The sequence below is a fragment of the Leptolyngbya sp. AN10 genome (genome assembly GCF_050565645.1).
Lineage (GTDB): Bacteria > Cyanobacteriota > Cyanobacteriia > Leptolyngbyales > Leptolyngbyaceae > Leptolyngbya.
The window spans coordinates 169,622-215,794 of sequence record NZ_JBNXVP010000011.1 but is presented as its reverse complement, the minus strand read 5'-3'; the positions used below and the strand labels follow the sequence as shown (position 1 = coordinate 215,794).

The 46,173-nt window shown below is 46.8% G+C and carries 65 protein-coding genes, 1 tRNA gene, 2 pseudogenes and 1 CRISPR repeat array (1 of these 69 running past the window's edge); of the genes and pseudogenes, 23 read left to right on the top strand and 45 right to left on the bottom strand.

Annotated features, from left to right (window positions below; genetic code table 11):
* Nucleotides 1-141: 141 nt before the first annotated feature.
* From ACQ4M5_RS17780 to ACQ4M5_RS17745, 8 genes and pseudogenes are all read left to right on the top strand, one after another.
* Nucleotides 142-477, top strand: a pseudogene (locus tag ACQ4M5_RS17780) (RAMP superfamily CRISPR-associated protein); the annotation flags it as partial.
* The gene (csx10, locus tag ACQ4M5_RS17775) at nucleotides 474-1,760 is read left to right on the top strand and encodes a type III-D CRISPR-associated RAMP protein Csx10 (protein WP_430676993.1); all 1,287 of its coding nucleotides are present in this window, start codon (nucleotides 474-476) and stop codon (nucleotides 1,758-1,760) included. The pseudogene ACQ4M5_RS17780 and the gene csx10, both read left to right, overlap by 4 nt.
* Complete coding sequence (locus tag ACQ4M5_RS17770; RefSeq protein WP_430676991.1) at nucleotides 1,757-2,188, top strand: hypothetical protein; 432 nt, start codon at nucleotides 1,757-1,759, stop codon at nucleotides 2,186-2,188. The genes csx10 and ACQ4M5_RS17770 overlap by 4 nt, the downstream gene beginning before the upstream one ends.
* Before the next feature lie 5 nt (nucleotides 2,189-2,193).
* On the top strand, nucleotides 2,194-3,039 hold the full coding sequence (csx7, locus tag ACQ4M5_RS17765; protein WP_430676990.1) for a type III CRISPR-associated RAMP protein Csx7: 846 nt from the start codon (nucleotides 2,194-2,196) through the stop codon (nucleotides 3,037-3,039).
* An 8-nt stretch (nucleotides 3,040-3,047) separates the two neighbouring features.
* On the top strand, nucleotides 3,048-4,001 hold the full coding sequence (locus ACQ4M5_RS17760; RefSeq protein ID WP_430676988.1) for an RAMP superfamily CRISPR-associated protein: 954 nt from the start codon (nucleotides 3,048-3,050) through the stop codon (nucleotides 3,999-4,001).
* The gene (locus ACQ4M5_RS17755; protein WP_430676987.1) at nucleotides 3,998-4,426 is read left to right on the top strand and encodes a hypothetical protein; all 429 of its coding nucleotides are present in this window, start codon (nucleotides 3,998-4,000) and stop codon (nucleotides 4,424-4,426) included. The genes ACQ4M5_RS17760 and ACQ4M5_RS17755 overlap by 4 nt, the downstream gene beginning before the upstream one ends.
* Nucleotides 4,427-4,429: 3 nt before the next feature.
* A complete protein-coding gene (locus ACQ4M5_RS17750) occupies nucleotides 4,430-5,437 on the top strand; it encodes an RAMP superfamily CRISPR-associated protein (protein ID WP_430676986.1) in 1,008 nt (335 codons plus the stop codon).
* Nucleotides 5,437-6,000, top strand: a complete 564-nt coding sequence (locus ACQ4M5_RS17745; protein ID WP_430676985.1) for a hypothetical protein — start codon at nucleotides 5,437-5,439, stop codon at nucleotides 5,998-6,000. Before ACQ4M5_RS17750 ends, ACQ4M5_RS17745 begins: the two co-directional genes overlap by 1 nt.
* Before the next feature lie 21 nt (nucleotides 6,001-6,021).
* Nucleotides 6,022-6,806: a CRISPR direct-repeat array (repeat unit 36 nt; unit sequence GTTTCCGTCCCCTTGCGGGGAAATTAGAGCGTGAAC).
* Nucleotides 6,807-7,084: 278 nt separating this feature from the next.
* Here the strand turns inward: ACQ4M5_RS17745 and cas6 are convergent.
* The 3 genes from cas6 to ACQ4M5_RS17730 all read right to left on the bottom strand — a co-directional run bounded on the left by cas6 (nucleotide 7,085) and on the right by ACQ4M5_RS17730 (nucleotide 9,454).
* Entirely contained in the window at nucleotides 7,085-8,428 is a 1,344-nt protein-coding gene (gene cas6, locus ACQ4M5_RS17740) for a CRISPR system precrRNA processing endoribonuclease RAMP protein Cas6 (RefSeq protein ID WP_430676984.1), read from the bottom strand.
* Nucleotides 8,429-8,551: 123 nt separating this feature from the next.
* The gene (locus ACQ4M5_RS17735; protein WP_430676983.1) at nucleotides 8,552-8,986 is read right to left on the bottom strand and encodes a hypothetical protein; all 435 of its coding nucleotides are present in this window, start codon (nucleotides 8,984-8,986) and stop codon (nucleotides 8,552-8,554) included.
* Nucleotides 8,987-9,274: 288 nt separating this feature from the next.
* Nucleotides 9,275-9,454: a hypothetical protein gene (locus ACQ4M5_RS17730; RefSeq protein ID WP_430676982.1), complete on the bottom strand. Its 180-nt coding sequence runs from the start codon at nucleotides 9,452-9,454 to the stop codon at nucleotides 9,275-9,277.
* 21 nt (nucleotides 9,455-9,475) lie between these two features.
* Here ACQ4M5_RS17730 and ACQ4M5_RS17725 point away from each other — a divergent pair, with 21 nt between their 5' ends.
* Nucleotides 9,476-9,604, top strand: a complete 129-nt coding sequence (locus ACQ4M5_RS17725; RefSeq protein WP_430676981.1) for a hypothetical protein — start codon at nucleotides 9,476-9,478, stop codon at nucleotides 9,602-9,604.
* 6 nt (nucleotides 9,605-9,610) lie between these two features.
* Here ACQ4M5_RS17725 and ACQ4M5_RS17720 read toward each other — a convergent pair whose 3' ends face one another.
* The 7 genes from ACQ4M5_RS17720 to ACQ4M5_RS17690 form a co-directional block, all read right to left on the bottom strand.
* Nucleotides 9,611-9,886, bottom strand: a complete 276-nt coding sequence (locus ACQ4M5_RS17720) for a hypothetical protein (RefSeq protein WP_430676980.1) — start codon at nucleotides 9,884-9,886, stop codon at nucleotides 9,611-9,613.
* A gap of 278 nt (nucleotides 9,887-10,164) precedes the next feature.
* Nucleotides 10,165-10,428, bottom strand: coding sequence for a hypothetical protein (locus tag ACQ4M5_RS17715; RefSeq protein WP_430676979.1), 264 nt, complete (start codon nucleotides 10,426-10,428; stop codon nucleotides 10,165-10,167).
* Between the two features lie 606 nt (nucleotides 10,429-11,034).
* On the bottom strand, nucleotides 11,035-11,433 hold the full coding sequence (locus ACQ4M5_RS17710) for a hypothetical protein (RefSeq protein WP_430676977.1): 399 nt from the start codon (nucleotides 11,431-11,433) through the stop codon (nucleotides 11,035-11,037).
* Between the two features lie 33 nt (nucleotides 11,434-11,466).
* Nucleotides 11,467-12,162, bottom strand: a complete 696-nt coding sequence (locus tag ACQ4M5_RS17705; RefSeq protein WP_430676976.1) for a hypothetical protein — start codon at nucleotides 12,160-12,162, stop codon at nucleotides 11,467-11,469.
* 162 nt (nucleotides 12,163-12,324) lie between these two features.
* Nucleotides 12,325-13,104 (bottom strand): hypothetical protein, encoded by a 780-nt coding sequence (locus ACQ4M5_RS17700; RefSeq protein WP_430676975.1) that lies wholly within the window; start codon nucleotides 13,102-13,104, stop codon nucleotides 12,325-12,327.
* Between the two features lie 3 nt (nucleotides 13,105-13,107).
* A complete protein-coding gene (locus tag ACQ4M5_RS17695) occupies nucleotides 13,108-13,344 on the bottom strand; it encodes a hypothetical protein (RefSeq protein ID WP_430676974.1) in 237 nt (78 codons plus the stop codon).
* Nucleotides 13,345-13,407: 63 nt separating this feature from the next.
* On the bottom strand, nucleotides 13,408-14,418 hold the full coding sequence (locus ACQ4M5_RS17690; protein ID WP_430676973.1) for a hypothetical protein: 1,011 nt from the start codon (nucleotides 14,416-14,418) through the stop codon (nucleotides 13,408-13,410).
* Nucleotides 14,419-14,611: 193 nt separating this feature from the next.
* Here ACQ4M5_RS17690 and ACQ4M5_RS17685 point away from each other — a divergent pair, with 193 nt between their 5' ends.
* Nucleotides 14,612-15,823, top strand: a complete 1,212-nt coding sequence (locus ACQ4M5_RS17685) for a helix-turn-helix transcriptional regulator (RefSeq protein WP_430676972.1) — start codon at nucleotides 14,612-14,614, stop codon at nucleotides 15,821-15,823.
* 200 nt (nucleotides 15,824-16,023) lie between these two features.
* Here the strand turns inward: ACQ4M5_RS17685 and ACQ4M5_RS17680 are convergent.
* A pseudogene (locus tag ACQ4M5_RS17680) lies at nucleotides 16,024-16,149 on the bottom strand (pentapeptide repeat-containing protein); the annotation flags it as partial.
* Nucleotides 16,150-16,156: 7 nt separating this feature from the next.
* On the opposite strand from ACQ4M5_RS17680, the gene ACQ4M5_RS17675 reads away from it, so the two are divergent.
* The 5 genes from ACQ4M5_RS17675 (at nucleotide 16,157) to ACQ4M5_RS17655 (ending at nucleotide 19,984) form a co-directional block, all read left to right on the top strand.
* Nucleotides 16,157-16,336 carry a hypothetical protein gene (locus ACQ4M5_RS17675; protein WP_430676971.1) on the top strand — a complete coding sequence of 60 codons (180 nt, stop codon included), beginning with the start codon at nucleotides 16,157-16,159 and terminating at the stop codon, nucleotides 16,334-16,336.
* 111 nt (nucleotides 16,337-16,447) lie between these two features.
* On the top strand, nucleotides 16,448-16,696 hold the full coding sequence (locus ACQ4M5_RS17670; protein ID WP_430676970.1) for an AbrB/MazE/SpoVT family DNA-binding domain-containing protein: 249 nt from the start codon (nucleotides 16,448-16,450) through the stop codon (nucleotides 16,694-16,696).
* Nucleotides 16,689-17,030 carry a type II toxin-antitoxin system VapC family toxin gene (locus ACQ4M5_RS17665; RefSeq protein WP_430676969.1) on the top strand — a complete coding sequence of 114 codons (342 nt, stop codon included), beginning with the start codon at nucleotides 16,689-16,691 and terminating at the stop codon, nucleotides 17,028-17,030. Before ACQ4M5_RS17670 ends, ACQ4M5_RS17665 begins: the two co-directional genes overlap by 8 nt.
* A gap of 74 nt (nucleotides 17,031-17,104) precedes the next feature.
* The gene (locus ACQ4M5_RS17660) at nucleotides 17,105-19,531 is read left to right on the top strand and encodes a DUF3656 domain-containing U32 family peptidase (RefSeq protein ID WP_430676968.1); all 2,427 of its coding nucleotides are present in this window, start codon (nucleotides 17,105-17,107) and stop codon (nucleotides 19,529-19,531) included.
* 141 nt (nucleotides 19,532-19,672) lie between these two features.
* Nucleotides 19,673-19,984, top strand: coding sequence for a hypothetical protein (locus ACQ4M5_RS17655; protein ID WP_430676967.1), 312 nt, complete (start codon nucleotides 19,673-19,675; stop codon nucleotides 19,982-19,984).
* 62 nt (nucleotides 19,985-20,046) lie between these two features.
* Here the strand turns inward: ACQ4M5_RS17655 and ACQ4M5_RS17650 are convergent, their stop codons facing one another.
* The 26 genes from ACQ4M5_RS17650 to ACQ4M5_RS17525 form a co-directional block, all read right to left on the bottom strand.
* Nucleotides 20,047-20,535, bottom strand: a complete 489-nt coding sequence (locus ACQ4M5_RS17650; protein ID WP_430676966.1) for a DUF2887 domain-containing protein — start codon at nucleotides 20,533-20,535, stop codon at nucleotides 20,047-20,049.
* Nucleotides 20,536-20,844: 309 nt separating this feature from the next.
* Nucleotides 20,845-22,905 carry an NACHT domain-containing protein gene (locus ACQ4M5_RS17645; RefSeq protein WP_430676965.1) on the bottom strand — a complete coding sequence of 687 codons (2,061 nt, stop codon included), beginning with the start codon at nucleotides 22,903-22,905 and terminating at the stop codon, nucleotides 20,845-20,847.
* Between the two features lie 2 nt (nucleotides 22,906-22,907).
* The gene (locus ACQ4M5_RS17640; RefSeq protein ID WP_430676964.1) at nucleotides 22,908-23,294 is read right to left on the bottom strand and encodes a hypothetical protein; all 387 of its coding nucleotides are present in this window, start codon (nucleotides 23,292-23,294) and stop codon (nucleotides 22,908-22,910) included.
* Between the two features lie 346 nt (nucleotides 23,295-23,640).
* Entirely contained in the window at nucleotides 23,641-23,883 is a 243-nt protein-coding gene (locus ACQ4M5_RS17635) for a hypothetical protein (protein WP_430676963.1), read from the bottom strand.
* A gap of 389 nt (nucleotides 23,884-24,272) precedes the next feature.
* Nucleotides 24,273-25,382, bottom strand: a complete 1,110-nt coding sequence (locus ACQ4M5_RS17630; protein WP_430676962.1) for a hypothetical protein — start codon at nucleotides 25,380-25,382, stop codon at nucleotides 24,273-24,275.
* Nucleotides 25,383-25,389: 7 nt separating this feature from the next.
* On the bottom strand, nucleotides 25,390-25,608 hold the full coding sequence (locus tag ACQ4M5_RS17625) for a hypothetical protein (RefSeq protein WP_430676961.1): 219 nt from the start codon (nucleotides 25,606-25,608) through the stop codon (nucleotides 25,390-25,392).
* Entirely contained in the window at nucleotides 25,598-25,780 is a 183-nt protein-coding gene (locus ACQ4M5_RS17620; RefSeq protein WP_430676960.1) for a hypothetical protein, read from the bottom strand. Before ACQ4M5_RS17620 ends, ACQ4M5_RS17625 begins: the two co-directional genes overlap by 11 nt.
* On the bottom strand, nucleotides 25,777-29,031 hold the full coding sequence (locus ACQ4M5_RS17615) for a DEAD/DEAH box helicase family protein (protein ID WP_430676959.1): 3,255 nt from the start codon (nucleotides 29,029-29,031) through the stop codon (nucleotides 25,777-25,779). The genes ACQ4M5_RS17620 and ACQ4M5_RS17615 overlap by 4 nt, the downstream gene beginning before the upstream one ends.
* Nucleotides 28,959-29,354: a hypothetical protein gene (locus ACQ4M5_RS17610; protein WP_430676958.1), complete on the bottom strand. Its 396-nt coding sequence runs from the start codon at nucleotides 29,352-29,354 to the stop codon at nucleotides 28,959-28,961. The genes ACQ4M5_RS17615 and ACQ4M5_RS17610 overlap by 73 nt, the downstream gene beginning before the upstream one ends.
* A 96-nt stretch (nucleotides 29,355-29,450) precedes the next feature.
* Complete coding sequence (locus tag ACQ4M5_RS17605) at nucleotides 29,451-29,633, bottom strand: hypothetical protein (protein WP_430676957.1); 183 nt, start codon at nucleotides 29,631-29,633, stop codon at nucleotides 29,451-29,453.
* Between the two features lie 417 nt (nucleotides 29,634-30,050).
* Entirely contained in the window at nucleotides 30,051-30,353 is a 303-nt protein-coding gene (locus ACQ4M5_RS17600; protein ID WP_430676956.1) for a hypothetical protein, read from the bottom strand.
* Between the two features lie 3 nt (nucleotides 30,354-30,356).
* Nucleotides 30,357-30,488 carry an IS1/IS1595 family N-terminal zinc-binding domain-containing protein gene (locus ACQ4M5_RS17595; RefSeq protein ID WP_430676955.1) on the bottom strand — a complete coding sequence of 44 codons (132 nt, stop codon included), beginning with the start codon at nucleotides 30,486-30,488 and terminating at the stop codon, nucleotides 30,357-30,359.
* The gene (locus tag ACQ4M5_RS17590; protein WP_430676954.1) at nucleotides 30,485-30,751 is read right to left on the bottom strand and encodes a hypothetical protein; all 267 of its coding nucleotides are present in this window, start codon (nucleotides 30,749-30,751) and stop codon (nucleotides 30,485-30,487) included. Before ACQ4M5_RS17590 ends, ACQ4M5_RS17595 begins: the two co-directional genes overlap by 4 nt.
* A 101-nt stretch (nucleotides 30,752-30,852) precedes the next feature.
* A complete protein-coding gene (locus tag ACQ4M5_RS17585) occupies nucleotides 30,853-31,218 on the bottom strand; it encodes a hypothetical protein (RefSeq protein ID WP_430676953.1) in 366 nt (121 codons plus the stop codon).
* 8 nt (nucleotides 31,219-31,226) lie between these two features.
* Nucleotides 31,227-32,912 carry a hypothetical protein gene (locus tag ACQ4M5_RS17580; RefSeq protein ID WP_430676952.1) on the bottom strand — a complete coding sequence of 562 codons (1,686 nt, stop codon included), beginning with the start codon at nucleotides 32,910-32,912 and terminating at the stop codon, nucleotides 31,227-31,229.
* A gap of 70 nt (nucleotides 32,913-32,982) precedes the next feature.
* Nucleotides 32,983-33,774: a hypothetical protein gene (locus ACQ4M5_RS17575; RefSeq protein ID WP_430676951.1), complete on the bottom strand. Its 792-nt coding sequence runs from the start codon at nucleotides 33,772-33,774 to the stop codon at nucleotides 32,983-32,985.
* Nucleotides 33,774-34,184, bottom strand: a complete 411-nt coding sequence (locus ACQ4M5_RS17570) for a hypothetical protein (protein ID WP_430676950.1) — start codon at nucleotides 34,182-34,184, stop codon at nucleotides 33,774-33,776. The genes ACQ4M5_RS17575 and ACQ4M5_RS17570 overlap by 1 nt, the downstream gene beginning before the upstream one ends.
* Nucleotides 34,181-34,330, bottom strand: coding sequence for a hypothetical protein (locus tag ACQ4M5_RS17565; RefSeq protein WP_430676949.1), 150 nt, complete (start codon nucleotides 34,328-34,330; stop codon nucleotides 34,181-34,183). The genes ACQ4M5_RS17570 and ACQ4M5_RS17565 overlap by 4 nt, the downstream gene beginning before the upstream one ends.
* On the bottom strand, nucleotides 34,327-34,470 hold the full coding sequence (locus ACQ4M5_RS17560; RefSeq protein ID WP_430676948.1) for a hypothetical protein: 144 nt from the start codon (nucleotides 34,468-34,470) through the stop codon (nucleotides 34,327-34,329). The genes ACQ4M5_RS17565 and ACQ4M5_RS17560 overlap by 4 nt, the downstream gene beginning before the upstream one ends.
* On the bottom strand, nucleotides 34,467-34,919 hold the full coding sequence (locus ACQ4M5_RS17555; RefSeq protein ID WP_430676947.1) for a hypothetical protein: 453 nt from the start codon (nucleotides 34,917-34,919) through the stop codon (nucleotides 34,467-34,469). The genes ACQ4M5_RS17560 and ACQ4M5_RS17555 overlap by 4 nt, the downstream gene beginning before the upstream one ends.
* Entirely contained in the window at nucleotides 34,900-35,136 is a 237-nt protein-coding gene (locus ACQ4M5_RS17550; RefSeq protein ID WP_430676946.1) for a hypothetical protein, read from the bottom strand. The genes ACQ4M5_RS17555 and ACQ4M5_RS17550 overlap by 20 nt, the downstream gene beginning before the upstream one ends.
* Nucleotides 35,133-35,471: a hypothetical protein gene (locus ACQ4M5_RS17545; protein WP_430676945.1), complete on the bottom strand. Its 339-nt coding sequence runs from the start codon at nucleotides 35,469-35,471 to the stop codon at nucleotides 35,133-35,135. Before ACQ4M5_RS17545 ends, ACQ4M5_RS17550 begins: the two co-directional genes overlap by 4 nt.
* Nucleotides 35,472-35,483: 12 nt before the next feature.
* Complete coding sequence (locus tag ACQ4M5_RS17540) at nucleotides 35,484-35,741, bottom strand: hypothetical protein (RefSeq protein WP_430676944.1); 258 nt, start codon at nucleotides 35,739-35,741, stop codon at nucleotides 35,484-35,486.
* An 88-nt stretch (nucleotides 35,742-35,829) separates the two neighbouring features.
* Complete coding sequence (locus ACQ4M5_RS17535; protein ID WP_430676943.1) at nucleotides 35,830-36,015, bottom strand: hypothetical protein; 186 nt, start codon at nucleotides 36,013-36,015, stop codon at nucleotides 35,830-35,832.
* The gene (locus ACQ4M5_RS17530; RefSeq protein WP_430676942.1) at nucleotides 36,015-36,269 is read right to left on the bottom strand and encodes a hypothetical protein; all 255 of its coding nucleotides are present in this window, start codon (nucleotides 36,267-36,269) and stop codon (nucleotides 36,015-36,017) included. Before ACQ4M5_RS17530 ends, ACQ4M5_RS17535 begins: the two co-directional genes overlap by 1 nt.
* Nucleotides 36,262-37,332 carry a ParM/StbA family protein gene (locus ACQ4M5_RS17525; RefSeq protein ID WP_430676941.1) on the bottom strand — a complete coding sequence of 357 codons (1,071 nt, stop codon included), beginning with the start codon at nucleotides 37,330-37,332 and terminating at the stop codon, nucleotides 36,262-36,264. Before ACQ4M5_RS17525 ends, ACQ4M5_RS17530 begins: the two co-directional genes overlap by 8 nt.
* Nucleotides 37,333-37,593: 261 nt before the next feature.
* Here ACQ4M5_RS17525 and ACQ4M5_RS17520 point away from each other — a divergent pair, with 261 nt between their 5' ends.
* Complete coding sequence (locus ACQ4M5_RS17520) at nucleotides 37,594-37,806, top strand: hypothetical protein (RefSeq protein WP_430676940.1); 213 nt, start codon at nucleotides 37,594-37,596, stop codon at nucleotides 37,804-37,806.
* A 9-nt stretch (nucleotides 37,807-37,815) separates the two neighbouring features.
* On the opposite strand, the gene ACQ4M5_RS17515 is transcribed toward ACQ4M5_RS17520, so the two are convergent.
* The 3 genes from ACQ4M5_RS17515 to ACQ4M5_RS17505 all read right to left on the bottom strand — a co-directional run bounded on the left by ACQ4M5_RS17515 (nucleotide 37,816) and on the right by ACQ4M5_RS17505 (nucleotide 38,632).
* Nucleotides 37,816-37,995: a hypothetical protein gene (locus ACQ4M5_RS17515; protein ID WP_430676939.1), complete on the bottom strand. Its 180-nt coding sequence runs from the start codon at nucleotides 37,993-37,995 to the stop codon at nucleotides 37,816-37,818.
* Nucleotides 37,996-38,087: 92 nt separating this feature from the next.
* Nucleotides 38,088-38,393, bottom strand: coding sequence for a hypothetical protein (locus ACQ4M5_RS17510; RefSeq protein WP_430676938.1), 306 nt, complete (start codon nucleotides 38,391-38,393; stop codon nucleotides 38,088-38,090).
* Nucleotides 38,394-38,407: 14 nt separating this feature from the next.
* A complete protein-coding gene (locus tag ACQ4M5_RS17505; RefSeq protein WP_430676937.1) occupies nucleotides 38,408-38,632 on the bottom strand; it encodes a hypothetical protein in 225 nt (74 codons plus the stop codon).
* Nucleotides 38,633-39,211: 579 nt separating this feature from the next.
* Between ACQ4M5_RS17505 and ACQ4M5_RS17500 the strand changes: the two genes are divergently transcribed.
* From ACQ4M5_RS17500 to ACQ4M5_RS17490, 3 genes are all read left to right on the top strand, one after another.
* Complete coding sequence (locus tag ACQ4M5_RS17500; protein ID WP_430676936.1) at nucleotides 39,212-39,484, top strand: hypothetical protein; 273 nt, start codon at nucleotides 39,212-39,214, stop codon at nucleotides 39,482-39,484.
* Between the two features lie 48 nt (nucleotides 39,485-39,532).
* Entirely contained in the window at nucleotides 39,533-39,796 is a 264-nt protein-coding gene (locus ACQ4M5_RS17495; RefSeq protein WP_430676935.1) for a hypothetical protein, read from the top strand.
* 63 nt (nucleotides 39,797-39,859) lie between these two features.
* The gene (locus ACQ4M5_RS17490) at nucleotides 39,860-40,363 is read left to right on the top strand and encodes a hypothetical protein (protein ID WP_430676934.1); all 504 of its coding nucleotides are present in this window, start codon (nucleotides 39,860-39,862) and stop codon (nucleotides 40,361-40,363) included.
* 145 nt (nucleotides 40,364-40,508) lie between these two features.
* Here the strand turns inward: ACQ4M5_RS17490 and ACQ4M5_RS17485 are convergent, their stop codons facing one another.
* Nucleotides 40,509-40,778: a hypothetical protein gene (locus ACQ4M5_RS17485; RefSeq protein WP_430676933.1), complete on the bottom strand. Its 270-nt coding sequence runs from the start codon at nucleotides 40,776-40,778 to the stop codon at nucleotides 40,509-40,511.
* 37 nt (nucleotides 40,779-40,815) lie between these two features.
* Entirely contained in the window at nucleotides 40,816-41,496 is a 681-nt protein-coding gene (locus ACQ4M5_RS17480; protein ID WP_430676932.1) for a tyrosine-type recombinase/integrase, read from the bottom strand.
* A gap of 144 nt (nucleotides 41,497-41,640) precedes the next feature.
* Between ACQ4M5_RS17480 and ACQ4M5_RS17475 the strand changes: the two genes are divergently transcribed.
* A complete protein-coding gene (locus ACQ4M5_RS17475; protein WP_430676931.1) occupies nucleotides 41,641-41,964 on the top strand; it encodes a GIY-YIG nuclease family protein in 324 nt (107 codons plus the stop codon).
* A 73-nt stretch (nucleotides 41,965-42,037) separates the two neighbouring features.
* A complete protein-coding gene (locus ACQ4M5_RS17470; RefSeq protein WP_430676929.1) occupies nucleotides 42,038-42,343 on the top strand; it encodes a hypothetical protein in 306 nt (101 codons plus the stop codon).
* Here ACQ4M5_RS17470 and ACQ4M5_RS17465 read toward each other — a convergent pair.
* Nucleotides 42,319-42,849 (bottom strand): hypothetical protein, encoded by a 531-nt coding sequence (locus ACQ4M5_RS17465; protein ID WP_430676928.1) that lies wholly within the window; start codon nucleotides 42,847-42,849, stop codon nucleotides 42,319-42,321. The two genes, ACQ4M5_RS17470 and ACQ4M5_RS17465, sit on opposite strands and share 25 nt — an antisense overlap.
* A 364-nt stretch (nucleotides 42,850-43,213) precedes the next feature.
* A tRNA-Phe gene (locus ACQ4M5_RS17460) sits at nucleotides 43,214-43,286 on the bottom strand.
* A gap of 208 nt (nucleotides 43,287-43,494) precedes the next feature.
* Between ACQ4M5_RS17460 and ACQ4M5_RS17455 the strand changes: the two genes are divergently transcribed.
* Nucleotides 43,495-44,490: a vitamin K epoxide reductase family protein gene (locus ACQ4M5_RS17455; protein ID WP_430676927.1), complete on the top strand. Its 996-nt coding sequence runs from the start codon at nucleotides 43,495-43,497 to the stop codon at nucleotides 44,488-44,490.
* Between the two features lie 44 nt (nucleotides 44,491-44,534).
* Here the strand turns inward: ACQ4M5_RS17455 and ACQ4M5_RS17450 are convergent, their stop codons facing one another.
* Nucleotides 44,535-45,434, bottom strand: coding sequence for a class II fructose-bisphosphate aldolase (locus ACQ4M5_RS17450; protein ID WP_430676926.1), 900 nt, complete (start codon nucleotides 45,432-45,434; stop codon nucleotides 44,535-44,537).
* Between the two features lie 74 nt (nucleotides 45,435-45,508).
* On the opposite strand from ACQ4M5_RS17450, the gene ACQ4M5_RS17445 reads away from it, so the two are divergent.
* A protein-coding gene (locus ACQ4M5_RS17445; RefSeq protein WP_430676925.1) for a DUF1995 family protein crosses the window boundary here: on the top strand, nucleotides 45,509-46,173 show its 5' portion. 58 nt of this gene lie beyond the right edge of the window; the window shows 665 of its 723 coding nt (coding positions 1-665); the start codon lies at nucleotides 45,509-45,511; its stop codon lies off the right edge, out of view.

Genomic DNA, 46,173 nt, shown 5'->3' with positions numbered 1-46,173 from the left:
CACGTCGTAGTCCGCCTGCCGCTTGTGCCTCCGAAAGTAAACGTGTTCGTTTAGAGCGGCGCATTCAGTTCTCTAAAATCACTACATTCTCATCTTGAGACTGCAAAAAGTTTTCTACATCACTAAGCATCGAAGGTTCAATTTGATGATTTAATCTGTAGCAACGACCCGGAGAGTTTGTCTGAAGTCCTTCGTCCTGGTGTAACGATTAGCCGCTCTCGACGAACTGCTGAAGAACAGAAGCTCTACTTTCTTGAAACTTCTCCCGTTAATGCCGAGCTTGCTTTCGTTGGACAGATCCACTTTCAAGCCGACTGTAAGCCTTGGATGAAAGCATTATTGCTCTCAGGACTCCATCACATTCATGCCTTGGGTGGAAGTAAATCTGCGGGATTGGGATGGTTGCAGTGGCAAATTGAATCAGAAACGATCGAGCAATCAGCTTGGGACTTTTTGAAAGAAGGAGAATCGCCATGAATCGAGTTGATTTATTCATTACCGCAGAATCCCCTTTAGCATTAGGACGAAGAAGACCTGGTGGCTCAATTAGTGAAGTTGAAACCTATATTCCAGGCAGTGTTTTACGAGGTGCGATCGCATCTCAAATTCTGCAACAGGCGAATCAATCCAGCGATCAGCCGCAAAGTGGTGATTTTCAGACTTTATTTTTAGGGAATACGGCTGCGATCTTTCAGAATGCTTATCCAGCGATCGCACAAGTTGATGAAGATCAATGGAGCATCGCAAATGATGCAATTCGAGTACTACCCGCCACCGCAGTAAGCTCTAAAACGAACCCTGGATTTCGATCTTCGGGACAGGGTGGAGTATTTGATACTTTAATCGATAGCTTTTGCAGAGATCAAGTTCAGCAACCCTATGAATTTACAGACCCATCTGCAACAGGAGAGGGAGCTAATTCACAAGTTGAGCCTTACAGCGCGTTTTATAGCATTACAAATCAGCAGTACTGTAAACATGAAATTAGCTCTCGATTTTTGACTCGTGTTGGAATTAATCGACGACGAGCAACGGCTGAAGAACAAGTTTTATACAGTGTTGCCGTTTTGAATGAGTCTTTTGCAGAGCGTCCTAAAGCAGCAAGATATGAAGATCAGTGCTGGCGGAATGCTGTTTACCGCAGTACTGTTCTAATCGAAGATACCGATTTAGCGATCGCATTTGTTGATTTTATTAACCGAGAACCGCAATCGTTTCGCATCGGAGGATCAACCTCGCGAGGACTGGGTAAAGTCAAGCTTAAAGCGATCTCTGGAACTGCCCCAGACTCTTTGGAAACAAGAGTTAAACAGTTTAACCAAGCCTTAGAAAAGCGAATGAGTCTCTGGACTATCTTTGGTCAACATGACACAGATTTGAGCCGGATGTATTTCACGATCGATTTGCAGTCTGATGCGATTCTGAATGAGAACTGGCAGCGAACAACAGTGATTTCTGCTGAAATGCTAGAACAGTTTGCAGGCATCGCAAATTCTTCTCTACGTCTACATCGTGCGTATAGTAGCTATGACTATCGCTCAGGTTGGAATGCGGCTTGGGGATTGATGAAAGATGTTGAGCTAGTAACAAATCGGGGAGCAGTGTATTTATTTAGTGTTGATTCTGTTGAACATCAGCGGTGGATAGAAGCATTGAAGAAATTAGAAGAAAAAGGAGTAGGCGATCGAACTGTAGAAGGCTTTGGACAGGTGAGAATTTGTGATGAGTTTCATGAGACATTTCGGGAGAAAGCAGCGTGAGTCAGATTGAGCCAAAAATTGAACTGTTGATGCAGAAAGGTATTCGGCAGGCAGAAGATGAGCTAGTACAGTGGATTGAAGATGCACTGCATCAGACAACTTATGGGAAAAGTGGAAGAGACAAACTAGAAGAAGCACAGTTTCGGAACTTAGTTCGAGTGGCAGATACGACTGAAAGTTCGGAAGTCATTAAGAACTTCTTGCGTTACCAAGTTGGGCGAGATAGTAAATGGGGGCGAGGAGAAAACTCGCTTGCAACTCGAATTGTGACCGACATTGATAGCAAGCTGAAATTGAAAGCAGATGCGATCGCAAAAGAATCGAGCTATCCCAACACTCAGGACATTCATATTGAACTCATTCGACGCTATTTGGGCTATGGCTCTCGTTGTTTGAAGTATCTCAATCTAACTACAAAAGCAGGCTAATCCGAATGTTTCAAGTCTTCAAGAATCGTTTAGAACTTCAAGGAACACTGAAAACAGTGACCGCATTGCGAATCAGCCAGGGTCGATCGACTGAGCCGATTGGATCAGATTTACCTGTGGTGAAAGATGCACTAGGGAAGCCCTTTATTCCGGGTGCAAGTTTCAAAGGAGCTTTGCGATCGCGTTTAGAAAGCTTTCTCAGAGGAATCAATCCTACACTCGCTGAAGATCCGAATCAGCTTGTCAGTTCAGATCGAATGACACTGATTCGCGACCTTAAAGAGCAACATAATGGTAACGATGAAGCTCTAACAGAAGCATTATGGACACAAACTGATCTTGCGGCTCGATTGTTTGGTTCTCCTTGGATTGCAAGTAAGTTTCAAGTGCGAGATTTAACCGTCAACACAGAAACTTGGTTTGGACAGTATCAGGAGCGAGATGGCGTTTCAATCGATCGAGATACTGAAACCGCCGCAGATGGCAGACTCTATGATTTTCAGGTTGTTCCAGCAGGGACAGAGTTTGAGTTTCGGGCTGTGGTCGAGAATGCCGAAGAGAATGAGTTAGGGCTGTTGATGATTGGCTTGCATCAATTTGAGACAGAACAGATCCCGCTTGGAGGTGGACGATCGAGAGGATTAGGAGTCGTGAAACTCTCGATCGATCACGCTTGGTGGATTGATCCTGACGAGCAACCAGAACGATTAATCACCTACCTACAGCGTTTGGTAGATCGCAATTTGGATGAGTACAAGCTTAGTTCAGAAACTCTTGATAGTTATGCTCAGGATTGGACTGAGAAGCTAATTCAGCATTTACAAAAAATTCCTGCTCCCGCCGCACGTTGAGAATTACTATGCACAAGCGTTTTGTTAATCACTGTACGATCGAGCTAATTCTTTCGCCTACTACTCCAATCTTGATTAAATCCGGGAAAGAAGGGGCTGATCCTACAAAGCCTGATATGGAATTCGTCGAAACTTATCATGCAGGTGGGAAATCCATCTATTTGCCTGGAAGCTCTCTAAAAGGTGCAATTCGCGCTCATGCAGAACGGATTGTCCGAACTGTTGGAGGCGATCGTAATCCGAATAATCCGAGTAAGCTTTGGGCGAGTAATCCGCTGAATCGTTCTAGCTACGATTATTTAGAACCCTTTCAAGGTGATGCACCTAAGATTTATCAGCATTCCTCATTCACGGATCAGTTGTTTGGAAGTACTGAGATTGCGAGTCGGCTGCGGATAGAAGATGCTTATCCGATCGATCGAGCCGCACTCAGAATTGAGGAACGAAATGGAGTGGCTATCGATCGAGTTTTTGGATCGGTTGCAGTGGGTCCGTTTAATTTTCAAGTGTGTACGGCTGGAGAGTTTCGGACAAAGATTCATCTCAAAAACTTTTCTCTAGAACAGTTGGGACTAATTGGGTTAGTCTTGCGGGATTTGAATGATGGATGGTTTGGACTAGGATTTGCGAAATCGCGAGGACTGGGGATTGTTGAAGCTCGATTAGAAAAAGCGATCGTGCAATATCCAGGCTGTATTTTGAAGGATGACAACATTGTGCAGGTTGGACGAGAACAAAGCTGGAGTGCAGCGACACTGATCGGAGCAGGTGCATTTCTAGAAGATGAGGAGCGAGAGAAATATGGATTTGCAAGTGAGGACATTCAGCCTGTGACGCTTGGGATAGCTGAGAAAATGGCGTTGGGCTTTGGAGTGCAGTTAACTTGGGAAAATGACGCGATCGAGCAAGTCTTTGAAGCTGCGGTGAAAGCTTGGAGCAAGCGATTGGGAGTAGCAGCATGAGTGCATTTGTAGGTTTTAAGCAGAATGTTTCAGAGTCAGATCTCAAGCAGTTACTCAAACAGTACGATACGGCAAAAAGTTGCTATTTTCTACGCTGGGCACATCGCGTCAGCGGCATCGAACTCGATCTTCCAGAAGAGTTTCCCAGTCCAGAAGGACAAATGTTCGATCGCGATCGAGAACTTCGCTGGAAGCAACAAGGAGAGCGCTTTAATGTCTTGATCTTGAGCATTCACGCTGAAGCAGGATTTACTGCGATCGACAAGGTTTGGACAACTAAATCGTATCAGGCGAAACTTTACCCTCCGACTGAAACTCGCTTTCCAGAAGGAATTCAAGGTCAAGGCGTGAATGTTGCACAACGATGTTTCATTGATGATCAGACTTCGACCGTTCATTTTGTTGCTCTCACTGCGGAGGATTAGGCTATGACGACTTCTAGACCGATTCGCAAATCCGTAGAACCGAAGCCTTATGAACTGATTCCTTTTCCGAAGGAGAAGCCAACGCCCAAGCATCCAGTCGGGCATGACCAATACAAAAAGGATTGCTATCATGGCTCGATCAAGCTAATCCTAAAAGTAAAAACGGCAGTTCACGTTTCGACAGGGATTGTAGCACTGGGAACAGATGTAAAGTCGAAAGTGCCTCTGATTAAGACGATGACTCAGGGAAAGCAGCAAAAATTAGCGATCGCAGGAAGTTCGCTGAAAGGGGCTGTTCGATCAATTTATGAGACGATTACGAATAGTACTTTAGCAGTAGTTGCTAATAGAAAATACATTCCTGACGGTCGATTTCCCTGCCGAAATAAACAGGAACTCTGCCCAGCAAGCTTAGTCTTTGGGGCGCTGGATTGGCAGGGGTTGATTCAATTTAGTGATGCAATTTGTCAGAAGGCTGAATCCGCGACAGGGTTTATGCCGTCGTTGTATCGTCCTCGTCCAGATGAGTATCGCGGCTATCTGCAAAACGGTAAAGCCGTAGGGCGGAAGTTTTACTATCACGCCATTAAAGCCGTCGATGGCGGACAACAAGGTATTCCAGTCCAGCAGGCGGGAGCAGAGTATGTATTTACGACTCAGCTACAGTTCAAGAATCTTGCAGATGCAGAACTGGGTGCGTTATTCATTGCTTTGGGACAAGATCAGCAGCATCCGTTTGCATTAAAAGTCGGTGGTGGAAAGCCGATCGGCATGGGAACGATGACGGTTGAGATTTCTGCGATCGCTGCTTTTCAAAATGTCCGCGATCGCTATCGACACTATACGCTTTCTGATTCGGTTGCTCTAACTGGACAACCGATGCGAGAGTTTATTCAAGCTCGAATGGCTGCCGCACACCGACATAAGCTGATCGAGATGGCGCAGTTACAGCAATTGAGTGAGATTTTGAAGTTTCCAACAGATCGCAAAGCACCGCAAGGAATGTACTAATGGATGAGCTAACCACAGAGCAATGGAATGTTGCTTACAAGATTGCAGAAGCGCTGAATCGAGAAGGGGTGAAGGTCAATGAACTTCAAAAAGCGATCGCGTATTTGCGATCGTTCAACCCGAATGAGGGGGCGAAGTTTTTTACTTATCTTCAGGTGTTGGAGCGCGAAGGCTATCGGGTCGGGCACAGCAAGGAAACGCAACGTTACTATCGAACACTGAATCAGGCTTGTCGGCAGCATTTGTCAGGGGATGTGCCGACGATGTTGCAGGTGTTGGGATGGGCAGCGAGATTGTTGCGCTATTACAGTTCGGGGGGATTGGTGGCAGAGGTGGCGATAAGTGCGATCGCGGCTGAAACGGTTGAGATTGGACAGGTGTTAGATGCCACGATCGAGAAGAAAGAAGGGATGGAAGTTACCTATCGAGTCGCTGGAGTGAAGCGATCGAATACAGAGCGCAAGCGGCATCAAGATTTACAGGTTGGGGCAGCGGTGAAGGTTGAAGTGGTTTCGCTGAAAGAGGATGGAACGATCAAGAAAATTCGGCTTTGGGAAGGGTGAGATAGAGCGCGATCGTTTTTTTGTTTCGTCCCCTTGCGGGGAAATTAGAGCGTGAACACGGTGTCAGGGCTTTACACTTACGTTTCGCCTGAAGGGTTTCCGTCCCCTTGCGGGGAAATTAGAGCGTGAACCCTCGATTCCACAAGAGCGCGAACAAGCTTTTGCAGTTTCCGTCCCCTTGCGGGGAAATTAGAGCGTGAACCAGCCACAGCCGCAAGCTTGATGTTCCTGTTTGGAGTGTTTCCGTCCCCTTGCGGGGAAATTAGAGCGTGAACTCGAAGGCAACTTTAATCTTCCTGCTTTTATGCTTCAACGTTTCCGTCCCTTTGCGGGGAAATTAGAGCGTGAACTTGTTCCTTTACGAGAAGTGTTTGAAGTGTTTGGAAATTGAGCAGTTTCCGTCCCCTTGCGGGGAAATTAGAGCGTGAACAAGTTCTAAGAACTTGGTGGAGCTTGCCCTCAAGATGGGTTTCCGTCCCCTTGCGGGGAAATTAGAGCGTGAACCGCACAAGCTATGAAACTGACTCTCTTCTTCCTCTTTATAAGGTTTCCGTCCCCTTGCGGGGAAATTAGAGCGTGAACCTCAAATGGTGACAGCAGGTGCTCGATTCTTTTCAGTGTTTCCGTCCCCTTGCGGGGAAATTAGAGCGTGAACCTGCTATTACTCAGATGATGACCAAAGCTCAAAAACGCGGGTTTCCGTCCCCTTGCGGGGAAATTAGAGCGTGAACATTCTCTTGCGACTCGCAACGCTGAACAATTAGTGAACGGTTTCCGTCCCCTTGCGGGGAAATTAGAGCGTGAACCCCTGCCTTCTCAAACCCTTACAGAGTCAAAGCTCCAGAGGCGGTTTGCGAGGCTCACCCAAAAACGGTCTCGCTTCCATCCATTCGTCGCAACGAAAATCGCTGAAACGCATACATGGAGCGCTATCGAGGCTCCGAACGAATTTATTGAGTTTTCATGGTTCTGGCGTGACCCTAGCATATCGCCTCTCACTCGATCGCGCAATCTCCTCAAGCGATCGCTAAAATCTGGCGTTAACTTCTCACTAACTGATTGCGCTAATTTGTGAGGCATCATCTCAACTCCGCTCTAATTCCTGATGAGCGCGACCCGCGTAACGTTTCACGGTTTCGTAAGGAAGCTCCAAACTCGCTGCAATCTCTTTCAAAGTTTCGCCAAATTCCTGTCCGACGAGAATCGCTGCCCAAAGTTCTGCCGCTTTCTCAGCACGTTCTCCGCCTTGGCGCTTCTTCCGGCTCAAAAAAAACGTCTTGAGTTCAGATTGGCGTTGATTTCGCACCGCTTCATTTGTAGTTAACTCCGATCGCTCCGCCACACGAGGACTTGATTGACGATCGCGCTTTACTCCGACTTGCTCGGCTTGAGCCGTCTGCTTCGACTTTCTGCGAAGTTCGCCCTGCTGATCTCCACTCTCAGAAATTGGATCAGCTTGTTCGCGGTCTCCCGAATCTCGATCGTCTTTGTTTGATGCTGAAGATTGAAGAAGTGCGATCGCTGTACTACTTGGGGATACGATCGCGCTTGCATCCATCCTCGGCAGCGCTACCTCCGTGAACCAGCCCTGTTGGGTCTGCCCCAAGCCGAACGTCACCTTATGCCCCGTCCCAAAATACGGCGCACAAGCAATCAGCGCATGAAACAGTTGCACATAGTGGGGATTCGACTTGGCTTTCGGTGCGAGTCCAAACTGGACTGAACCAACGAAGCCCGTGACTGATCCTTGCTTGCCTGCTTGCGTTTTTTGCGATCGAATCTCATGCCGCAAAATCACCACGCATTCATTGATCCAATCCAGAAACTCAGCTTGATCCACTGCGATCGACGCGAAATGATTCCAGCGCCGCAGATAGCTATGAAATACATTTTCGGGCATCGGTAACGGTAGATGATTGCTGCGTTTGCGGAAACTGGTAGGAGTGACAAAGGTGAGGCAAGATTCTTCTGATTTAGGTTGAGCGATCGCAGTATTCCACACCGTTTCATAAGTTGTTGCAGGTAAGCCAATGTCCCAGGATTGAATTGTTAAGTCCCCACTACGTAACTGCATGACTCCGGGCGAATGAGTTAACCACTGTTGCAAGCCTTGGCATACAGCGTTTGAGAGAGCAGCGATCGACCATTGATAAGTACGATCGTGCCTAAAGGTCAAGGTTCGATCTTGGCTTGTGGTGTCACCGCTCAAACTGGATAGGCTAAAGGCTTTTTCGGCTTGTCCATCGTGTAGATAGGCGGAGAGGTCAGGATCGATGCGGCGAATTTGGTTGAGAAACCAGGAATGAAGTTCAGTAGCGTAGTGAGTGGGAACTTGAAAATCGGCTTGGGGTTGAAGGGTGAGCGTGATGGCGACGAGTTGGGTATCGGCTGACCAAGTGAGAATAGGAGACTTCGATCGACGTGGCATCGCTTGACCTCGCGCCCGCATGAACTGAGGACAATTTTACCGGATGAAGCGCGATCGTGTTTCTGTCCCCCTACAGGGCAATAAAGATATGAACCGTTCAGGACAAGCAAGGGAGCATACTACCTACTCCCACGATCGCATTAAGGGCTGAGTAGGCAACTCTTCTGAAACTTCGATCACAGTAATTCTGGCATTTTCCACCACTGTATTCCCAATGATAGTATTGTGCATCGCCTCAAACTTTGATTCTGCGGTGATGCGATTTTCATAGTGTAACAAGACGTGATATTGCTTCTGAATTGGTTCACCCGTTTCCGAACGCTCTACTGCATCCCAAGCGATCGTCTGTTGTTCTTCCGCGATCTCGCGATACTGGTCGGCTAACTGTTCTAGAGCAATTGCGATCGCGTGTTCGCGTGACTGACCGTAGCACCGAATCTCATCCTGAATGCGATCGTTTAACGGAGATGACAGTTCACAGAGATGTTGTCCGTTCGTTTCCAGTCGTACAGTTAACGAAATTGTTTCAGACATCGAGTTTGAGTTCATTTCTGTCATTGCAGTTTTAAGGTTGAGAGATTGTCAAAATTCAACGATCGTGGGTGGCACTTGAGTGTTTTTGTTCATGCAGCATTCGGTTAATTCCACCACTATCGCAGTACTGGTTCAGAACCATCGTACTCATTAAAAAGTCGGTCTGTGGTCTCGCCTGTACGGAATTCTGCTATTCAGAGTCAGCATCCGTCCGAAAGTACCAAGAACGTGATGAAACGAATACTGAATTAGATATCCCATCGTTTTCTGTCTGATCGCTGGTGTATTTCACTGTTTCCATGATTGAGCCTGTCACTCGTCATCCTGCATTGACTTTTGGACTCCATACTGTTGCGCCACTTGAGGAAAGCGCTGCACCACTTCTGCGGCTGTCCACGATTTGCCCATCGGTGAGCGAGGATAGCTCAACATCACGTCAGGAATTGTCTCACCCGTGACGATCGCATACGCTTCCACGCCCGCATAAAACAATTCTCAACCGCATGGATTGAAATGAAACAAGTGATCCCGATCGCAGAGATTCCTGACCGACTCGACCAAAACGGTAGGCTGACGAGTTCGCGTTCGAGTGCGAAGCGCATGGGAGCAGGCTTCAGCTCGAATCGGATTGTACTCGTATGACTCGAACTACCAATCTTCATAGTCGGTTAGGTCGAGTTGCACTCTGGTGGTCAAGTTCCTGACTTTGGTGATGCGACCGAGCGTGGTATCGCAGAATTGGTACACCAGTTGCGACTGCAACCAGTCCTCAAAGGCATCACCCGTCGATTGCGTCCACCACTGGTAGAGTCGTTGATAGTCTGGCTCGTGCAGCACGGCAAAGACCACCGCATCGGTCGGAGTTATCAGAAGAATGGGTCTAAAACCCTGTGCTTCTAGCACGGCTTCGTAGTATAGTTGCATCAGTGGAAAGGTAATCAACCACTTAAAAAACCTGGTCGTCGAAAGACACGCTGAACCTTGACAACTGAATCTATGCGGTTCTACTTGTTGTTCCAGATCGCTTGCAAATTGCAAGCTCCCGAAAGTAGGTAAAAGATTCACGGGGACTGGACGAACAGCATTTTGGGGCAGTTGCGCTTCAAATTGAAACAGAACTTGCTGAAAAGCAAATAGGGTAGGGCATACCCGAATTAACGCTTGGGGAGAATCCCACCTCTGGGTTAGACGCTGCAAGGTATCTAATTCAAGTGGTTTCGTTGAGCCAAGAATCCTCGTACCTTTAGGTCGAGGAGTGTCAAAGTCGCAGTCCATTCCCGCTCGGTTGCTGTAATGGCATCATGCAGCGTCAGGTGATAGCCTGAACAAGTCGGGCGAATCGTATAAGTGAGCGCACCACCAATTGCGCCAGTTTGGGGGACAAGCTCCGCAGCACTTGATGCCACGTCAACGGTTTGGTTCGCTTGCCGCTGTGGTTGGCATTGCTGCCACTGTTTCTGGATCATGCGTTTTCAGTCGCGCCCCTCAGTGAGATGAGCCGCACTGAGCTTGAAGATCAGTTGTTGGTTTCTCAGTTCGAGCATGATGACTTCAGGAGTGAGGTGGGCGATCCCAGTTCGATGTTTCCGTGGAAATCCCGGTTATGAACAGACTGAGGCGATGAGTTTAAAGATAGGTTGAAAGGACTGCCTGACCCTGGGAACTACGAGTTTGGCACGGTCTACTCGACTGTTCTAGTTCACAAGGTTTCTAGCAAATAAATGGTTAAAAAGTTGCAAGTCGTTTCTGATGCAGATTGAAAAAATGCCGCAAAGCCTAAGATTCTCTTGGCTCTTCACTTCTAGCAAATAAATGGTTAAAAAGTTGCAAATAAATGGTTAATTGCCATATACTCTGCATCAATAGAATAAGAATTCAGGAAGCGGGCTAAAGAACCATAGCTCAAAAATGATTCTAACTGGATAATAACTTGGCTTCATTCGATGATGCTGGGACAATTTCTGCTTGAGATCAGATGAAGCTGGTTGTGTGCTGGTTTGTTTGAGGGGTTTCAAGTCAGTTAAGCGATTTTGCCGATTTCTTACAAATCTCTCTTTTTGGAAGAGTGAAAATCAATTCAGTTCAGCCCGTTTCGCATTTTTTCTAGATGCTTTTACATCTTGCTTTAGCTGATTAGCTTCGTCTTGACATTCTTCTGCTAACGTTTCGAGACTGGCGGCTGTTGAAAGAACTTCTTGGGTCAACTGCTTGACCTTGGCTGATTTGAGATCATATTCTTGCGCCACTTCTGCAACTTCCGAGAATAAGTCTTTGTACTCTTCGGGCGGGTTCTCCAGCCACGCTTCAAATTCAGGCTGTTGTCCCTGGATAACGGTCAGAGCCTTCTCCCAGGAATCTTTTCGGCGCATATCAAGCGTTTTGATATCCGCATACTTTGCCTTGAGTTGCTGAGTCGCATTGACTTCAGCTAGCTCATAGACTTTCGCTTTTAGCGCTTGAAGTTTCATCATGTCGTCAGATGCCTCGTCAGTAGGATGTTCTACTCACTGATATCGCTTCAAATCTTGACGAAATTGATCATTTTCTGCCCGAAGTTGTTGATTCTCCTGAGTCAGCGTCGCAATTTGAGCCTTCAGCTGCTTCACTAATTCTCTTGCCTCATCTCGCTGCCGAATATATTGTTTCATGTGAGAGACTTGACCGCCTAAACTCTGATTCTTTTTGGCTAGTTCTTTCTTACGTTTCTCAATTGCATCATATTGCTTTTTAAGTTGTGCGAGTTCTGCCCGTAATTCTGCTTCCGCTTTACTGTTTTCTGCATCTGCTCGTACTGCTTCGTTTTCAACTTTAAGCGCTGCAATTTGCGTCGTTAAGCGCTCAATTTCTTTGTCTTTGCCGAATAGTTTCTCCTGAAGTGCTTGAATCAGGCGCAGTAGTCTGGATTTTTGCTGATCTCGTTCTTGGCAAGCTTCTTCGAGTTCATTGGCGCGATCACGGAGCCGACAAGCTCGATGCTGTAAAACTTTAGCCGTACATTCATACTTGATGATTGCAATAATTCGACCTCGCTCTAGCTCATCGAGTCGCTGAACTGCGGGGCTTCGCCAAAGATCGTCGTAGTTTGTACATTCGTGGCGTAATACTTGAGTTTGGACTTGACCTGGAGCCGCAATCAGATCGTGATTTCTGAGTCGGACCTGATCGTGCCAGTAATCGAAGAGGGCTTTGCTGTCGTCCATCGTGAGATCGCTTACGAGGTGATTATTGCTGCTTAAGGATAGAGTACCTGGGATCTGACGAAGCGGATCGTTGGCGCTGAACGGTTTTGCGAAATCTTTACTCTGATGTGTCATCGGCTGCTTTTTACGTGTGTAGATTGTTTGTTGTTACGGAGCCATTTCTTACTTTTGTGGACTAAGTTTCGGCATGATTTGTTCAAGAATTCGTTTCTGACCATTCGGTGTGAGCGCAACTTCATTCTCAGCGACAGCCCGAATTTCTTTGCTCTTGATTAGCCTCGACAGCGCCACATTGACGTTTTGAGGTTTGTGAGCGGCAGCTTGTTCTCGAAGCTCAGCCCGACTCAACCGATTATTTGTGGCGTGGTACAGAAGTAGAAGAATTTCGTCTGTAGCGGAAATGTCTCTTGCTAAAACCAAAGGTTTGCCATCCAACTCATGAATAACGGAGTGTTCTAGTTGAACGATTTGAGCAATCGTTTCTGCCACAATCTTGCGATCTCGATTCCAAGCTAGACGGAGAAATTCCGCAAAGATCCACTTGCTGGCATGAAGCACCAGCATTGAATCCATGTAGTTAGCAGTGTACTCCGTGGAGATGTGAACGGCTCCTCGATCGGAGCGAAATCTGTACACAAGTTCAATGACTTTGGCGATGTGGTAGCGATCCTTGTCTCTGATTTGATGAGCAATACTTTTATTCAGCAAATCATCACGAATTTTTCCTGGCAGTTTGCGGTGATCAATCTGCTCCGTATCTATCTGAAGTAGGCATCGCGAAATTGCTTCACAAAATCGTTCGCCATCTAGCTCAGTGGGTTGCCAGTCGCCTGCGAGAAATCGTTGCTGCATTTCAACATAGGATACAACCGCTGCTTGAGCGAAATGAGGATCGACCGTGTTGGAAAGGTCTTGAATCAGTTGATCAGAGGTTCTTCTCATGATTTATACCTCAGCAGAATTGTCAGAGGACTCATCCGTAACCGCAGTCTTCTGCCCGATGTTTAGTCGTTTTTCAACTTCATCGCAACCCGAAGCCAGCAGTTGAAAGCCGCTTTGCACTTTGATCAATTGCCCTTTTCCTGACATCGCTTGTAAGCTTCGTTCTAAATGGCGCTCATCGACCTTGCTACCAAGCCCCAAATAGAGAAATTGCTTGAGTTTATAACTTGAGACTGCCACATCTGGATCGTTCGTAACTTTGCCGATCGCCCAGAGCGCCAGACACCCTTTTTCGGTGACACTCTACTCTTGAAGGGCAATGTGACCATTCATGTTGGAAGCCATTTGCTTCCAACTTGCGACCCAAGCCTGCACATCTTTGGAGAAGCCACTGGATTTGCGCTTGCTGCTCTTGGCAGAATTTTCCGAATCATCATCGCCTTTGGTAATGGATTTTGAGCTTCGGGTTGTTGCACCTGACGTTAGACTCCACTTGTCTTCCACAGCACGATCGAGAACTTCCGCTAGAACTTTGTGAGCTTGCTCTTGCCCTGATAAACGCAAGCCGACCATTTCCCGCTCACTGATGAGATCTGCACTCTTACCAAGCCAGGTTGCAGTGTTGTTGTCATACAGTCCAACTCGCTTGAGAATGTCATTCAGATCAGTGCGTGGGATTTCTTCTCGTCCTTCAACTTCTCGAAAATACAGAAGCCCTAGAAAAGTTAAGCGGCGTGCAGCATCCAATTTGTTTGCAGCTTTCAGTCGCGTCTCCATCAGTTGTAATTGCTCGCCGTTGTGCCGAAAAATTTGCCTTAATTTGTCAGCATCATCGCTCTGAGCGATAGGAAGTTGAGCAACAGTCTCGATCGAGGGAGCAAGTTCTGCACCATTCAGATTGTCACTGAGTAAGGAAAGCTGTTGATGTCCCAGATCTCGAAAAGCAGAACGGGCAGTCTGAGGTTTTGTAGGAGCAGCATAGCCGCCGACAATTGCAGCGATCGCAGTTCCACCCCAACTAATGCCCACTTCGTTTGTCAGAGCCGCTTCGATTTCGCGTGAGCCGCTCTTACTCGTCTCAATGAATTTCAGAGTATTAATTGCTTCGATCGGATGACTCATACCATTTGTATCTGGATTGTTTCGCTTGATCGTTCCTTCACCGATTGGGGTTCCACACATCACGCAACGTTGGGCATCAGGAAGCAGGGGTTCATGACAGTGTTTGCAATGAATTTGCTGTGGGCAATGTGGGCAATAGAAGAAAACGCTACCGATGGGTAGAGGATTCTCACAAGAGGGACAGGTTTGCATATCGCTTCGTCTCCAAAATCTTTATCTGGAGAGCATCTTATAAAGATGAGCCGATGAAGCGCTAATATTTGGCAGTATTGGAGGCTCAATATTAAAGCTGCCAAAAGCTATGTTTTTCAATCGTTTTTCGTTATCTGGAAATTCCAGGCTAATACTTTATTATTGTTGGTATTTTCCCGGCGAATCGAAACTTATGACGCATCCTTATTCGGCGCTTCCGGCGTTTGAGCGGCTTTTGCTGTTGATCACGACATTCATTCGGTATCCGGGAGTTGGGCGGATTGAGTCGATATATGCTGACGGTGATGAATCTCACGATACTTTGCAGGAGATCCTAAACTGCCTTCAGAAAGTTGCAAAAGAAGTAAATGTAGATTTGCCATCCTATTCACGCCATACGATTCAAAGTGATTTGAAGACGCTTCGGCACTATGGGTTGCTCGATCGACGAACTTATCGATGGGGATATTATCTCGGCACTGGAGCGATGAATCGTGAGGAGTTGCAAGTCGCACTCAACGCTTTGCATTCGCAGGCGAAGTATCAGGAAGATCCGCAAATTAGCCGGGTTTATAACAAGCTGACGCGCCGATTACGGGGGTTAAACCTGAAAGATGAGATGTTTTACCCGATTAGAACCCAGCTTAATCGCGTTATTGTTTGTACTCATCCCGAAGAAATGATGGCGAAGAGCCAATATCGAGGAACGCTGTTTGAGCAATTGGATGGGGTTGAGACGGCGATTATTAAGGGTCAGGCGATCGAGCTTTTTCACTGTCGTAACCCGTATGAACCGGATAAAACCTGGTATCAACAGATCTATCCGTTGCAGTTGATTTATTCTGATATTGCTTGGTATCTATTGCAGGAAGATTGCAAAGATGGGCATCTCGTGGTGTCGCGACTCGATCGCTTTAGTGACCATTTCAAAATCCTGGGCGAAGGACGAGGAACAAATGCTCAGTGGCAAAGTTTACAGACTGCTCATCGCCTTTTGGAAGCAGGATGGGGGCTGAGGTTGGGATCAAGAAACCAGCAGCAGCGAGAGATTCAGGGAGAATTGGAGCTTGTGGAAGTGAAGGTTCGATTTTTCTCTGAAGTTATTGGTTTTATTCAGGAGGGAGAGAAGCGACACCCGAATCAGGAAATCAAGCCAGGACCAAAGGGAAAAAACGGTAGACCTGCTTATGTGGATTACAGCGTGAAATTGCCCGATCGATCCATTGATGAGTTTTCTCGATGGGTGTATCGATTTATGGGGCAAGCTCACATCGCGACAGAGACAGCGCCAGCGACAGCGCCAGAGACAGCGCCAGCGCCAGCGATAGCCACAGCCACAGCCACAGCCACAGCGATTGTCATGAAAGCGCTTGTTGTTAGTCCTTGTTTTGCGATCGCAAGATAAACAGTAGCAACCAACACTATCGAAAGGATGCCTGGAATAGGTGTTGAGGTTTGTATTACGTTTGGAGTAAACAAATAAGTAACAAAGGCTCCATTTAGCATCGCCGCCACAAAGTTAAGTGTTGCTGACAACACGAAGGAAATTACGACTTGAGCCAGCATCCAATGTCTTTGTAGCCCTGCCTTTGCTTCTGTAAAATTCGCCCCGCTCAAATTCGCCCCGCTAAAATTTGCACCTCGAATATCAGCATTCGAGAAATTGGCTCCGCGCAAATCTTGCCCTGTAAAGTTACGACTGCGCAGGTTTTTGCCGGAGAAGCTTTGCATAAACTTAGTGGGGGCTACCGAGGAACTTTGCTACCAGATTTTGGCGGATTCAAAGAAATTTCTCAGCATTCCGGATGAGCGGCAGTTCTCTTGGGCAGTGCAACTCTGGAAGAAATACGATCGATACGCCAATCAAAAATTTTCACGAAATGCGATCGCTCAGCGTTCCTCAGATACGATCTTGTAATGACTAGAATCATTTAGCAATGCAGATTACGGGTTTCAAACTAGCGCGATCGCAGTTCTGCATCGGTCAAAATTATTGCAATAATGAATGTGACCGAGTTAGATCAAGCAGATGAACTATTTGGAAATGGACGTGACTCGCGATGGAAAAATAGAGATTCCATCTGAATTGGCGACTGCGCTAGGTTGGCAAGCAGGCGAAAAACTGACTTTACAAGTACAAGATGGAGAACTCCGAATCTTTTCTCAAGCTCAGGCGGTTCGACGCGCACAGGTTTGGATCGCGAGTTTTGTGACGAAAGAACGATCGCTCTCGGATGAATTAATTGCAGAGCGGCAACGGGAAGGATCGAATGAGTAAATGGGTGCTAGATGCGTCGGCACTCCTCGCATTGCTCAATTGTGAATCTGGAAGTGAAAGAGTAGCAGTTGTCTTACCGGATGCAGTCATCAGCAGCATTAACTTTAGTGAGGTTGTTGCAAAGTTGGCAGATGAGGGACGAAATCAAACAGAAATTCGCTTTTATCTGGATGCGCTGGGATTGACGATCGTAGAATTTGATACAGATCTTGCATATCGAGCAGGTTTTTTACGACCTTTGACTCGATCGATTGGATTATCATTCGGCGATCGTGCTTGTTTGGCACTAGCCGCATCTTTAGGAGTTCCAGCTTTGACTTGCGATCGTGCCTAGACAACATCGAATCTTGGAATTGCGATAGAACTGATTCGCTAGAATGGTAGTCTGTGATCTTTCGGATTCAATCGATGAAAACTCCAGAACTGCTTGCCCCTGCTGGAAATTGGGAATGCGCTAAAGCTGCGATCGAGAACGGCGCAGATGCGATTTATTTTGGGTTAGATCGGTTTAATGCTCGAATGAGAGCAGAGAATTTTACAGAATCAGATCTGCCGGAGTTAATGGAATTTCTACACTGGCGCGGCGTGAAAGGTTACGTCACGGTGAATACATTAATCTTTCAGAATGAATTAGCAGAAGCAGAACAATATTTACGATCGATTATCGCTTCCGGTGTTGATGCAATGATTGTTCAAGATATCGGAATTTGTCGCTTGATCCGGCATTTGTCGCCCGATTTTCCGATTCATGGTTCGACTCAGATGACAGTAACAAGTGCAGCAGGAGTTGAATTTGCGAAATCACTCGGCTGTCAGTTAGTTGTATTAGCGCGTGAATGTTCGATTAAAGAAATTAACAAGATTCAGCAGCAATTAAATGACCGCAATGTGACTTTGCCGCTCGAAGTGTTTGTGCATGGTGCGTTGTGTGTTGCGTATTCCGGGCAGTGTTTGACGAGTGAAGCTTTGGGAGGTCGATCGGCAAATCGTGGAGAATGCGCCCAAGCGTGTCGAATGCCTTACGAATTGATTGCTGATGGAGAGACGGTAAATTTGGGCGATCGACGTTATTTGCTTAGTCCTCAAGATTTGGCAGGCTTAGACGTTTTGCCTGAATTAGTACGATCGGGCGTGACTTGTCTCAAAATTGAAGGACGGTTAAAAGCTCCCGAATACGTCGCGAATGTCACTAGAGTTTACAGAGATGCACTCGATCGAGCGATTACTGATGTGAATGCTGAACGATATAACTTAGAAATGGCATTCTCACGCGGACTACACACCGGATGGTTTGAGGGAATTAACAATCAAGAATTAGTTCATGCTCGATTTGGAAAGAAGCGCGGCGTTTATTTAGGTGAAGTGATCGAGATTCGTCGGGAACAAGTTACGATCGCATCTAAAGCACCTGTAAAACCCGGTGATGGCGTTGTTTTCGATGCGGGACATCCAGAAGCAAGAGAAGAAGGCGGACGGATTTATGCGGTCGATCGGCAAAATGGCAAAACGATTCTGACCTTCGGACGCGATCAATTAAACCTACGGCGAATTAGTATCGGAGATTTGCTTTGGAAAACAAGCGATCCGGATCTCGATCGACAAATTCGCCAAACTTATGCAGGTGATCAACCCAGATTTCAACGCCCAATCGATATCGAAATTCATGGCGAAATTGGAGAGAAATTAATTGCGATCGCCAGAGATACGATCGGACATATTACCCGCGTTGAATCCGAAATGCCGCTCGTTGAAGCTCATTCCAAACCATTAACAACTGAGCGACTACAAGAACAATTTGGAAGATTGGGAAATACACCGTTTAAGCTTGGAAACTTAGAGAATCATCTCAGAGATGCGGCGATGATTCCGATGAGTGAGATGAATCGAATGCGGCGGGAAATTGTCGATCGATTAGAACAATTACGAGTTCAACCAAAACAATGGACGATTAACGAAACAAAAACGTTTACAGATTTATTACCAGAACGAACATCAAGAACCCAATCATCAGAGTTAACGATTCTTGTTCGCAGTCTTCAACAATTAGAAACAGTATTGAAAACTGGAATTCAAACCGTTTATTGTGAATTTGAAGATCCACGTGCTTATCGTCAAGCAGTAGAACTCACACGGCAATCCTCAGATGCAGAAATTTGGGTTGCACCACCGAGAATTACTAAACCAAATGAGCAATGGATTTTAGAACAAGTTCGTCGATCGAATGCCGATGGCTACTTAATCCGCAACTATGATCACCTGAAATTCTTTGAACACGATCGCAAGATCGGAGACTTTTCACTCAATATCGCAAACGCTATTACCGCAGACTATTTCAAACAGCTCGGCTTAGAACGTCTCACCGCTTCGTATGATCTCAACATTGAACAGTTAGTTCAACTCATCAAAAACTGTCCCTCTAATTGGTTTGAAATCACCATTCACCAACATATTCCAATGTTCCACATGGAGCACTGTGTATTCTGCGCGTTTCTCTCAGAAGGAACAGACTTTACCAACTGCGGAAGACCTTGCGAACAACATGAAGTGAAATTGCGCGATCGGACCGGAATCGAGCATATTCTTCACGCTGATGCAGGCTGCCGAAACACTGTATTCAATGGGACTGCACAAACCGGAGCAGAATTCGTCCATCACTTACTACAATGCGGTGTACAACGCTTTCGACTCGAATTTCTGAACGAATCCAGCAATCAGATTGTGCAGACGATCGATCGATATCGTCAACTCTTAAACGGCGAAATTACAGGCGTGCAACTCTGGAGAGATCTGAAACTTCAGAATCAACTCGGAGTTACACGCGGAACAATGAGTTAGCCGATTCCAATTTGTTCGATCGATAAGTTTTTTCTCAGGGGTTACTCCCAGTGCTTCTGTCCTGTGATAGACGGAGATGCGATCGCAAATTTCGTAAGATTGCCACGAACGCAAATTCATTATTATGTCGGAGGACTTTATATGAAACGCCTAGTTGCACTATTGGCAGTGGTATTTGTGAGTTTGACTGCTTGGACAGGCTTCGTTGCACCTGCCTTCGCTGAAGTGTCACTGCAACCGCCCGGAAGTGAAGAAGTAATCAGTCCCGATGGACAGCAATACAGCAGTCGCCAAGAAGCTTACGAAAAAGCAGTACAAGCTGCAAAAGATCCAAATGGGTTGGAAAAAGAATACGAAAAGGATATCAAAATCTTTAAGAAAGAGAATCCGGATCAAGCAAACTTGATCGAAAAAGCAGAAGCAGCAGTCGAAAAGATTGTTGGCGATAAATAGTTCAATATTGCAAGACGGACACAGCAAAGATTCGTCTTGCAATTTCAATTCACAGTATCAATCTAAGAGTCTTGCTCTAACTGGGATTGTAGGGTTTGAAGTTCAGCGATCGAGAGTTCTGTAAACTCAGCAATGGCTTCCAAAGGAACGTTCTTCCGGAGCATTCTGAGGGCGATTTCTTGTGCTTTCTCTTCTTGCGCCTCTCGATAAACTCTTGTGTCTTCCAGTCTGTAGCCCATCATAGAATCAATCTCCTGCCATGAAAGATTAGTGAATTTGTAAACCAGGATGCGACCGATAATATCTATTATGCCTTGTCGAACTCGCGGCGCTGCAATCTCTTGATTTGCTCGCCCAATCAACATTCTCGCTTTTTCTGGTGTTTCAGATTCTGCCGTAATCGTGAGTACCATTGCAGCAATTCCTAACGGCAATTCTTCCATTGCACCGAGTTCATTTAAGAACACTCGATGTACTTGATCACTGTTAAGCAATGCTCGATAGGGATGAAAATTAGTTTGTTCTGTTGAACGAGATGGATAGATAATCACCCACTCTCAGACGATATTCTGGTGTGAAGTTTGTGAGCCGTTTAATATCGCCTTGTAGATCATCCTGCATCAATTCTATTTTCTCAAGAATTCGAGCCTGTATGTCGGGTGACAGTTGCTCTAAATCTTTGAGCACTCTCGGTTTCAGGGTCGCTTCGTATCTCAAAGGAGGGAATCTATTTTTTTAGAAAAGGAATGAGTGTTTTCAGTTTACTTTGTTCTGATTGAACCGCGCTTTGAGGTTCACGATCGCGCTTATTTCCGTAGCCATGCGATGAGGAGAGCGATCGCGTTAGAGTCGATCTCTCCTCACTCTCCCATCTGAGCGAAGTGGTCTTGTAAGAGCTTATGAATGAAGCGGTAGCGACCGCCGATGCGTTGGAGAAACATTCGATCGGTGGCGTAGTTTAGAAAGCGGGCGTAGTTCCAGGGGATAGAACGGTTAAAGAAAAGGACGAGGCAGAGAGAGAAGTGTTTAATACAAGCAGTTCCGCCACTCAACACAAAACTTAAGGAAAACACGAATGGCGATAAAAGCAACGCTTGTGCAATGACCTCAATATATACTTCAGCACTACCAGTAGATGCTTCAATTCCTGCGAAAACAACCGGAGCTATGAAACAAGACAGAAGAGAAAGTGAAGTTGCTATGAATACAGAACTTTTCAACGCTAACCACACGCCTTGATTAGGAGCCGTTAATATCTTGGTATTAGTTGTTAATCCATAAACAACTCCTCCAGTTAAACCCAGTACAGATGATAGAAATACCGCGTTCCGACTACTTGTGAGTATATCTGAAAAACCTATAAATGCTGTCGTTCTAAGAGCAAGACAAACTAACGCGACCAAACCAAGGCATACACCGATTATTGCTCCACAGAGAAGTCCTATGAATACTCCCGTAAATAATCCTGTTATTACAGATCTAGCAAAATGTACCGTCTCTTGCTGTGAGGATGGCAATTTAACGATGTTAGTAGAAGATATTTTAATTAATACCTTGTCTGGCTCTGTAATATTGTAAAACTCTGTATTGAATTGTTGACTGTTATTACCTCTTTGTAAACTAACAAATCTACAAATCAATATATTAAGTCCCATTCCTATGATTGTTAACAAGCCAACTGTAAATCCTAAAACAGGACCGAATAATAAAGCGTGATTAACACCGATTCCAACTCCAGGAATCACACCAAACAAGAGCCAGTTTATCGATAGCGTTACAATACGCATCTGTCTGGCAGATCTTTCAGTACCTAGCCATGATGCCTGCATTTCTTCGAGCAAGAATTCAGTTTTTGCCTCTTGCTGTAATTGCTTTGCTAATATTATCAACCAGTGCCGAGTTTGCTTTGGTGTTGGTGTTTTCTTCCCTACATAATGTGCTTTATCTTTAGTTGTGCGGTGTAACATTCTCTCGATATAAGCATCGAGCAGATGTGGTAGCCATTTGCTAGTAGATTTGGGAATATGCCATTGTTGAATGGTTTCATCTTGATAAGCCATCAAGGTAATGCTTAAAAACAAAGGTTGCCGTACCAGATCCAGTAAATCTAGATTCATCGCCAAAACTTGCCATAGCAAAGCTCTATCGACTTGAATTAAGTAGCTTTCAATTTGCCGATCGCTCAATTCTTGTAAATAAATCGCTCCATTCAGATTGAGCCTTTCGGGATACAGTTCATACTCCTCGCGCCGACTGCACACGACGATCGCGCTCGGTTGCCCCTCATCACTCATCCACTGATTAATCGCCTTCACACAAGCAGACTGAAGATCCGATCGCACTTCATCTAAGCCATCCAGCAAGGGCAGCATCTTTTGGTCTTCAAACCACTTTGCCCCAATCTTCGAGCCAATTCCTTTGGTCGTCAGTTCCGCTATCGCCCAATCTTTGATGCTTTGCTTTGGATCTTTCCAAGACGACAAGTTCAGCAAAAAGGGCATCGGTTCGTTTGGGTCGTCGATCGCGCTTCTGACCAATGCTCTCGCAAGCTCTAGTAACGTTGTGGTTTTTCCCGCTCCCGGTTTTCCCAAGATCAACAACTTACCTGCAATTTCAGGACGATCGAAGACTTCTGAAATCTCCGTCTTTGGCGAAATCGTTCCGGTAATCTGTCCGCTTTTGACCTCCATATCCCAGAGGCGATGCACCTGTTCTGGCTGCGTCTCCTTGCCTAGATTAATCAGGATTCGATTGTGCAATGAACTCGCTAACCGACCCTCGATTTCTTTTTCAAAGGCTTTGAGCCATGTCATTTCTCGATCAGGACGTTTTCTCGATCGAACTTCCCCGACATACACATCGCCGTGAACATTCTCGATTGGGATTTGATCGCGCCCTCGATTGTCATACCGTCGTGACACTACTAAGATCCACCGATTCTAGGATTACCTGTGATGTTCTCGATCGTAATCTGATCGCGTCCGTAGTTATTGTATTGACGATCGACATTATTTTGCACATTCGTAATCTGATTCGCAAGCTGTTGTAACGACTGAGCGAACGTTACATCCTTCATCTCATCATCGAGATATACAGACAACTTATTCAACGCTTCCGGTGATCCGTCTTGCTCGATTTTCTCGATCGCGGCTTCTGCTTTCTTTTGTCCAGCAAATCGCTGTTTAGTCATCGATCGTAATGGTTCAATTCCTGCGATCGCTTTTTTCGCCATCTCTCCCGCTCCCGCTTTGACAAACTCACCAAAGGCAAGCGTCGCAATTCCAGCCGCAGTCAACGTGAATGGTTCCATAGGCTTTCATGACGTAATTACATTCCTTGTAACTTATTCTTCCGTTTTTGTGTGGCAGTTTCCGAATAACTACAGGAACAGTTATAAGTAGCAGTAACAAAAAGCGCTATCGTCGTTTCTCTTCGTCCTGTAACCGTATCCGCTCACTCTGTCGCCGTATCTGCGCTGCTTGTCACCGTGAACAGTCTCGCGTTATGCGTGAAAACCGCAACCGATACCGTGAACGCTCAAACATTCACGACAAACGTTGCCTCATTCCTAAGGATCGTGAATTAAATAAGTCCGGCGAATAGAATTTGCGACTATACAAACAAAGTCCGCCCCACGCGGACTAACAGCCAGTTTCTCAACCCGCCGTTGCGGGTTTTGTCTGTGTAACTGCGAATTCTATTCGCCAAGCAAACGGAGTTATTAAATTCACACTCCTAAGGAACGACGCAATGTAACCCGTCGAAATGTAGGATCGCTCGCGCTTAATCTCGCCATTTTCTTCGACCGGATAGGAAAAGACGATTTGCAGGCGACCCTTCGTATTGTTGAATTGAACAGAACCCTCACCAGCCTTACCCTGCAACTGTGACGAATACATAAGGAACTCCTTGGGGGAAGATGTCCTCTAGTCTACGTCGCCCTTATTTTTCTTCTTCTAGAATTTCCTCCAATCTTCCCCCAATTCTGACCTAAACTCGTCTAAAAGGACCCAACAGAAAAGTCATGCTTTGAGATGAAATTGCTAAAAGCAAAGCCTAGGAGGGTCTTCTTCTGGGCTTTTGACTTAATGTGACTAGAATGCCAGGAACGAGACTTGAACTCGTGACACGAGGATTTTCAGACCACACAATAAAAACGCCTGTACCACAGCGATACAGGCGAAAACCCTTATAAAATCGGGCTTTTTCAGTTGAGCGAATGTACTAAATTACCCTGGATTGTTCTGAAATATCAGCCAAATCTAGGGGGAATTTAGGGGGATTTTTTTCACGGTGGCAACGGTCGATCGCTGCGCTGCATTGCGCGATCGAATGCCCTCTGATGCACGTCATCAGAAATCCAATGGTGATAAATCTCGTGATGCACCTTCAAACTATGTCCCATCTGTTGCGCTGCCAGTTCGACGGGAATATCAAACTCGATCGTGCGAACTGCCCATCGATGCCGCAAATTGTAAGGTTTCGAGATTCCGTAACGCTTGAAAGCATGAGTCACCCGATTTCCCAAATCAGAATTTGATTTGCCCGTGACTTTCGGAAGCATCTTGACATCCCACAATCGCCACATATCCCACCATTCCGGGTAACACGCCCAAACTCTTCTCGCGCCTGTCTTGCCACCTCCGTTTAGGTCTTCCGTCAAACTCAGCACTGGAGACTCTTTAAGCCGTTCTAAGTCGATATGCCATAGCTCATGATTCCGCAGTCCATAGCAAGCCATCAAGCCGAATGCGTACTGCCACTGCTCGTTAGGAATGCGATCGCGCCATGCGCTGATCTCTTTATCAGATGGCAGGTCACGCGGATTCAATCGTTTCGGTGAATAGTCCCCTCTTAATGCAGTGGCATCGAATTCAAATCCTGCAAACTTCGCTAATTGCCCCAGAGCCATACAACGCCGCTGGCGATTTCGGGTGTCTGGTTCAGTCTCAAAAATTGACTGACGCAGAATCTCAGGTGTTAGCGTTGCATCTGGTGGAAGTTGTCCGAATGGCTGTTTATAGTCGGTTCGCCATGTGGTTTCTGATTTTGGAGTTCGCGATCGACGGTTGAAATAATCCTCTTCAAATAGCTCGACCCATTGCCCTATGGTGCGTGTTGTCTTGATTTCGGCTGCAATTCTGAGCTTTTCATCCCAATCGAGCCAGTTAAATTCGTTCAAATCAATCTGTGATCGAATTTTCTGCGCCTGCGCCTCTGCTCGTTTGAATCCTGAAGGGTTCGCATAGACACCGAGCGCGATTTCCCGTTGTTTGCGCTTGGTTTCGCCTGGTTTCGGTGGAAACATTCCGCGCAGATGCAGACGATCGCCATTCTGTTCGACGGATATGCCGATTTTTGCCGCCTTGAGACGTGCATTTACTTCTTTTAGGTTCATTGCTCAATTAGTAAGTTTTGCGCTTTTCAGGAGGCGTACAAAGCTGCTCCTGGCATCGGACAACATGAAATTGCAGCGTCGGACGCTTCGAGCCGTTCGGGGATACATCTCTAACGTGGAATCCCATCTTGAACATTCCCGATCGATATAACTCTCTCAGTTTTTCGGCAGGCAAATCAAGCGCGATCGCTGCTTCGTTTGTAAAGTACCAAGTCTTACCGCTCATAGCTGCGATTCTTCTTGTAATTTGCAAAAAGGGTTAATGCTCGTTCTGCGGATTGCAGCAGTTTCGCTGATCCGGGTCGTTTGGCAATGCGATCGATCAATCGATGACATCGCAAGCGAACATCATTCGGATCTGATGATTGCTCGATATTCGATTCGGAATTTTCGATCATGCGGCGTATGCCTCCCATCCTGGGTGTGGCGACTCGTACCGCGCTTTCTCTTCCCTGCGTTTGGCTCGATCGTCACGTTCGGTAGATAAACGATCGCGAATTGCCTCAAGAATCAGTTGGAGATTTGCTCGGAAGTAGGCAGAGCCGCTACATTCCATCACAAGCCAAAACACAAAATGAAACGTTTTAGACTTGCTGAATCGCTGATTTTCTTTGCGGTCTTTGCCATTGGGGTTCAGTTCCTCAGTTTTAGCCCTCATTGACTTACTGCCCTTCTCGTAGCCCAGATAAGACATACAAGCTTTGAGATGATCGAAGAATGCTTTCTGCGAGTCGATCGTCGGAAACAGTTTCGCTAATTGGGGGTTCGCTTGAAACCGCCGATACAGTTCCGTGATCGCTGGACTTTCAGCACGATAAGCATTTACATCCACTTCGAGTTCCTTAGCATCGGTGACTGATGCCAATGCACCCAGATTGAGCGATCGGAAGAGTTGAAGATTTCGCATCGTCTTAAAGCTGCCAGCGTTGTAATGCGTTGGACGTTCCTGAAGATATTGAAACAGGTCGCGATCGTCCTGTTCGTTTGGTTCAGTTGCCCTCACGTAGTTCTTAAGCTTTTCTACCCGTCGCGATTGAAACAGCTTGGTCATCTCGATCGCGTCCGGTGCAAATTCTTCGACTCCAATATCAGCGATCGCTTTATTTGCAATCCTTGGATATTTCGTGTGGAATTGAGCCAATTTGATATCCCAAACTTCAGAATTCAGCGTCGGTTGCTTCTCTTCGTCAATTAGTCGATAGCCGTTCTCTAGATTGGCTTTCAGCGTCCTTTCAGCGTCTTCAGACTTAAGAATCTGAGCATCTTTTCGCCACCTGGAAACGCGATCGCTCTCGACTTCCAGAACTTCAACCGACTCGAAGAAATGATCGAGCAGATGTCGCACGTATTCCGACGTAAACGCCTTTTCGATATCGCAGATGCAATCTTCCCAAACTGCCCATCCTTGCGCTTCTATTGGCACATTGAAGCCCAAATCCGTGAATGTTTGCGCGATTTGTTGTGCCCAATGCTGAATCTTTTTGCCGTCAAGTGATGGGGTCACACATTCGGGATTGCCTGAGTGTCTCGGAGCGGAAACGTACCATTCTGGACACTGGCGACATCTACCAAGCATTTGCAGCATTTGAGTCGGTGCAAGCGTTCCCGTACAAATCAGCAATCCGCGATCGAATTTCGCCTGAATGTCTAATCCAGATTGAGCAGTAGGAGTATAAATCACAGCTTGAATTCTGCCGTGTTCAATCACGCTATCCGGATCAGGCATGAAGGTGTGATTTTCCTGCGGAGTCTCGGAACAAACGATCCAAGTCTTCACCCCTTTTGATTTGAGGTAGCGATCGAGCATTTTGGCGATGTGAATTGAATCGACTGCGATCGCAATTCGCTTCAATCCTTCCTCAATCCAACGATCGAGCAGTGAATAATAAATCCCTTCATGACTGAAAGAGATATCACCCGATTTATTGCGGCATTCCAGCCACTTGATCCGTACTGAGGACTTCTTGAATTCTTGCTTCAGAATTTGCATCGAACCCGATCGGTGTTTCTGGATGACACGGATATCGATTTGACTCAAGAAAGCGTCCGCCACAAGCAGCGATGCACATCGAGCGATCGCATCCGTAACCTGTGGCAGTTCGGTAGTTTTGCCAAGGATTTCTTTACGAATGCCGCTGAATTCATCGATCACGAGAATCGTGTTTTCCCATTCGACTTTGCTGACTGCATAAGGCTTGAAGCTATCAGGAGCCATAAAGTAGATTCCTGCTTCACCCGCTTCAAGTATCGATCGATGCGTACCTGGATCATCTTGATAGTGGTAGACGTTGAAGCCGAGACGTTTAGCCCGTTGCGCTGTCTGTCGCAATAGTCCATTTCTGGGTGCGACCCACACGATCGCTTTGTCTTTGAACGGAATCAGCGATCGCAACATTGCCTCAGTTTTTCCAGCACCTAGCCAACCTTGCAAACAGGTTGTATCCCAGAATAGATCGATGGTCGGTGCGAATCCTTGATAGGTTTGCCACCGGATTTCATTGCCATTGACGATCGACGGCAGTAAGAAATCGCGCTGCAAATTATTCCAGAAGTGACGGAAACGAAACACACGCTTATTGATTAAGCGGTCTCGCTGTGATTGTTCGGCTTGCTCTGCCTGATTCTGATTCGGCTTGAAATCGGTTAGAGTCTCGAATTCTTCCCACGTTAGCGACTGAGCCGATTCGATTTCGGCTTGTGTTGCCTCATCAATATCGTTTTGTTCTTTTGTGCGCTGTTCCCACCAAAGGAATTTAGGCTCAATCCCCCACTGGCGCAATTCTTGAATAGCGCGATCGTACCGCCCCATCACATGACGATTCAGAATATCGCCAGCATCAGGAACGATCACAACTGACAGATCCGGGAACGCCTCAAAGACTGCCTTTAGTTGGGTTGGAGAAGCGATATGATTTCCAGCCGCCGCGCCGATCGTAATCATTCCGAGTCGCTTGGATGCCAGCAACGGCTTAACGCCCGTCCCTTCGGCTAACGCAATCCCCTTCGGAGAATCGACGGGATAAACCGCGATCGGCAATTCGTTAGTGCCCGGAAAGTATTTTCCGCCCTCCAAGTTATGCCAGCGATACCGTCCGCCATCCTCGCATTCAGCAAGTCGCCACTGTGCCCCGACGTAGTGCCCGTCTAACCCTTTGAAGGGGAAAGCATAACCAATGGGGCTGGAAACTGCGATCGAGAAGTCGGTAATGCCTCTACGCTGCAAATCAGCACGATCGCGCTCATTCAGTGAACCTTTCGCCAACCAATCACGATAAAAGCGATCGCGTTCCTCTACGCTCATAGTTTGTGGTACTTCCACGGGTTGAGGCTCCCGTTTCCGTTGTTGCCATTCTGCGCGATCAAACTTTGTTTCTGCGTCTGGGATGAATTGCTGCCAGAGTCCAGATCGGTCAAACCCTAGATTCTTCCAGCCCGGAGCGGAATCCGCGCCCATACAAAGCACTAACGGCTTATCGTTGAACGTGCGACATTTGCCGCTAAAGTTGTCGCAAACTGGACACGGGTTAGATTTCTTCGTGGGAATTGGTTTCGAGGTGACGAATCCTTGAGAGGTGATCATTTCAGACCTCCATCGATCGCCCGCTCGATCGCCCACCAAATTCGATCCGGCTCTCGGTTTTTGCCGCAAAGCTCGATAGCTCGATAGGCTTGCTCTATTGTCAGTTGAACGCCTGCGAACCAATCACCGCATGAGACGTAGAAGCGATCGGCTTCAAGCGCGAGATTTCGGGGGACTGGCAACAGAATTAGATCGGGAGTTGTCGAAACTGCCCATGATTCAGCAAGTAATCCTAATTGTTTGGATCGAGACTGTTTCGATTCGCTCTTTAGCGATACAATAGGATCGCTAATAAGTTTGACGGATAAATCAGAGCGCGATTGATAATGAGAAGTATCGCGGGAGTGGTTTCGTAGAGCCTTGGGGAAGGCTATTATGACGGATAGTTTCATTGAATTGCCTATTCAAATTGAAAACAAATTCTGAAGCGGTCTTCCTGCAAGTTGATGCTTCAGAAATGAGAAATTGAGAAAACATCGGAGAAAGCACTATGCCGCCTCCGATGTTTCTTTTTGTGGCGGTTCACTCGGGATCAAACCAGCACTGACCATTGCTTCGCGAATCCGCTTCGATCGCGAATACGCTGGAATCGTTTCGCGGATGTGTGCGACTTGCCAATCCTGCAAAGAAAGCAGAATCACACTATCCCTCTTTGGCTCTCGGTTTTCCATGATTACCCTCTACAGTTGGTACAAATGAATTGAAAATCAAAGTAATCCAAGTGTATATAATTTTCCGAAATCAGCAACAGGTACATAAGTTTAAATAAAGCGAATACACGATCGCGATCGTCAGACAAACGGCAGACAATACACAAGATATAAAGGCTGACATCAAGTTTGATGTCAGCAAAAGGGACGGATTTAGAAACGAGAAAGTAAACGCTGAATTTGCGCTCTGTGTGCCAACTCTAGCGATTTGAGAAGCGCGATCGTAGCATTGTTGATCGCGCTAACTTACCCTCTTGGTTTGTGTCGATTTTTGATGCAACGAAAATACGAGAAAGCACGATCGAACTATGATTCGCCAAAAATGAAAAACTTATCGATCGCGTTCTCTCCACTATTCCGTTTTGTCGATAGCAGCATTCAACTCGTGTAGTACCCGATCGCTTCTTGCACCAAATCATCGAACGATGTGAACTGCTTTTCTGGTCGATCGATGCACCCAGAATATAAATCAGCGACTACGCAGGTGAGCGGCAATTTAGAGCGCGATCGCACGATGAAATAAATATCATCTGCATCAGAACCAACGCTTGAATCGAGGTAAATCAAAACTTGATATTCTCCCGTATCGAGCATTGAGAACCGCATTTTTCCGCAACGATTATCAGAGATCGCTTGCGCTGCAATCAGAATTAATTCATTTGGCAATTCAAAGTCATACATAGTTTATTTCCCCTTCTTTTGTTCTTGGAATGTTCTTCGACATTTCGGACAATAGCGCTTTGGCGCATTGCCTGATTTCAATCGGTTGTATCCGTTGCGAGAAACGCGATCGCTTCCACATCTAGGGCAATTCATTTTCTAACCTCAACTGCTGCAACTTCTTGAAGTGCATCAAGACAGTTTTGATAAGCTTCCTGCCTGCCTTGATAGTATTTGAACATCGCCAATTCTGACAGCGGGTTACAGCCTAGTTTTCTCACTCTAGCGGCGTTCATTTCCTTCTGAATCCATTGATAGATTTCTGTTGCGTTCATGGTTGGTAATGGGGTGATTTGTTGATAGTTTGATTGCGCGATCGTTCTTCGTTGTAATTCACGAGACAGACGAGACAGGATCACGAGACAAAACCCACGAGACAGGACGAGACAACCACGAGACAAGGTGTCTCGTCATTTTCTAGCACACCTCCGATTCGTGTCTCGTGTCTCGTCAGAGCGTCCTAACTGTTCATTGAAAGCTCTAACATTCTGCTAAACATTTCGGCTTCGTTCTCGTAGCTCGATTCAAATTTGGCGAGGATAAACGGTGAGTCTTTACGTCCAGTTGTTTTATACCGAGCGGGGAACTGTATCGGATTATTCGCCACTTGCCAGATGTGACTGCAATAAGGAAAGTATTCGCCTTTAACGGGTTTGAAGTTGAACCCCAAAAGATATTGCCCTCGCACTTTGGCAACGTCGATCGCGGGTAATTTCTCTGCGATTTCATCTGGCAAATAGAGCGCACATAACACCCAGAATCGAGGCTGTTTAATCTTGAACGATCGCCCAGTTTGAGTCGCTTGTACCACGTCCTGAAAGTCCATAATGCTCCTTAAAAATCGTAGTCGTCGGTATCGGGTGCGATCGTATATTTGCCGTCTGATTCAGTCAGAATTTGAGCCGAAACTAAAGCATCAAGAGCAAGCTTTAATCGTTCAGTGGTCAGGTTTGAATCGTCTTTGATGCGTCGAATTGACTTTCGGATTTCGTATGGTGCAAATGATTTATCCGATCGCGATTGAAGCCAATCAACCATGAGCGAGGCAACCTCGATCGATTTGGTTTTCCAGTTTGGAAATGCCGCTCTGATTGCGGAAAGCGACGAGGCGGATTCGGTGACATCCTCCTCTGTCTCGTGTTCGACTTCAACCGATGGCAGGTTATACATCCGCTCTAAATCTTGCGGCGTTGCCGTGGGCTTGAGTTCAACAACTTCATGCGGCGTTGCATCTGGAGCCATCGCAATCAGCTTCGAGATGTCCGCGACTTTGCCATCAATCAAACACGGGCGATCGTACTTCGAGATGTCCAGCTTCAAATCTTGAGCCTGTTTCTCTGCAAATCCCTTGAGGTAGATGTAGCTCAAATTGTCTCTTAGACTGCCTTCTCCCTCAATTCCAAGTGTTTTCACTTCTTGTCCTTGAGCTAGCAGAATCAATCGAACTTTGCTTGTCCTGCCTGCGCGAATAATGAATTTCAAATCCTTGACTACATCCAGCCCGATATCTTTGCACCCAGCAACAAAGGTAGGCACTTCGTCTAAAACCACGTTGATCGGCATGAATGATTCTTGTCCGGTCTGGTTCATTTCGGCTTCTCGATCGCGTACCAGGGTGGCTAATCCCGTGATGTTTGCTGCGATCGTCTTGAAGTCGTAAGGCACTCCGATCACCTGCATTCCGGTAAAGTCTTTCGGCTTTTTCTTGGGAGTAATCACGATCGTTGTTCCATCCAGAAATCGCCCCATCTTCTCAGCTAGAAATGATTTCCCCGCTCCGGTTTTTCCCAATAGAAGCAGATGAGGAAAATCATCATAGGCAGTGTTCAATTGATTCCAATCGAACAGCTTTGACTCTGGGGATGCGATTGGGATTGTGAAAGGTTGCGTGGATTGCGAGGCTTGAACCTCGATCGCGCCTAATTGAGTGTTTGCACTCGGTTGATATGCAGGTGCGACTTGTGGAGGTTCGGGAGGTATTGGAGCGCCTGTATGGTCGATCGTTACGCTCAAACTGTCCAGAATCCGCAAATACTCACGAGCCATCAAATTCCCGTCAGCATTGCCCGATTGAGCGTAGTTATCTAGAAAGATGTCCCACGCTGCAATCAGGTTTTTTGCTTCGATACCTTTGAGATGGCAACCGTACATTAGATCGAGCATCACAGGGCAATTCTTCAATGCTCGTAGTTCAATTTCACGTCTCGGAATGCAGCTTTGCGCGTCTCGGAATGCACAGAACGCAAGGAACGCCGCGCCGATCGGTAATGCTCCAATCAGTCCCACCGTCCCACCTCCGAGCAGCCCAACTACAGAACCTCCAACCGCCAACCACTTCGCCCAGCCTGCAACTGATACCGTTTGAGCATAAGTTTGCTTTGCGATCGGTGCAAGATTTTCCAAAGCTTCCTTGACCGTCCAGCCGCATTCTTCAACGTAGTGACCAAACAGTGATTCATCGTGAGAAGCTGTTGCACGATCGCCCTGAGTTTGGTTGTACCGGGTTAGATTAGATCCCATCGGTTGATTACTCCTAAAACTTGATCAACTGAAAATCGCCCTAGAGATGGCTGTCTCTAGGGCATTTTGACTATTTAGGCTGTTGCGGATTGAAGTCTTGTGCGGCTTCTGATCTCAATCTGCGCTGATGCTCCCGATAGTGGCGGGATTGACGCGCAGTAAGGCGAATTTGCTTCATCCAGCTAGAGAACTTCAGACAAATCTCGAATCCGACAACCGCGATGATTGCTCCGATGATTCCTGGTACGTTCAAGGTTCCTGCTGTAATCAGTTGGAATGCCCACAACGCGCCTAGAGTCTCGATACCATACGCGATCGCGCTTGCTCCCTGCATATCCTTAAACAACCGTTCAGAACTGGTTTTAGCCATGTCGGTTGCTTGTGGAAGCAATGAAGGCGAGTGACGATCTGCTTTCGGTTGCGCCACTGGGGACAGCTTCAACTTCACTGCTAATTGCTCGGCAGTACCGGGGAAGTAAGTATCCAATCGCGGGAAGATTTCGAGCAGTTGCAGTCCAGCCCCCAATACAACCGAGAGCGCGACTCCTGCTGCATAATCGAGCGGGATTGGTAAACTCCCTGCAAGTGCTGGAATCAGTAACCGACCGTAAGCATGAATCCCGATCGCGAGACAAACACCCGCGCCCACATAACCCGCGACCATCATCACCGATGGACTGAGCAGACGGGTCACGAGTCCTTCGATGAAATCTCCGAGTTGTGCCCCGGTATCGACACCGACTGACTTTTCAGCCTTGTCATTAACTGACTTAGGCTTGAATCGATTGCCATCAAAATCCCGGTTTCCAGTGCGGACGGGATCTGTTTTTCCTGTGCTTTTGTCTTGTGCGCGTAATGCCATTAGATGAGTCCTCGTTGTTTCAAAATTTGTCTGATTTGCTCGATCGGTGCTTGTCGAATGTCCTTGACAGTGCCGAATCGATCGACCTCTGCCGTGAATCCTGATGACGCGCTACAAAGTGGCGTTCCTGATGGGAGTAGCCGTTTATTAGTGCGGCTCGTTGGGTCGTAGTAAACGTTTCCGCCTTCGACTAGGGGAAATCGTTCGTCAATCAGAATGCAGCGTTTAGCTCGGTCTAGTGCGGTGCGAATAGCTTCCGATTGCTCGGATTGCTCTTGCTCGATTGCGTTCTTCTGTTGCATTTGTGCATCAGACTGTCGATAAAGTGTGATTGCAGTCGGTAGGCAAGTTGCAGCAAGAATCGCTCCTAATACTGGAACTTGCCATTTGAGAGGGAGATTTAAGCTCATTTTGCCCTCCGTTCGATCGCGGGGATGTTGACTTGCACTCGCACTCCTTGATCACGTACCCAGTAACCAAAACCGAAGGCAATCACAATGCAAATCACTGTGATAATTCCGCCCGTGGTAGATCCGTCATCGTTGTGATAGTTCATTTCAGATCCTCTCCAAAGTCTTGCTGAATGCGAGTCTTGAGAAAATCGAACGCGATCGGCAGTACCGGAATCAATTGCAGGATTGCAAGTCCGATCAGAACGCCTGCGATGATGTTTCTCGTGTGTCTTTCTGGGGTCATGCTGCGTCCTCCAACCAGATTCCATCGCTGATTTGATTTGCGATCGACTTGAGTAATCCCATCATTTCAATCGGGGAGGAATAAGCATCACTCAACTCGGTCAACATATCTTTGGCATCCGACTCTTGAAAATCTCGCAGGTGATACTCGATGTAACGCGCTAGGGGAATCGGATCATTTTCCGCACAGTAACCGCCCCAAAGCCCGATCGCAGCGATGATATCGAACTTTTCGATCAAGGTGAACTGCTCAAAGAGACTGCCGTACGTTAGGCAAGCATCATGCAATTTGCCATCGTAGTAAGTCGGAACAGATCCGGGTGTGTAGCTGATTCCGTCCATAATTAGAAAATCTCCTAAATGTGCAAATGTTGGGGGATAGAGCCGATCGCAGAACTTTCCTACGGCAATGCGATCGGCTTTTGAGTTGTTACCAGAAATCGGAATCATCCCAATCGTTTGAAACTGGCAGGTTATAAGCTCTGCAAAGTCGTTTCTCTGCCTCAGTTGGTTCGACTAATTCCAGTTCTGAAACCGGGATGAAATCCTTGAAATATCGCAACCGAGCGCGATCGCCGCTTTGATTCAGTTCAACAATTTGATTTCTGGCAAATGCTGATAGATGCCCCGGACAATTACGCCAAACGACGAAATTACCGATTTTCATAGATTTGGATCAGCAAGTCGTTTTGGCAATTCGGATGCACCATTGATGATCCGCTGCATACGATCGAACTCTTCCAATTCCGCCACAGACATCGTTTTTAGGCGATTGGCTAATGATTCAGAAACGAGTTTCAATGTTTCCGCCGCATCAGTGCGATCGACGGGTTGAATCTGCTTTTTTCGATTCATATATCCGTCGAAATGAGAAACTTCGATCGCGTTCCCGGTCGGAATGCTCATCGCACAGTGGGAAGCCAACATCGATAAATCGAAGATGCCGAGCGTATCCCAGTGCGACTTATAGAAGGCTTTGATTTGCTCGAAAGTTGTGGTCATGCTGCATTAAACCTAAACAGAAGGACAGAGAGCGGTGAACATTCTGAAAGCGCTATTGCCGATCGGGTACTCCACATCTCGATCGCCTTCCAGCTTCAAAACGAGATAGTTGGCGGATTCGCAGAATCGGCAGGTTAAATCAGCCCAACAGTTTTGAATGTTCAACTTTGTTCGAGCGGTTTCGCAGTCGATGACGATGCGATCGTTCTCGATCGAGATTTGCGATTCGGAAATAGCGAGATAATTTGCAACTTGAGTCGAAACGTTCATGTGATCCAAAAAGTCAGAATGTGTACAGTGTTTCTGACTCATCAAGCCGAGTATCGAGGGGACATCCGAGCGTCAATCTGAGAAAGCTTTATTTCGTGATAACCACGTATGCAGGTTGATCGGGTTTTGGTTTGAAGGTAGGGTCATTCTGCAACTGATGATCCGTGATGATTTTTGAAATAATCTCGGTTGGGTCATCAGTTCCGATCGTTTCGCCAACTTTTTGAACGTATGCGCGTTGGTAGTGTTTGATTGTGGCTCGAATTTGTTTCATTACATCGTCTCCAATTCAAAATCGATGTTGTTGAGCGATACACCCTGACTTGCTTGGACGGGTGCAACATCTGGCAGCTTAGAAACATTGATGCAAGCTTCACCCGATCGACACTTCAACCATTCACGGAGCGCATTGTTTACTACCGCCCCGATCGACGGGAACATCTCGGAATTTGCGATCGCTTTCAGTTCTTCGACATAAAGCGGATCAATCACAACCCGTTCCCCCTTTCCGGTACGTGGTCTAGCCATTGATTCCCCTCCGAGCGAGTAGCAACATTCCCTGAACGTGCGCGGTTTGTGCATCGTCACCCAAGCAAGTAATGTCTGGATTCTGCTCGAATGCACTCTTGATAATCTGACTGCCGCCGCCAATGATGAACACTTTTTCGAGTCTGTCCTGTACGGCTGATAACTGCTTGATCGCAGGCATCACAGTGCTTTGAATCCAAACTCTGCGGTGATCGGTGTAGATGTCTTCAAAAGCGATTTTCTGACCACCGTACAAGAATTTACCCGATCGGATTCCTTGCAGAATCAATGAAGCATCCGGTGTTCGACTCATCAAACTTGACCACCGTTTGTCCGCCACGATCGCCGCAATCAAATCATTCACACCGCGATCGAGAACTAACCGACCTGCGGGGATAGTCTTACCGTTCGATTGAAACGCCTGGGTGATCGTTGTGCCGCCGCCTAAATCGATCGTTCCAATTTCAGCACCAGATGAAAACAACTCTTTTGCACGTCCGTACACGAACATTCCTGAACCTTCTCGCATCACAGCCACTTGCTTAATGTTTGCGGTGAAATGCTTACCATTGCGGATGACTTTGTGAGTTCCGAGTAATTTCGGCTTCAGACTTTGCGCTAAATCGTTCAGTTCTGGCATTGATGCCACTAGAACGATGTCCATGTGTTCCCCGTCGATTCGTGGGGAAATTGCAGCAAGTAACATTTGTAAGCCTAAATCGACTTTGCCGCGATTTCCGCCGCGTGACACCAATCGTTCAGCACGATCGGGAAGCAAGGTTAAAGCACTTGATCCGGCGATCCACTTCTTGCCGATTAAATCAGTACGATCGCCTTCGATGTACTCGACATAAGCGGAATTAGCATCGATGAACTTCAAATCTTCAACTTCCTTCCATGAAAAAACGGGTGCATAAACCGCTTCGGATACCCAAATTACATTCGAGTAGGCGACCTTAATTTCGTGATTTCCGACATCGAAGGCGATCGGGACAGTCGTAGAAATCGACTCAGAATGTTTGATGACATTTAGTGGATTTAATGGCGTTTCGTAGGCATTCATGGCATTTATTACCCTGGATTGCAAGTAGTGAAAAACTTGAGAGAACCGTTACGCTGTCGCTATTTCAGCCACTTTTCGAGATAAAACAGTTTGGCGGAATGAATGGCGTTTCGTGGCGTTAAACGGATTGATTGGTATTTCGTGGCGTTTCTTTCCGATATGTTAGCACAATATCAGAAAAGATATATCTCATTTAATCTGTTTCAATCAGTTAGGATGAAAACCAGATGAAATAAGCGTTTCGAGGATTTCAGAACAGGTATGATTACTTCTGACAAGATTGCTCAAGATTCGATGGCACGTCGCAATACCGAAAAAGTCACTTTTACTTGTCCGCCTGAACTGAAACAGCAATTAGAGATTTTTGCTGAGGAAGAAAGGCGAACTCTTAGCAATCTCGTAGAAGGGATTGTTGCCGATTGGGTCGCAGCAAAAAAAGCGAAATCTGATCGGCAACAGAAAAAAGATGAGTAGCCAATCGGATCATCGAACTCTGGGGTTTAAGGTTGTCCAACCTTTGTGAGCAAGAATGATTTGTTTTGCTGCGTCAGTTGGATTCTTGAAGCCGTTTGTTTCTGCGATCGTTCGGCAGTACTCCCAAATCTCGATCGGCATCCGCATCTGTCCCGATTTAGGGATCTCGAATTCTTCGTTAGTTGACATTGTTCTTTTGTGTGATGGGTGAATATGCCTGATTGACATACCAGGCAGTGAACTTTAAGCAAACAGAAGCGCGTCCTTAAGCTGATTTCCGCTCAATTCCCGCGCTCGTTTCGTTGATTTGGGTTGATACAGTTCCCACGGTCGATCGCTGCAATGAGGGAAAATTTCGGTGCATTCTTGAGCGATTTCAAATGCCGTTCAAGCTTGCGATCGCCCTTCCAGCATCGAACTACAGTGAATGAAATCCCGCGATCGTGAGCCGCATTGATCAGCGAAACATTCGAGCGGTTTTCTAGGTGAGCCAGAATGCGATCGCTTAACTTTGCCGAATATCCTACGTAATGCTGTGTAGTCCGGTCTGGATGGATGCGATCGTGAAAATGCAGCAAGTAGATCATCGTTGCACCTCACCTTAAAACTCATGCAAATCCGCGAAGTGGCAAGGCTTCCGATCGGGTGCAACGTAGCAGTTTTCCCATTCGGCTCTCGCTCTCAGCTTGCACAGTCCGTTATCGAACTCTTTGCACCAAGAGCAGGTTTTTTGTACTGGATGAGGAACGACGAACGATCGCTTGATGGCTGCAATACGTCCAGATCCGCGCTCGTCTTCAGTCGAAACAGTTGGAAGTGATAACATTGATGAAACCTCGTAGTTGGGGTTAGAGCCGTCCCAAAGTTTGGTCGCTGGGGGACGGCTTTTTGATTAGCGTTTAGCGTCGAAATTTGTGATTATCGGTCGATCGTGCGGTGTTGAATTCATTGATCGCGCTGTTGAATTCATTGATCGCGCTGTTGCATTCCATCTGGAAAGAATGAGCAACCCGACTAATGCCACCGGGACGGCAAGGGATTTCAGCATGAGTCCTCAAATCGTTATGTGATGTCTGGAAGAATCCAGCAATCGATCGCGTTATCGACAAACTGAACGCGATCGGGTGTGGAATCTTTGCAGCACAAAATAAGCTGTATGCCTTGTGCCATGCCGCTACTCATTTCATCGACAGGTCTAGAGGCGATTCGGTTTTCTTGGTTCAGATGTCGAATTGCTTCGACACTTAGATAGTAACCCGTAATCTACATATCGTATACATGATATAGATACATAAAACACATGGTAGAAAGACTTTGCATAGAGCCTATCCTATACATATCGTGTACACGATATAAGCAAAATAACCTAGTATTGACTCATTAATGTTTAATAAAGGTGTCTGTAATGGTTGTGGTTGTGGGACGAAAAAAGAAGGATGCCGATCGAGTCAACTACAATATTTCTCGTTCTGTTCGTGCCGCCGTTCAAAGGGAAGCGGATCGGCTTGGATGGAACGAGATAGACGCGCTTGAAGATCTTCTAAAGCATGGGTTAGCAGCTAAAGCGATGCTAAAAAGTGGCGATATCGAATACGCCAAATTTGTTCAGAAAATGGACGCGATTCTAGAAAATGACGATCGCGCTGATTCTGTTTCGGCATCCAAAAATCACGATTAGTTTTAACGTCGATCGCGATAATCTTGAGAACACCAACGAGGAAACATCATGACGCAGGCTAATCCAGACAGAATCGATCGCATCGAAGCGCAACTCGAAACCGTTGTATTGGCAATCCGCGAACTCTCGAATCGACAGGAACGGACGCAGACACAGCTTGATCAATTGCAAGGGACGGTGAACGATATTGCACGACGGCAAGAGGCAACCGATCGCCAAATTGCCGCAAGCTCTGAACAAATCGCAAGTCAAGCCGCTGGATTGGTTCAATTGCAGAATATTCTTGCTGATTACATTCGGAGCCAAGGTTAGCCACTTACCCGCCCCCGGTGATCTGGCAACGGTAGAATTGAGCTAGTACAAAATTTCTAAATTATGAATAAGGCATCAGAGCAAGAATTACTCGATCGCGTTGCCCAACTCGAAAAACAAGTCGAATCGCTGCTACAGGTCGCAACCGATAGCGCGTCAGTTGTCGATCGCATCGCCAAACTGGAAGAACAAATCGCGCCACTATTACCGAAACAGCCGAAATTTGATGCAACGGCTGATCGCATCGCCAAACTGAACGCATCGATGAAAACGGCAGAAATCGACGCGATGGAAGCCTCGCTGCGAACAATCACAGAAAAGCCACCGAGCGCACCGTTACCCACGATTAACGGTCAAAGTTTCTACGGTTTGTTTCGGAGCGTTGAACCTTATCAACTGCTCTCGATCGAGGAACTAGCCGCGCTGATGGAAACAACGCCAGAACAAATTGAACTGGATGCACAACAGCAAAATATCGAGGTGCATCGCTTAATCAATCTGACAACAAGACTAGAGCCGCGCTTGCAGGTGGAAGGCGGATACAAATATATGCGATCGCTGGTCTAAAAATTCTTCTGAGCAATTGAGCGATCGTGTTCCTTCGAGAATGCGATCGCTCTTTTCTTTTGAGCATTTTTGCTTATCGACTCGTTTGATCGATAAGTTTGGGTGATTTCTTCAGTCGCTCAATTTCTGGACTAAAGACGATCGCTTATGCGACGTTCGACTTTCCCAAGCGTTTCTCCAGTTTTGTTAAGCGGTCGTTCACCAATTGATCAACAATGCCGCTGATTCGTTCATCCAGTGCGGCTGCCGTGTCGATCGATCCATCTGGCTTAATTTGGATGTCCCCTTGCAAGAATGCCTGAATAAATTCTTTCAACAGTGCGGAGGCGTTCGTATTATTCTCAGCCGCTTTCGACTTGAACGCCTCCCACAATTCAGCATCACATTTGAATGTCGCTAGTCTGGTATCTGCCATACAAGAGTATAGAACTCGTCTAGATGCCAGTGTAGCCCTAATCCCATAGCCCCCGAAACTTCGTTGCACTGAGAGCCGTATAACGTACCGTGTTTTGAATGTTCTTGTGTCCTAAATATTCCTGAATCCGACGAAGATCGATTCCTTTGTTTGCGAGGTAATATCCGCAGGCATGACGCAGCATATGAGCATGGATCGGAAACTCGAATAATCCTTCTCCGAGTCGCTTGATCATCGCAGCGATCGCCGTCTTCTTAATTGGTGTGCCCTTGCTGGTGACAAACACGAACGCGCTCTTAGCAGATTCGCGCTGTAATTTCCGTAGCGCTCTCAATTCGTCGCCTGATAACGGGTGAGTGCCAGATTCAGACCCCTTGCAGCGTCGAATATAAATTGTTCCATCCTCGAAACTGATATTGCACCATTGCAAATCCGAACATTCTTCGACTCGTAGCCCGTGACGGTAAATCAGCAAAATCATTGTGAAATTGCGATGCGAATTCCGCCCGGACTTTTTAGCAGCACTGAGTAGTACATCCATTTCTTGTGGGGTGAGATGTTCCCGCGATCGCCCTGTCGCTTCATGACCCTGATTCGGAGAAGTACCTTTTTTCTCTGGCACTGCTTTTTCATCCACATAAGGACGTGACGGGAACGTCAAAACTTCAGCTAAATTCGTCTGTTCAACTTTCAGTGTTTGGACAGTTTCTTTAGGCATCGCTCTAACTCCGATTGTTTCGTTTAGGTTTCTAGTGATTTGTTTAACTTGTGGTTGAAAGTTGAACAAACACATCTAGACATGAGTATAGACGCTAGTAAAGAAGAATGTCTAGACTGAATTAGAAGCTTTTGAATTTTGAATATGCAGCATTCACCCCGTCAATCCTATGACTACCGGGAATATGTTCGATCGATTCATGAACATTTTGGAGAGACAACCGACGATCGCGATCGAGGCTTCGTCTATATCGCAATATCGACGGATGAACAACGATGCAAGATCGGATGGAGCGCAAACCCTACCCAAAGGGTTAAGCGGTTCACAAATTTCCGACTGGTGCATTATTTCCCCGGCGATCGTTCAATGGAACGAGGATTGCATCGAAAATTCGCCGCGTATGCGCTTGGACATGAGCGATTTCGTTTAGAAGGGGATTTGCTCGAATTCGTTTCCAGACTTGAATAATTTTTCTCGCTGTGAGTCGCATACAAGATAATGAGATAGCTCGATATGTGTTCCCTATTTGAGACTTAGACAAATGGCAGAAACAAGCATTGTTTACGACTACGAACAGAATGAAGTTCGCATCTGGACGGATCGATCGGGAGTCGCACGTCAAATTCTCAAACGATCGCAGGGAAAAGCCAAAGTGACCGAATCGAAGCAAGTCGATCGCATCATCGCATGGAGCATCAGTTTGCCGCTGGAATGTTGCCGGGGTGCTTATGCGATCGCGAAAGTTCTTGCTTCAGAGTCAGAAATGCCCTTCGAGGATGCCCTAGAAAGTGCCTCAGAAGAATCTCCGGTACATTCGGACGTTCAGGAAGTGACCAACGCCGCTTGAACCTCGATCGCAGGCTTCGGATTCTCAACAACATAGCCTGCCTGAATGGTTTTACCGATCGCGATCGTTAAGTCCTGATATTTCAATTCGGCATCCAGTCCGAGCAATCGACATCTGCGATCGATGCACTTCATCACGCCTTCCAAATATCGCGGATCGCCTAACCCAGAGGATTCGATCGTGACCGTCTTTACTGAAGCGCCACGATCGCCCGTCCCTTCCTCGTCTCGTTTAGTGCGTCTCGGTTTCTTCGATCGCTCCCACTGTTGCCAGAGTTCGGATTCAACTAAATCGATTTTTGCGAGTTCCAACGCGATCGCTTCATCAAAGTCACGAATCGCGCTCTTTCTCCAGCGTTTACGAATGAGTTTCAGATCATCGCTGATCGTTTGTTGAGTCACGCCCAAATCAGCCGCGATCGCGGTTTGCGTCTCACCCATCAAATAACGTCTTGCAAGTTCGACTAAATCTTTTTCCCGCTGATCGGGGTGACGGTGGACTGACATAGGACGAATTTACTACCAAACGGTACAACTCCCATAGTACAGGCTCGGACGATCGCGCCTTCGTGATGCTCCGATTTCAAATCGGAACTGTTTCGCACTGGGCAGAGCGATCGACCTTGGGGGACGCGATGAGGTAGTACCTGTGTGTTAGAACCGCACTATAAGGCTTTCAGGTTATTAAATCAGCTTCTAACACACAGAAAGAATTGCGGTATCAGTCTCGGTATTCATAGCTTTGCATAGGTAAAAATCCCCGTTAAAAGCTATGAATACGGCATCTGATCCGCAGTCCTCTTTTATTCGGTTGTAAGCGGGTCCTAGGGGGAAATTGGGGGAATCGAATTCTGCCAATCTCTAGAACCGATGCCAGGAACGAGACTTGAACTCGTGACACGAGGATTTTCAGTCCTCTGCTCTACCAACTGAGCTATCCCGGCGAGTGCGTTTTTCAGCTCTTAATCAAAGTAACAAAAGATTCGTAACTTTGCAAGTTAATTTTCCAGGAAACTTGTTAAATCGATCGACGTTCATCAAAACAATCGACTCGATCGAGCCAAATTCAGCCAAAATAGACAACAGACCACAACTCACCCTTGCAGCCGTTACCCTGATAGAGTATAAAGCCAATCTCATTAAAATTCACTTATGACCCGCCGACGTTCTACACCCTGGATTTACCGCAATTCTCGCCTCTTGATTGCCGCGATCGCCATTCTTGGCATCCTCAATACGGGCTATATCACCTATGAAAAGCTGTTCAGTGGGGCTGTTGCCTGTCCAGCAGGTGGGTGCGTGAAAGTGCTGCAAAGCCCCTATGCCGTGCTATTTGGTTTGCCCTTATCGCTGTATGGATTGTTGGCGTACATCGCGATGGCGGTTTTTGCGCTGGCTCCGCTGGCAGTGAATCCAGAAGAGAAGAAATCACTCCGCACGAATTTAGAGAATAATACCTGGTTGCTACTGTTTGCAGGCTCGACCGCGATGCTGCTATTTAGCGGTTATCTGATGTACATCATGTTCTCGAAATTCGTGTCGCAGTTTGGGGTCAACGGACTTTGTTATTTCTGTCTTGCTTCTGCGACGTTTGCAACTTTGATGTTTATCTTGACGCTGATTGGGCGGGATTGGAACGATCGAGGACAGTTGGTTTTCTTAGGATCGATCGTTGGGATCGTAACGCTGATTGGGTCGCTGGCTTGGGGCGCATCGGTGGGACAGGCTCCCGTAAATGCAACAACGATTTCAGATGCTCAAGGGAATCCGTATTTCCTAATTGAGAACACATCGGGAGAGGCAGAAAAGCAACTAGCACAGCATCTGAAGCAGACTGGAGGCACGATGTACGGAGCCTACTGGTGTCCGCATTGCTGCGAACAGAAAGAACTGTTTGGGAAAGAAGCCGCCGCAGAATTTCCGTATGTGGAATGTGCAGACGGTGGAAAGGATGCCCAAATCGAGACTTGTCAGCGGGTTCTTGGAGAGGCGGAAAAGCAATTGGGTCAGAAAGCAGGCTTCCCGACTTGGCAGATTAATGGGCAATTCTTTAGCGGACGGCAGACCTTGGAGCAGTTAGCAAAAAGTTCGGGCTACACTGGACCGCAAAACTTTAAGAATCCGTTCAGGACTTGTAGACAGCCTTAATTTAGAGCAGATGAGAGGAGCCGATTGAAGGCTCCTTTTTTTGTTTAATTCTGGTAAGCCGCAGTTGCTAATGCGATCGCATAAGGTGTTTCATGCAAATGAGCTTTACCGACTGAGCCGAATAATTCTAATTTCTCGATAATCACGTCTTGCATCGCCGCGATCGCTTCTCCAGTCACGTCCAATAAATCCTTCTCCTCCTGTCCGCAAATCTCATCTTTCAACGCCTGCATATAGGCTTGTCTGACTTCGGTATTGACATTGAATTTGCAGACACCGAGTTGAATCGATCGAGCAATCATTTCCGGTGGCAATCCGGATGCCCCATGTAAGACGAGCGGGATTTCGATTAGATTACGAATCCGTTCTAACCGGGGAAAATCCAAACGAGGAGGACTTTTGTATTCTCCGTGAACGTTGCCGATCGTAACCGCTAAAGCATCCACCTTTGTGGCTTGAACAAATTCAACGGCTTGCTGCGGATCGGTCATTTTGGCTTCTTTTTCCGCGATCGTTAATCCGTCTTCTGTGCCGCTGATCCGTCCGATTTCCGCTTCGACGATCGCATGATACGAATGCGCTAATCGAGTCATATCACGGGTGAATTCTAGATTCTTCTCATACGGCATTGGGGAACCGTCCGCCATAATCGATCGCACTCCTTCATTGAGAACGCGATCGATATCTTTGACCGAAGTGCTGTGATCCAAATGGACAGAAATGGGAACCGATGCGGCTTCTGCGGCTTCCAGACACATCGCAACGAGGGGCGTATTCCCATATTTAAGAGCGCTGGGATGGAGTTGAAGCATGGCAGGACTACGACTGATCTCGGCTGCACTGACGACCGCTTTCACTCCTTCGAGGTTGTAGACATTGAACGCCCCGATCGCGAAAATATTTCGTCGTGCCGTTTCTAGAAGTTCGCTCGTTGAAGTCAGCATGAGCAGCAATTCCCTTAAAATAAAGGATTGTACGATACGTACTGCTTCAATTTTGCTGTTTAACATAAATCGATATGGCTGAACTTCCGACTACTCTTGACGACGCGATCGCACAAGCTCAAACTGCCACTCAAGCAGCACTTGCCGCAGGTTATACCCGGTTGCAGGTGGAACTTGTGTTTCCTGAATTAAAGGCAATGCCGATCACAGAGAAATTTATCTCGATTTTTCGCGATCGAGGTGCGGGCTTGAAACTCTTTTTTACCGATTCGGGAATTGCAGCATTGGCGAAACGGGACTGGGGTGAGCTTCCCCATCAGATTCGCAGTTTGGATGTCGCAGGATCGCGGCAAACGACTCCGGTAGAAGAACAAGTTGATCCAGAGGATGAAATTTATGTCTTCGTTGCACCGAGTTCGGTTGAAGTGAGTCCGGTTGAACAGATTTGTAACGTCGTGGGTGAGCGTCCGGTGATTTTGCTCAATCCCAGACTGGAAGATGTCGCGACGATCGGAATTGGGTACGCAGGACGGCAACTTCGGCAGCGATTTTTAGACACGATCGAGCCGTGTTATTATCTGCGTCCGTTGGATGACCAATCTGCAATTCTGCGCTGTTATCCGTCCCCGTGGGAAGTCTGGTACGCTCCGGATGGTGAGTATCAATTGATTGCAGAAGAACAAGAGCGCCCAGACTCTGAAAAATTAGATGAAATTTTTGCGGGAGTTTTGGGACAAAG

Coding starts and splice junctions, on each gene's coding strand:
- csx10 (WP_430676993.1), top strand. CDS start 474: ATGAATCGAGTTGATTTATTCATTACCGCAGAATCCCCTTTAGCATTA.
- csx7 (WP_430676990.1), top strand. CDS start 2,194: ATGTTTCAAGTCTTCAAGAATCGTTTAGAACTTCAAGGAACACTGAAA.
- ACQ4M5_RS17760 (WP_430676988.1), top strand. CDS start 3,048: ATGCACAAGCGTTTTGTTAATCACTGTACGATCGAGCTAATTCTTTCG.
- ACQ4M5_RS17755 (WP_430676987.1), top strand. CDS start 3,998: ATGAGTGCATTTGTAGGTTTTAAGCAGAATGTTTCAGAGTCAGATCTC.
- ACQ4M5_RS17750 (WP_430676986.1), top strand. CDS start 4,430: ATGACGACTTCTAGACCGATTCGCAAATCCGTAGAACCGAAGCCTTAT.
- ACQ4M5_RS17745 (WP_430676985.1), top strand. CDS start 5,437: ATGGATGAGCTAACCACAGAGCAATGGAATGTTGCTTACAAGATTGCA.
- cas6 (WP_430676984.1), bottom strand. CDS start 8,428: ATGCCACGTCGATCGAAGTCTCCTATTCTCACTTGGTCAGCCGATACC.
- ACQ4M5_RS17735 (WP_430676983.1), bottom strand. CDS start 8,986: ATGACAGAAATGAACTCAAACTCGATGTCTGAAACAATTTCGTTAACT.
- ACQ4M5_RS17725 (WP_430676981.1), top strand. CDS start 9,476: ATGAAACAAGTGATCCCGATCGCAGAGATTCCTGACCGACTCGACCAA.
- ACQ4M5_RS17720 (WP_430676980.1), bottom strand. CDS start 9,886: ATGCAACTATACTACGAAGCCGTGCTAGAAGCACAGGGTTTTAGACCC.
- ACQ4M5_RS17715 (WP_430676979.1), bottom strand. CDS start 10,428: ATGATCCAGAAACAGTGGCAGCAATGCCAACCACAGCGGCAAGCGAAC.
- ACQ4M5_RS17710 (WP_430676977.1), bottom strand. CDS start 11,433: ATGATGAAACTTCAAGCGCTAAAAGCGAAAGTCTATGAGCTAGCTGAA.
- ACQ4M5_RS17705 (WP_430676976.1), bottom strand. CDS start 12,162: ATGGACGACAGCAAAGCCCTCTTCGATTACTGGCACGATCAGGTCCGA.
- ACQ4M5_RS17700 (WP_430676975.1), bottom strand. CDS start 13,104: ATGAGAAGAACCTCTGATCAACTGATTCAAGACCTTTCCAACACGGTC.
- ACQ4M5_RS17690 (WP_430676973.1), bottom strand. CDS start 14,418: ATGCAAACCTGTCCCTCTTGTGAGAATCCTCTACCCATCGGTAGCGTT.
- ACQ4M5_RS17685 (WP_430676972.1), top strand. CDS start 14,612: ATGACGCATCCTTATTCGGCGCTTCCGGCGTTTGAGCGGCTTTTGCTG.
- ACQ4M5_RS17670 (WP_430676970.1), top strand. CDS start 16,448: ATGAACTATTTGGAAATGGACGTGACTCGCGATGGAAAAATAGAGATT.
- ACQ4M5_RS17665 (WP_430676969.1), top strand. CDS start 16,689: ATGAGTAAATGGGTGCTAGATGCGTCGGCACTCCTCGCATTGCTCAAT.
- ACQ4M5_RS17660 (WP_430676968.1), top strand. CDS start 17,105: ATGAAAACTCCAGAACTGCTTGCCCCTGCTGGAAATTGGGAATGCGCT.
- ACQ4M5_RS17655 (WP_430676967.1), top strand. CDS start 19,673: ATGAAACGCCTAGTTGCACTATTGGCAGTGGTATTTGTGAGTTTGACT.
- ACQ4M5_RS17640 (WP_430676964.1), bottom strand. CDS start 23,294: ATGGAACCATTCACGTTGACTGCGGCTGGAATTGCGACGCTTGCCTTT.
- ACQ4M5_RS17635 (WP_430676963.1), bottom strand. CDS start 23,883: ATGTATTCGTCACAGTTGCAGGGTAAGGCTGGTGAGGGTTCTGTTCAA.
- ACQ4M5_RS17630 (WP_430676962.1), bottom strand. CDS start 25,382: ATGAACCTAAAAGAAGTAAATGCACGTCTCAAGGCGGCAAAAATCGGC.
- ACQ4M5_RS17625 (WP_430676961.1), bottom strand. CDS start 25,608: ATGAGCGGTAAGACTTGGTACTTTACAAACGAAGCAGCGATCGCGCTT.
- ACQ4M5_RS17620 (WP_430676960.1), bottom strand. CDS start 25,780: ATGATCGAAAATTCCGAATCGAATATCGAGCAATCATCAGATCCGAAT.
- ACQ4M5_RS17610 (WP_430676958.1), bottom strand. CDS start 29,354: ATGAAACTATCCGTCATAATAGCCTTCCCCAAGGCTCTACGAAACCAC.
- ACQ4M5_RS17605 (WP_430676957.1), bottom strand. CDS start 29,633: ATGGAAAACCGAGAGCCAAAGAGGGATAGTGTGATTCTGCTTTCTTTG.
- ACQ4M5_RS17600 (WP_430676956.1), bottom strand. CDS start 30,353: ATGTATGACTTTGAATTGCCAAATGAATTAATTCTGATTGCAGCGCAA.
- ACQ4M5_RS17595 (WP_430676955.1), bottom strand. CDS start 30,488: ATGAATTGCCCTAGATGTGGAAGCGATCGCGTTTCTCGCAACGGATAC.
- ACQ4M5_RS17585 (WP_430676953.1), bottom strand. CDS start 31,218: ATGGACTTTCAGGACGTGGTACAAGCGACTCAAACTGGGCGATCGTTC.
- ACQ4M5_RS17580 (WP_430676952.1), bottom strand. CDS start 32,912: ATGGGATCTAATCTAACCCGGTACAACCAAACTCAGGGCGATCGTGCA.
- ACQ4M5_RS17575 (WP_430676951.1), bottom strand. CDS start 33,774: ATGGCATTACGCGCACAAGACAAAAGCACAGGAAAAACAGATCCCGTC.
- ACQ4M5_RS17570 (WP_430676950.1), bottom strand. CDS start 34,184: ATGAGCTTAAATCTCCCTCTCAAATGGCAAGTTCCAGTATTAGGAGCG.
- ACQ4M5_RS17565 (WP_430676949.1), bottom strand. CDS start 34,330: ATGAACTATCACAACGATGACGGATCTACCACGGGCGGAATTATCACA.
- ACQ4M5_RS17560 (WP_430676948.1), bottom strand. CDS start 34,470: ATGACCCCAGAAAGACACACGAGAAACATCATCGCAGGCGTTCTGATC.
- ACQ4M5_RS17555 (WP_430676947.1), bottom strand. CDS start 34,919: ATGATTCCGATTTCTGGTAACAACTCAAAAGCCGATCGCATTGCCGTA.
- ACQ4M5_RS17550 (WP_430676946.1), bottom strand. CDS start 35,136: ATGAAAATCGGTAATTTCGTCGTTTGGCGTAATTGTCCGGGGCATCTA.
- ACQ4M5_RS17545 (WP_430676945.1), bottom strand. CDS start 35,471: ATGACCACAACTTTCGAGCAAATCAAAGCCTTCTATAAGTCGCACTGG.
- ACQ4M5_RS17540 (WP_430676944.1), bottom strand. CDS start 35,741: ATGAACGTTTCGACTCAAGTTGCAAATTATCTCGCTATTTCCGAATCG.
- ACQ4M5_RS17535 (WP_430676943.1), bottom strand. CDS start 36,015: ATGAAACAAATTCGAGCCACAATCAAACACTACCAACGCGCATACGTT.
- ACQ4M5_RS17530 (WP_430676942.1), bottom strand. CDS start 36,269: ATGGCTAGACCACGTACCGGAAAGGGGGAACGGGTTGTGATTGATCCG.
- ACQ4M5_RS17525 (WP_430676941.1), bottom strand. CDS start 37,332: ATGAATGCCTACGAAACGCCATTAAATCCACTAAATGTCATCAAACAT.
- ACQ4M5_RS17520 (WP_430676940.1), top strand. CDS start 37,594: ATGATTACTTCTGACAAGATTGCTCAAGATTCGATGGCACGTCGCAAT.
- ACQ4M5_RS17515 (WP_430676939.1), bottom strand. CDS start 37,995: ATGTCAACTAACGAAGAATTCGAGATCCCTAAATCGGGACAGATGCGG.
- ACQ4M5_RS17510 (WP_430676938.1), bottom strand. CDS start 38,393: ATGATCTACTTGCTGCATTTTCACGATCGCATCCATCCAGACCGGACT.
- ACQ4M5_RS17505 (WP_430676937.1), bottom strand. CDS start 38,632: ATGTTATCACTTCCAACTGTTTCGACTGAAGACGAGCGCGGATCTGGA.
- ACQ4M5_RS17500 (WP_430676936.1), top strand. CDS start 39,212: ATGGTTGTGGTTGTGGGACGAAAAAAGAAGGATGCCGATCGAGTCAAC.
- ACQ4M5_RS17495 (WP_430676935.1), top strand. CDS start 39,533: ATGACGCAGGCTAATCCAGACAGAATCGATCGCATCGAAGCGCAACTC.
- ACQ4M5_RS17490 (WP_430676934.1), top strand. CDS start 39,860: ATGAATAAGGCATCAGAGCAAGAATTACTCGATCGCGTTGCCCAACTC.
- ACQ4M5_RS17485 (WP_430676933.1), bottom strand. CDS start 40,778: ATGGCAGATACCAGACTAGCGACATTCAAATGTGATGCTGAATTGTGG.
- ACQ4M5_RS17480 (WP_430676932.1), bottom strand. CDS start 41,496: ATGCCTAAAGAAACTGTCCAAACACTGAAAGTTGAACAGACGAATTTA.
- ACQ4M5_RS17475 (WP_430676931.1), top strand. CDS start 41,641: ATGCAGCATTCACCCCGTCAATCCTATGACTACCGGGAATATGTTCGA.
- ACQ4M5_RS17470 (WP_430676929.1), top strand. CDS start 42,038: ATGGCAGAAACAAGCATTGTTTACGACTACGAACAGAATGAAGTTCGC.
- ACQ4M5_RS17465 (WP_430676928.1), bottom strand. CDS start 42,849: ATGTCAGTCCACCGTCACCCCGATCAGCGGGAAAAAGATTTAGTCGAA.
- ACQ4M5_RS17455 (WP_430676927.1), top strand. CDS start 43,495: ATGACCCGCCGACGTTCTACACCCTGGATTTACCGCAATTCTCGCCTC.
- ACQ4M5_RS17450 (WP_430676926.1), bottom strand. CDS start 45,434: ATGCTGACTTCAACGAGCGAACTTCTAGAAACGGCACGACGAAATATT.